We start from the raw sequence: 50,107 nt of genomic DNA on the forward strand, positions 1-50,107 counted from the left end.
CCGCGGACGCCGGGAACACCGCCCGCAGCGCCGCCACGGACGGGGCGTAGAGCTCCACGCCGCGCAGGTCGAGCCCGGGGACCGGGTTGCCGCCGTCGACGCTGAGCAGCACCTGCGCCGGCGCGCCGGTGACGGCGGCGCGCACGCTGCCGTACCCCGTCTGGTCGACGTGCAGCCACCGGGCGGCGTGCACCGGCACGGCGGCCGGGTCCGGCGGCGTGGCCGGGGTCGTGATGATCATCCGCTCGCCGGTCGCGCGGGTGACGACGACCACGCTGCTGGTGGTGGCGGTGCCCGGCCGGGTCGTCAGCCAGCGGGTGTCGACGCCGGCGTCGTCGAGCAGCGCGCGGGCCCGCTCGCCGTCCTCGTCGTCGCCGACCACGCCGCAGAAGCCGACGGGGACGCCCAGCCGGGCGAGCGCGACCGCCGCGGTCGCGGCCGGACCGCCGCCGGCCGCCGTGAACGGGGCGGCGACGACCCGGCCGTCCGGGCCCGGCACGTGGTCGACGACCGCGATGGTGTCGGCCGTGACCACGCCGACGCACAGGACTTCGAGCGGCACGGCTACTTCACCGCGCCCGCGGTGAGCCCCGCCACCAGGTAGCGCTGCAGCAGCAGGAACCCGGCGACGATCGGCGCGCTGACGACCAGCGCCGCGGCCATCACCTGGTTCCAGTAGACGTTGGTCTCGGTGGCGTAGCTCTGCAGGCCGATCGACAGGGTGCGCGACGCACTGTCGGTCAGCTGGGAGGCGAAGAGGATCTCGCCCCAGGCCGTCATGAACGCGTAGACGGCGACCGCGATGACGCCGGGCCGGGCGCTGGGCAGCACGATGCGGATCAGCGCGCCGATCGCGGAGGCCCCGTCGACCCGGGCCGACTCGTCGAGGTCGCGCGGGATGCCGTTGAAGTAGCTGGTCAGCATCCAGATCGAGAAGGGCAGGGTGAACGTGAGATAGGTGATGATCAGCCCGAGCCGGGTCTGGTACACGGCCGTGAACCCGAGGCTCTTGTCGATGTTGACGAACACCAGGAACAGCGGCAGCAGGAACAGCACCCCGGGGAACATCTGCGTCGAGAGCACGACACCGGAGAACAGCCGGCCGCCGCGGAAGGTGTACCGCGACAGGGCGTACGACGCGAAGACCGCGATGAGCACGCTGAACACGGTCGCCGCCGTCGTGACGATCAGGCTGTTCACGAAGTACTGCGCGAGCGGCACCGTGGACCAGATGTCGACGAACGGCGAGATCGTCAGGTTCGACGGCCACCACTCGAACGCGCCCTGCACATCGCGCAGCGGCTTGAGGGCCGAGGTGACCATCACATAGAGCGGCATGACCGTGAAGAGCCCGAGCGGGATCAGCACGAGCCAGCGGAAGACCCGGAACGAGGTCTGCTCACGCATCGCGGTTCACCTTCCTGTTCCACAGCGCCCACAGCCCGGCGACCAGGATCAGGAACAGCATCAGCAGCACGGACATCGCCGAGCCGAGGCCGAAGTTCCAGGTGATGAACGAGCTGTTGTAGATGTGCATGGTCATGAGGTTGGCCGACTCGGGCGGCGTCGCGCCGAAGAGCACGAACGGGGTGTTGAACTCGCGGAACGTCCACAGGAACAGCAGGAGCAGCAGCGTGGCGTTCATCGGGCGCATCATGCCGAGCGTGATGTACCGGATCTGCTGCCACGTGCCGGCGCCGTCGATCGCCGAGGCCTCGTAGACGTCCTCCGGGATGACCTGCATGCCGGCCATCGTCATGAGGAACGCGAAGGGCCACTGCTGCCAGACGGAGACGATCACCAGCGAGACGAAGGCGTTGTTGCCGATCAGCCAGAACGTGGGCTCGCCGGTGATGTGCAGGGCGGTCAGCAGCTCGTTGAGCAGACCGTTGTCGCGCTGGAGGACGAACTTCCAGGTGACGATCCCGGCGTAGGCGGGCAGCGCGTACGGCACCAGGAACAGGGTGCGCAGCAGGCCCCGGCCGCGCCCGAAGCGCTGCAGGGCCAGCGCGGCCGACATCCCGAACGCGAACGAGATGCCGACGACCAGGAGCGTGAAGCCGAGCGTGAGCCCGAACGACCTGAGCAGCTGCTCGCCGAGCGCTCCGGAGAAGTCCAGCGCGACCCGGTAGTTGCCGAGGCCGGCGAACGGCGCCTCGCCCCAGTTGGCGATGAAGAACTGGGTCAGCTCGACGAAGCTCATCCAGATGCCGACGACCATGGGGATGACGTGGATCAGCAGTTCCAGCACGATGGCCGGGAGGATGAGCAGGTACGGCGTCCAGCGCCGCCAGGTGAGCCACTTGCGCGGCGCGGGCACCGGGGCCTTGCGCTGCGACCTGCCCAGGCGGAGCTGCCGGGCCGGCCGCTGCGGGAGCGTCACAGACATCGTTGCTCTCCCCGGCCCCGGGGCCGCCCCGCGTTGCGGGAGGGGCGGCGCCGGGGCCTCGTTGTGCGGGACAGGGACGGGTGGGTGTGCCGGCCTCGGCCGGCGCCACCTCGGCTACTTCGGCGCGGACGCCATCTTCTGCTGGGCCTCGTCGAGCGCGGCCTTGACGTCGGCCGAGGAGACCTGCGCCCCGGTGGCGGCCTTGGCGATCAGCTTGACGACCGCGCCGCCGACGTTGGCCTGGAAGGCCTGGATGCCCGGGATCAGCGGGAGCGGCTTGGCCTGCTCGCCGAGGATCTTCGTGAACACCTCGCTCTTGGCCGGTTCGTCACCGATCGCCGACTCGACGCCCTTGACGGCGGGCAGCGACTTGTAGGCCTTGTTGAGGATCGCCTGCTCCTCGTCGCTCGTCATGAACTTCACGAACTCGATGGCCGCGTCGAGGTGCTTGGTGTTCTTGAAGATCGAGATGTTCGACCCGGCGACGAAGCTGCTGATCTTCGTCTTGCCCGCGGGGGCCGGGATCGGCACGATGCCGTACTGGTCGGGCTTCATGCCGTTCTGGGTCAGGGTGTTGATGCCGGAGGTCTGCGCGAGGTACATCGCCGCGTTGCCCCGGGCGAACTCACCCGCCGCCTGCCCGATCTCGGTGTACTGCGCGGAGCTCGGGTTGACGACCTTGTAGCGGCTCATCAGGTCGACGTACTGCTGGACGCCGTCGATCATGCCCTGCGAGGTGAACGTGGGCTTGCCGTCCGCGTCGAACGCCGAGCCACCTTGCTGCTCGCTGAAGATGTAGGAGTAGTGCATGCTGGCGTTCACCGTCGCGCCGGGAATCACCACGCCCCACTTGTTCTCGGCCGGCTTGGTGAGCTTCTGGGCGGCCGAGATCAGCTCCTCCCAGGTGGCCGGGGGCTGCAGGCCGGCGGCGGCGAACTGCTGCTTGTTGTAGTAGAGCGCGTAGACCTGGCTGTAGAGGGGCAGCGAGGTCGGCGGCTGGCCGGGCTTGCCCGCGGTGGCGAAGGCGGACTCCACGAAGTGGTCCTTGCCGCCGAGCTTGGTGAGCGCGGCGTCGTCGAACGCGTAGAAGGCGCCGGTGGACTGGAAGGTCACCGCGTTGGTGTTGCCGATGTTGAGCACGTCGGGGCCCCGGCCGCTGACGGCGGCCGCGAGCGTGTTGTTGGTCAGGTCGGACCACGGGACGACCTCGAGCTTGACCTTGATGCCGGTCTTCGCGGTGAACTTCTCGAGCTCCGGCGTCAGGATCTCTTTGTCGTTGTCGAGGCTCGCGCCCTGGTTGCTGGCCCAATAGGTGAGCGTGACCCCGGCGCCGTCGCCGGAGTCGGCGCCACTACCGGAACAGGCCGCCAGGGTGGCAGCGACAAGAACGGCGAACGCGCCTGCTACGAGGGAACGAGTCTTCATAGAACGACTCCCTTGGCGGGGGGCGAGAGGGGTGTCGTGTGACCTCGCCCGCTGAGTGGTGCCAATTGAACACTGACGCAAGGTTGGTGTCAACGAAACATTCTTTGAGCCTTTGCGCTCACGCGCCAGCCCTCTGACCAGGAACCGCCGTCCAGCGGCATGTGCTTGCCCACCCAAACATGTTCCCAGAGCACCTTGCCGGCGCCGCCGGTCATCCGGCGAACGGAAGCACGGGGAGGCCCCGCACCCCGACGCGCGCGGCGAAGACGGCGCCCGCCCGCGGCTGCTCCCCGGGCGGGAGGTTCTCGCGCGAGGTCGTGATGAACAGGGTGTCCAGGTCGTCGCCGCCGAGCGTGCACGAGGTCACCTGCCGCACCGGCACCTCGACCACGTCCTGCAGGGTGCCGCCGGCGTCGTAGTGGTGCACCGCGGCGCCGCCGTACAGCGCGACCCAGACGCCGTCGTGCTCGTCGACCCACAGGCCGTCGGGGTTGCCCGCGCCGTCCGGCACCGACACGAAGGGCCGCCGGGCGGTCGGGCGGCCCCCGTCGACGTCGAAGACGTCCACCCGCCGGGTCCTGGAGTCGACGTAGTACATCCGCCCCCCGTCAGCGGTGAACCCGAGCCCGTTCGAGATGGTGACACCGCCGAGGAGCCGCTCGACCGTCCCGTCCGGGCACATCCGGAAGACCTCGCCCGCGCCGCTCTCGCGGGCGTACGACATCGAGCCGCAGATGATCGCGCCGGTGGGGTCGCAGCCGCCCTCGTTGAACCGCCGCAAGGTGTCCGGCCAGACCGGGCCGCTCGTGCGAACCCGCACATCGTGCTCCCACAGCGTGAACTCACGCTCCGTGACGACGACGATGCCGCCGCCGGTCCGCGGGCGCACCATCGCCGCGACCGGCGACCCGACGTCCAGGCGGCTCACCGCGCCGGTGGCGGCGTCCAGCGACAGCACCGCGCCGGCCAGCATGTCGACCCACTTCAGGCCGCCCCAGCCGGCACTCCAGACGGCCCCCTCGGCGTGGTACGCGACCGGCGCCGTGACCTGCTCCGCCAGCACCATCGACGACTCCCTCCACCTCCACCGCAGTGGAGTCTGTGACAATTCGAACATTGGATGTTAGAACTTTTACACGATCTGATGGACTGTCCACATGTTCGCCACCGAAGGGGACCCGATGCAGCATCAAGGCCTGTACGTCGCCGGGGTCTGGCAGGAGACCGCCGACCGCTGGACCGTTTCGGACAAGTGGACCGGCGCGCAGCTCGGCACCGTGTCGGTCGCGACGAAGCACCATGCCACCGCGGCGGTCGACGCCGCGCAGGACGCGATGCGGCACGGACTGCCGCCGTACGCCCGCGCCCGGATCCTCGCCGAGGCGAGCCGGCTCATCGAGGCCCACGCCGGCGAGCTCGCCGAGCTGATCACGGCGGAGGTCGGCAAGCCGATCACCGCGTCGCGGACCGAGGTGGCGCGGGCCGTGCTCACCACGCGGCTCTCGGCCGAGGAGGCCGGCCGCCTGCCGGGCGAGACGGTGCCGCTCGACGCGGTCGAGGCCGGCGCCGGGACGTTCGCCTTCACCGTGCCCGGCCCGCGCGGCATCGTCGCCGCCGTGACGCCCTTCAACTTCCCGCTCAACCTGGTCCTGCACAAGGTCGGCCCGGCCCTCGCCGCCGGCTGCGCGGTGGTGCTGAAGCCGTCGGAGCACGCGCCCCTGACCGCCGGCCTGATGACCAGGCTGTTCGAGCGCGCGGGGCTGCCGGCCGGGTGGCTCAACCTGGTCACCGGCCCGCCGGCCGACATCGTCGACACGTGGCAGCAGGACAGCCGGGTGGCCGTGCTCACCTTCACCGGGTCCTCGACGGTGGGCTGGCGATTGAAGGCGCAGTCGCCCCGCAAGCATCACGTGCTGGAGCTCGGCTCGAACACCGCCATGGTCGTCGCCGCCGACGCGGACCTCGACCGCGCCGTCCGCGACGCCACCACGGCGGCGCTCAGCGGCTCCGGACAGGCCTGCGTCTCGCTGCAGCGCGTCTACGTCGAGCGACCCGCGGCCGAGCGGTTCGTGTCCGCGCTCGTGCGGTCGTTCGCCGACACCCCCTACGGCGACCCGCACGACGAGCACACCGTCGTCGGGCCGCTGATCAGCCGGGACGCCGCCGAACGCCTGCACGCCTGGGCCACCGCCGCGGTGCGGGCGGGCGCCCGCGTCGCCGTCGGCGGGACCGTGAGCGACACGCTCATGGCGCCGACGGTCCTGGTCGACGTGCCGCGCGACAGCCCCCTGGTGTGCGAGGAGGCGTTCGGCCCGATCGTCAGCGTCATCGTCGTCGACTCCGTCGCGCAGGCGATCGACGAGGTGAACGCGACCGACTACGGCCTCAACACGGCCGTCTACACCAGCAGCCTCGCCAGCTCCCTGGAGTACGCGCGGAAGGCCCAGGCCGGCAGCGTCCTGGTGAACATGCCGCCGTCGTTCCGGGCCGACCACATGCCGTACGGCGGGGTCAAGGGGTCCGGCCAGGGACGCGAGGGCGTACGGTACGCGATCGCGGACCTGCTCCAGGAGAAGCTGGTCGTGCTCCGCCCGTAGCCACGCCGGTGGCGGGTCAGGCGGCGGGCCGGCCGGCTCGGGCGGCGTCGATCGCGGACTGCAGCGACCGCCGATAGCCGTCGCTCGTGTACGTCGCGCCGGACACCGCGTCCAGGTCGGCGCTCTGCCGCTGCAGTGCCTGCTGCCGCAGCACCGGCGTCGCGCGGCGGCCGATCTCGATGCCCCGGGCCGCGGCCGCCGGCAGCTGGACCGCCTCGACGTCGACCAGTCGGCCGCCGCGGACCGTGATGCGGACCTGGACCGGTCCGTAGCGGTTGGGGAACACGGCGCCGAGGTGCGGACCGTCGGTCATCCGGGTCAGGTCCACCACGCCGACCTCGGGCATCCGGCTCGCCGCGGCCGGGAGCGGGGAGCCGGTACCGCCGTCCGCGGGTGGCCGGCCGGCCGGCGGGGCCGGGGTCTGGGACTTCATGGCGATGAGGACCCCGGTCAACAGCCCGGTCCCGAGCAACGCCACGCCGACGCGCCGCATGTCAGAACTCGAACGGGTCGAGGTGGATCTGCCGCGGCGGCACTCCCGCCCGGCGTAACGCGATGACCGAGGCGTCCACGAGGCCGGCCGAGCCGCAGAGGTACACGTCCCGGCGGGCCACGTCGGGGACCAGCTCGAGCAGGCCCGCGGGGCTGAACGCGCGGCGCGGGCCGGGGTCGTCGCGGCCGCCGGTGACGTACCAGATCTGCGCGTCCCGGGCCCGGGCCAGCAGCTCCAGCTCCTCGCGGAAGACCAGCTCGCCGGCGTTGCGGGCCCGATAGAGCACCACCGTGCGCGGCGGCAGCTCCTCCAGCAGGGCGCGGACCGGGCCGATGCCGCTGCCGCCGGCGATGAGCAGCGCGCGGGCCTGCCGGCGGCGGTCGGCGGTGAAGTCCCCGCTCGGGCCCTCCACGAAGACCGGTGTTCCGGGGCGCAGCTCACGCAGCCCGGCGGTGTGGTCGCCGACGACCTTGACGGTGAGCCGCAGCCAGTCGTTGTTGGGTGCGGCGGACATCGAGAACGGGTGCGCCTGCCACCAGTTGCGCCGGTCCAGGAACCGCCAGCGGAAGAACTGCCCGGCCCGCACGCCGAGGCCGCGCATCCGCCGGCCCGCGATGTAGATCGAGATCATGTCGGCGCCCTCGGGGACGATCTCGCGGACGCGGAAGCGATGGCGCAGGTTCATCCGCAGCGGGGCGACGATCCGGCCCCACAGCACGGCGGCCACCACCAGACACCAGAAGAGCATCGAGGTGTATCGCGAGAGCCCCGGCGCCGACGTCTCCTGCCCGACGGTGAACTGGTGGCCGACGGACAGCACGAGCACCACGTACGCCGACAGGTGCAGCAGGTGCCACACCTCGTACGACATCCGCCGCCGCAGCCGGGGCACGGCCAGCACCGCCAGCGCGACCAGCAGCCCGGTGGCGACGAAGGCCCCGGTCATGTACTCGTACTTGTCCACCGTCAGCAGCCGCACCACCTCCCGCGGCGGCGACACCCGCTCGAACCCCGCATAGCCGAGGGTGATGAAGGCGGCGTGCGCCACGACCAGCGCGACGACGAAGACGCCCAGATCCCGGTGCCAGTGCAGCAGATCACGGGCGCCGAGCCAGCGGTCCAGCCACGCCACCCGGCTCATCAGCAGTACCTGCACCAGCAGGACGTAGCCGGCCAGCAGACCGGTGATCCGCCCGGCCGCGGTCAGCGAGGCCGCGCCGTCGCCGAGGAAGCCGTCGGGCGTGTTCACCCACCACGGCGCCAGCGTCACCACCAACCCGGCCCAGAAGACGGCGATCGTCCCCGCCCGCCACGCATCCACGGACTCCCGCCGCCGGTACGGCCGCCGGAACCTGGACGGGATGAGCGCCTCGTGTGCTGCCCTTCGCGTGTCCACCGCGGACGGTCTTACCAACCGGCACGGGCCACTGTCGAATGCTTCAACATCTTTTAAGGCACCGCTAATCGAAGGCCTCCGAAGCCTGGATCCGCTCCAGTTTGGACAGTCGCTCCGCCGGGCCTCGGCGTCACCCGCTGCCGATCGGGATCTTGACCAGCAGTGTGGTCCCGTGGCCGACCGGGCTCACGACCTCCATGCTGCCCCCGAGCGTCTCGACGCGGTCCTGCAGGCCGATCATCCCGGAGCCCTTGCCGGGGTCCGCTCCCCCGACGCCGTCGTCCTGCGCCAGGATCCGCAGCATCGCGTCCCCCGCTTCGACCTCGACACACACGGCGGACGCCCGGGCGTGCTTGGCGGCGTTGGTGAGCGCTTCGGAAACGACGTAGTACGCGGCCACCTCGACCGGATCCGGCATCTCCCGGTCGAGGTGCAGGTTGAGTGCGACCGGGACCGGGCTGCGACGGGCAAGCGTCTTGAGTGCGGGGCCGAGCCCTCCCTCGGACAGGATCGCCGGATGGATCCCGCGGGCGATCTCTCGCAGGTCGTTGAAGACGCCGGTCAGGCCCTCCACGGTCTGCGACAGCAGCGCCTTGACCGGGTCCGGCCCGTCGGGCAGTGCGGCCTGCGCCGTGCGCAGGTCAAGACTCAGCGCAACGAGACGTTGCTGTGCGCCGTCGTGCAGATCCCGTTCGACCCGGCGGCGGGCGTCGTCAGCCGCGGCGACGATCCGGGCCCGGGACTCCATCAGCTGCGTGCGACTGTCGGCATTGGCGATCGCGGTCGCGACGAGCTCCGTGAAGGCGGCCAGCCGCGCCTCGACGCCGGGCGGGATCGGCTGCGGCCTCGAAGACGTCACCGAGGCCACGCCCCACAACCGGCCGTCGACCACGACCGGGACACCCACCGCCGAGCGAATGCCCGAACCACGCATGATCGCGGCGACCCTGCCCGTAGCGTTGTCGTAGTCGTCGATCCGGGCCGCGCGGCCGGTGCGCAACACCCTGACGGCGACGTTGTCACCGTCGAGCGGGACATGCATGTTGCCCACGGCGCCGCTCGCCACGGTGCGGCCCGAGACCCTGCTGGCCGTGCCGTCGGCCTCGAAGCGGATCAGGATCGTGCTGTCGAGGCCCAGCAGACGGCCGAGCTCGGCGGTGACCGCACCGAACACCTCGGTCGGCGAGACACCACCCGCGACCAGCGTCGCCACCTGCCGCAGCGCGGCCTGCTCCTGCACGAGCACGTTGAGCCGCTCGCGACTCGCCTCCCGGTCGAACGCCGCACGGAGCAACGCCTCCAGCGACGGGACCACCCGCTGCCGCAGCCGCATCAGCGTGTGCTCCGGCAGGTCGGCGGGGACCAGAAACACCCCCATGCGCGTGGCGCCGTCGCGCAGCGGGAAGGCGGCCCGGCGCTCGTCGGCGGCGACCGGCCCGAGCTCGATCGCCGCGGACGGCAGCTCGAACACCTCGGCGAGCCGCCGCGACGCCGCGCCAAGCGCCGAATGCAGCTCGTCCGCCCCCAGCATGATGTGGGCCAGTTCGGCCGCGAGGTCGGCCTCCCGGCGGCGTTCCGTCGCCTCGACCGCACGGGACCGGGCCAGGTCCGCCAGGCCGCTGGTCATCAGCCCGGCGACGATGAAGAGCGCGAGCTCCTCCAGGTTCTGGTTGGTGTTGACGTGCAGGCTCCAGAAGGGCGCGAGGTGGAAGTAGTTGAAGGCGAGGGCGCTGGCCACCGACGTCACGGCCCCCAGCCAGGCACCCCACACGGTCGCGACCACCAGCACGCCGAGCAGGTAGATCACGCCCTTGACACTCTGATGGGTGGCCTGACTGAGCGGGTACAGCACGAGGGTCTCCGCCACAACCAGCCCCGCGGCGACCACGAGCCCGAGCGCGAGGGGTGGCTGCGTCGGGCGGAGCAGCAACGACAACAGGCGTGCGCGCATCGGCTACGACCCTCCTTCCACGTCGCTTGCCTCACGTGGAAGCCGCGTTCCGCCCGGGCGGCAACCAGCCACATGGCTGCCGTCGCGAGTGCCCGGACGCGAATTCGGGTGATTCTCCGCAGGTATGGGGAAATGGCCCAACATCAATCATACTGGCTCGTAGCTGGCGCTCCGAGGTGCGCACGCACCGGTGCGGCTGTGGTCGGGGTGTCCCGTCGGGCGGCGGTCAGCATCGCGCCGCCGATCACCAGGGCCGCGCCCGCGAGTGTCGTGGGCCCGGCCGGCTCGCCGAGCAGGACCGCGCCGAACAGCGTCGACCACAGCGGGACGAGGTACGTGACGGACGCCGCCACGGTCGGGCCGGCCGCCTGGATGATGCGCAGGTTCATGATGTACGCGACGCCGGTGCCCACCGCCCCCAACGCGACCAGCGCGAGGGCGGCCTGCGGGCCGGGCCAGCCGGGCGCACCGTCGATGAGCGGGGCGGCCAGCGCCAGCTGGAGCGTCGCGGTGCCGATCTGCATCACCGACAGCGTCGCCGCCGGCTCCGCCCGGCCGGCGACGAATCGGCGCGTGTACGCGAACCCGGCGCCGTAGCAGAGCGTGCCGCCGAGGCACGCGAGCGCGCCGAGCAGCGGTGCCCCGGCGAGCCCGTCCCAGACGCCGAGCACGACGAGCACTCCCGCAAACGCCACGACCAGGCCGACCAGCCGGCGGGCGGTCGGCCGCTCCGCGGGGACGAGCGCCAGCGCGAAGACGAACGTGGTCAGCGGGGTCGTGGCGTTGAACACGCCGGCGAGCACGGTGGTGACGTGCGTCTGCCCATACGCGAACAGGGCGAACGGCACGGCGTTGAGCAACGCGGCGACAACGAAGGCATGGCCCCACGCGACCGGATCCCGGGACAGGGGCGCCCGCAGGACCAGGCAGCACACCGCCAGCGCCGCGGCGCCGAAGGCACAGCGCCAGAACGCGAGCCACACCGGCTCGACGCCGGCGCTGACCGCGACCTTGATGAACAGGAAGCTGGAGCCCCAGATCAGGGACAGCAGCAGGAACGAGGGCACCCAGCGGGCGTTGCGCATGGACGGATCATGCGGCGGCGCCGCATTATGAGTCCAACAAGTGGCGTGCATCGCACTATGAGGGTTGCTCATGAATCTGGCACAGCTCCGCGCGTTCGTCGCGGTCCTCGACGACGGCAGCTTCAGCGGCGCCGCGGCGACGCTCGGCATCAGCCAGTCAGCGGTGTCGCACACGATCGCCACCCTCGAGCGGACTCTCGGTCACCCGGTGGTGACCCGGCAGGGTGGGGTTCGCGCGACCGCATTCGGCGCCGAGATCGCCGCGCATGCCCGAGCGGCGGTGCGGGCGGCGGCGGCGATCGGGATGCTGGCCGCCCAGCGCGACGGCCGGCCGACCGGCTCGATCAAGCTCGCCGCGCCGCCGACGGTCTGCCAGGGCCTCATGCCCGGGCTGCTCGCCCGCTGGCGCGACGAACTGCCGGGAGTCGACGTGGCGCTGTTCGAGGGTGAGGACGACGAGGTCGCCGACTGGCTCGCCGGCCACACCGTCGACCTGGCCGTCGTCGTGGACCCGCCACCCGGGCCGGGTCACGTCCTCGCGGAGGACGCGTTCCACGCGGTCCTGCGCCGCGACCATCCCCTCGCCCGCGAGGACGCCGTAGGCGTCGCCGATCTGCAGGACGACCCGTTTCTGCTCTCGCGCGGCGGCTGCGAGCGGCACGTCCGCGAGGCGCACCGGCTCGGCGGCGTCCCGCTCCACCCGACCCACCGGGTGCGGGAACTGGGCACCCTGTTCGCGATGATCCGGGCCGGGATCGGCGTGTCGGTCGTGCCCGGGCTCGCCGCCGCGATGCTCGATCCGCGACTGGTGCTCGTGCCGCTGCGGCCGGTCCTGACCCGGCGGCTGGTGCTCCGCGGCCCGCTCGACCGTCCGTGGCATCCGGCGGTGACCGCCCTGGTGGAGCAGGCCGCAGCCGGAGCAGCAGGATCCGGTCACGCCCACCGAACGGCATGAGTGAGCCCTGCCTGCGCGCGTTAGCGTTGGGATCCTCACTGGTTGGACCGGGAAGGCTGGGGTGATGGGGATGCGGTGCCTCATCGTCGACGACTCGGCCGCGTTCCTCGCTGCCGCCGAGCGGGCGCTGACCGGTCAAGGCATCACCGTCGTGGGGGTGGCGCACGACAGCGCCCAGGCGATTGACCACATCGACGCCCTTCGCCCGGACGTCGTCCTGGTGGATGTCTACCTGGGTGCCGAAAGCGGCTTCGACCTGGCCGAACGCATTGAAGCCACCCGCCGGGACCGCAGCTGGGCGGTCTCGGTCATCCTGATCTCCAGCCACTCCAGGGACGAGCTGGTCGACCTGCTCCACGAGAGTTCCGCGATGGCGTTCGTGGACAAGGCGGAGCTGTCGGCCCGCACGATCCACGACGCCCTGAGCAGCACGCGTCACGGCAGCACTGCGTAGCCGCCAACCATGGCAAAGTACGATTAAATCGGACTAAATTGGCATTGTGCGCGTGAGCCCGTTGTCGATGTTGGTGCGGCCGACGCCCCCGTCCGCGTGGCTGGGAATCGCGGTCGCTCTCCTCTTCATCACGATGGAGAGCCTGCTCACCCTCCCGCTCCACAGAATTACGAGAGAGTCGACGCCGAGCGTGATCTACCTGCTCGGCGTCGTGCTGGTGTCGATCGTCTGGGGGCTGTGGCTGGGGGTGGCCACAGCGCTGGCGAGTGTCGTCGCGTTCGTGTACCTGTTCGTGACGCCCATCAGCAACCTCGCCGACTCCGATGTCCGGGACGTGACGCCGCTCGTGGTGTTCGTCAGCGTGGCGGTGGTGGTCAGCGCTCTGGCGAACCAGTCCCGGAGACGGGCCGCGCAGGCCCAGGAGTCCGACCTCACGGCTGACATGGCCCGCCTGCTGCTCGACACGGACGACATCGCCGCGGCGCTGCCCGCGGTGTCCCGGAAGATCACGCAGGCATTGGACCTGCCCGCGGCCGCGATCGAACCGGAGGTCAGCGCGTCCGGCGCCGAGGACCGCCGCCCGGATCGGACCGTCCCGGACGAGATCGCCGCCGACGGGAGCGCCCGTGAGGGTGCCCGGCGAACCGCGTTCCCGCTCCGCCACGACGGCACCGTGCTGGGGACGCTTCGCGTGCCCGACGGTGTGCCCGACCGGCAGGTGCTCCGCCTGGAGCAGCGGGTGGTCCCGCCGCTCGCTTCACTGCTGCATGCGGCGCGCGAACGCGCGGCCATGGTCAACGCGCTCGCCCTGAACGGGGAGGAGCTCCGCGCCCGGGCGGCCCAGCAGGCCGCACTGCGGCGGGTGGCGACGCTCGTGGCGCGCGCCGTCAACCCGGCCGAGGTCTTCCACGCCGTCACCACGGAGGTCAGCCGCCTCCTGGACGACCGTCATACGACGTTGCTGCACTTCGAGCCCGACGAGACCGTCACGATCGTCGCGACCAACCAGCCCGGCCTGCTGGCGCTGCCCCACAGCCGCTGGAGGGCGGTGACGCGCGACGACGGACTCGTCGAGAACGGCAGCGTCGCCGAACTGGTCCGGCGCACCGGCCACGCCGCCCGGACCGACTCGTACGCCGACCTGACCGGCCCCGGCAACGCCTGCCGGCTGGCGCTGGGCATCCAGTCGGCGGTCGCCGTGCCGATCGTCGTCGAGAACCGCCTCTGGGGCACCGTCACCGTCACGTCCGCGGAGGCCGAGCCGCTGCCGCAGGACGCGGAGAAGCGCATCACGGACTTCACCGACCTCGCCGCCACCGCCATCGCCAACGCCGACAGCCGGGCCCAGCTGATCGCCTCCCGCGCCCGGATAGCCACCGCCGCCGACGAGGCACGCCAGCGCATCGAACGCGACCTGCACGACGGCGCGCAGCAGCATCTCATCGCCATCAGCCTCAACCTGCGCGCCGCGGAGGAGGCCGACCTGTCCCGCGAGCAGTTGCGGGCACACATGGCCCAGGCGGCGACGAGCCTCTCCGCCGTCATGGCCGACCTGCGGGAGCTGGCGCGCGGCATCCACCCGGCGATACTCGGTGCGGGCGGCCTCGCGCCGGCGCTCAAGGCACTTGCCCGCCGGTCCGCGATCCCGGTCGGACTGCGCGTCGACACCGACCACCGACCACCCACACCGGTGGAGATCGCCGCCTACTACGTCGTCTCGGAGTCGCTGACGAACGCGGCCAAGCACTCGCAGGCGTCGGCGGTGGACGTCGACGTCACGACCGAGCCCGACATGCTGAAGCTCGCGATCCACGACGACGGCGTCGGCGGCGCCGACCCGTCCAGGGGCTCCGGACTCACCGGCCTCCAGGACCGGGTCGAGGCGCTGGGCGGACACCTGGCCATATCGAGCCCACCGGGCGCAGGCACCTCGCTGGTCGTCACGATCCCGACCCGGACCGGCAAGCCGGCGGCTGACCTCGGACACGTGCCGGCACCGCGCTGAGCCGGCCCGCTACAGGATCCTTCGCGGACGCGGACGCGGACGCGTAACGCCGGCGACCCCTATTCCGCTCGTTCACTAGGTGAAGTCCATCTTCACCCACTTCTGTCGACATCGATCGAACTTTCTACACTCCTAACAGAAGTTTCGTCGATATCAGCCTAACTTCTGCTGTGACAGACCTATCTTTCGAAAGTTTCGACGTATATGGTGACGGCTATGCGTTGACCGAGCCAGTCGCTCGCCCCGTTGCACGGGATCCCGGCGAGCAAGCACTGGGCGCAGCTCGGTACGACGTCGCCGCAATTGCCACACCCAACGATCGACTCTTGTCGCACGCCTTCCCTCCGGGCGTGCGCACCCTCACCAATCCCGTTCCCCGGTCGGACGTGTCCGCCAACGGCTGCTGCCTGAGTCAGCGGCGGCCTGCGCGTCCGGCTACACCCCGCGGAGGAGGTTTCATGTTCAACGCTCCAGGTCGTCGCCGCACCGCGCTCGGCGGCCTGCTCGCCCTCAGTGCTTCACTGCTGGTAGGAACGACGTCGGCGTCCGCGCCGGCGCTCGCCGCGCCGGCCATTGACAGCAACGGCAGTCAGTTCAAGGTGCTGGTCTTCACCAAGGCCGCCGGCACCAAGAGTCCATCGACCGCGGCGGGTGTCGCCGCGATCAAGCAGCTGGGCAACCAGCTGCGGTTCACGGTCGTGGAGACCGACGACGCCGGCAAGTTCGACCAGGCACATCTCAAGCAGTACCGCGTCGTCGTCTTCCTCAACACCTACGGCGACGTGCTCAACGCGGCACAGCAGACCGCGTTCGAGGAGTACTACACCGACGGCGGCGGCTTCGTCGGCGTCCACTCGGCGATCGAGACCGAGACCGACTGGTCGTTCCTCACCGACGTCCTCGGCACCCGTGCGTCCGGCTCGTCCGCCGTCACGCAGGCCAGGATCAAGGTCGCCGACCGCGTCCACCCGGCGTCGAAGAGCCTGCCGGAGTCGTGGAACCGCACCGACCAGTGGTACAACTTCACCTCCAACGTGCGCGGCTTCTCGCACGTGCTCGCAACCGTCGACGAGAACTCCTACGCCGGCGGCACCATGGGCTACGACCACCCGATCACCTGGTGCAAGGACTACAAGGGCGGCCGCTCCTTCTACACCGGGCTCGGCGATACCCCCGCCAGCTTCGGCACGCAGGACCTGCGGGCGCACCTCGGCGGCGCGATCCAGTGGGCCGCCGGCATGACCGACGGCGACTGCGGCGCGACCGTGCTGGCCAACTACCAGATGGACTACATCGCCGCGCCGCCGAACGTCAGCGAGCCGATCGGCTTCGACGTGCTCCCCGACGGTCGCGTCGTGCAGACCGACCGCCGCGGCGGCGTCCGCCTGCACGACCCGGCGAACAACACCACCCACTTGCTGGCGCAGATCCCGGTGTACATGGCCAGCGAGGACGGCATGTACGGCCCGGCGGTCGACAACGACTTCGCCAACAACCACTGGGTCTACCTGTACTACTCGCCGCTGACCATGGAAGCGCCGTATCCGCAGACGACGCCGACCGGGAACTCGCCGACCACCGGCGCCGACCCGAGCGTGTGGGATCCGTGGAAGGGCTACTTCCAGCTGTCCCGGTTCAAGTTCGTCGACGGGCCCACCCCGACCCTCGACGTGGCGTCCGAGCAGAAGATCATGAAGGTGCCGGTCGACCGCGGCGCCTGCTGCCACGTCGCCGGCGACATCACCTTCGACAAGGACAACAACCTGTGGATGGTGACCGGCGACGACACCCCGGCGGGCGGCGGCAACTCGGGTGGCTTCGGGCCGTTCAACGACATGATCACCGCGTCCGGGCAGTACAACGCGCCGTTCGTCGACGCCCGGCGTTCGGCGATGAACACCAACGACCTGCGCGGCAAGGTCCTGCGGATCAAGGTCCAGAACGACGGCTCGTACACCGTCCCGGCCGGTAACCTGTTCACCGGCAACGAGGAGGGCGGCGGCAAGACCCGGCCCGAGATCTACGCCATGGGCTTCCGCAACCCGTTCCGCATCACCGTGGACAAGGACGGCGTCGCCTACGTCACCGACTACTCGCCCGACTCGTCGACGCCGACGGTGTTCCGCGGTCCGGCGGGCACCGGCCGGATGGAGATCGTGCGCCGACCGGCCAACTACGGCTGGCCGCTGTGCTACTCGCCGACCCTGCCGTACTACCGGTGGAACTTCAACACCTCGACGCCGCTGGACAACCCGCCGCAGGCGTTCGAGTGCAACAACCCGGACCGCGGCCCGGCCAACACGTCGCGGTGGAACACCGGCCTGACGTACGCGCCGCCGATCGCGCAGCCGGACATGTGGTACTCGTTCCAGGACAACAACGCGGCCAACCCGCTCGGCACGCCCTGCGCGGCCTACTACACGCAGAGCCCGGCCGGCCGGTGCCCGCAGCTGTTCCCGGAGCTCGGCACGGGTGGCGTCGGGCCGCACGGCGCGGCCAAGTACGACTACGACCCGAACAACCCCAACCCGACGAAGTTCCCGGCGTACTACGACCAGTCCATCTTCTTCGGCGAGTTCACCCGCGACTACCTGCGGGAGATCCGCCTGGACTCGTCCGGGCAGGTCTTCAAGATCAATGACCTGCTCAGCTGCGGCGCCGGGCCGACCACGCCCGCCCGGCCGTTCCTGTGCGACAACCCCATGGACATGATGTGGGGCAAGGACGGCAACTTCTACCTGCTGACCTACGGTGACGGGTTCTTCAACATCAACCCCGACGCCGCGCTGGTGAAGTTCAGCTACGTCAAGGGCACGCGGGCACCGGTCGCGAAGCTGTCCGCCACCCCGACCGACGGTGTCGGGCCGCTGACCGTCGCGTTCTCCAGCGAGGGCTCGAACGACCCGGACCCGAGCGACTCCATCAAGTTCGCCTGGGACTTCGACGGCAACGGTACGACCGACTCGGTCGACCCGAACCCGACGTTCACGTACACCACCAACGGGGTGTACACGGCCCGGCTGACCGTCACGGACTCCAGCGGCAAGACCGCCTCGGCCAACACGACGATCACCGTCGGCAACACCTCACCGACGGTCAAGGTCACCGTGCCCACCGCGGGCGGGCTGTTCGCCTTCGGCGACACGATCCCGTTCAACGTCACGGTCACCGACCCGCAGGACGGTGCGATCGACTGCTCCCGTGTCGAGGTGACGTTCGTGCTCGGGCACGACAGCCACGGCCACGCGGAGTCGACGGCCACCGGCTGTTCCGGGACGCTGCCCACGTTCGACGAGGACGCCTCGCACGGCGGCAACGTGTTCGGCGTGATCAGCGCCTCGTACACGGACCTGGGTGGTGCCGGCGGCATCCCGGCGCTGACCACGGTCGACCAGGCGACCATCCGGCAGAAGAAGCAGGAGCTGGAGTTCGCCGTCGACCAGTCCGGCACGAACACGGCGGCGACCACCGACGCCGGCGGCGGGCTGCAACGCGGCAGCCTCGGCAACGGTGACTGGATCGCCCTCAACGGCACGGTCAACCTGCAGAACATCAACTCGCTGACGTTCCGCACGTCAGGTGGCAGCGGCGCGGCCGGTACCGGGTCCGTCGAGGTCCGCCTGGACGCGGTCGACGGGCCGGTCCTGACCACGGTCACGATCGCGCCCACCGCGAACGCGACCACCTACGCCAGCCAGACCTTCCCGATCGCCGATCCTGGCGGGGCACACCGGATCTACCTGGTGTTCCGTCCCGTCACGGGCGGGCCGACGAACAACTTCTTCAACCTCAACTGGGTGGAGTTCGGCGGCCAGGGCGTGAGCGCGCCCTAGCACCACCCCCCGGGGCGGGGTGCGACACCCGCAGTACCGCCGCACCCCGCCCCGGTCTGAACCACACGCACAACCACCAGAAGGAGCAACACATGTCCGGAAAGATCAGCCGCCGCCGGTTATTGGCCGGTGCCGGCCTCACGGCGGCCGCCGCGTTCACCCCGCTCGGCCCGGCCTCCGTCTTCTCCCCCTCGTCGGCGTTCGCGGCCAACGGCCGGCTCATCCCCGACGGCAAGCTCGGCACCATCACGTACAGCCAGCGTGACGTCCCGACCCGGATCGGCATCGCCGCGGCCGCCGCGCTCGGCGTGGCGCCGACGATGGGCTACCTGGGCGGCCCGAACTTCCCGAAGGACCCGACCGACCTCGGGCCGCTGGTGCCGCTCCCGGGTGGCTGGCTGGAGCTGTTCGAGTTCCTGGCCAAGGCCGGCTTCAAGCAGATCGAGTTCGCCGGCTACGGCCAGAACGCCGCGAACCCGGGCGGCGCCGCGCCGAACCCGGCCCCCGGCGGCGTGACCACCCCGGAGGCGCGCGCGGCCTACCTGGCGTACGCCCGCACCCTGCGTGGCTTCCTCGACGCCTTCGGCCTGCAGGCGATCGGCAACCACGGGTTCGTCCCGAACACCTGGAACGGCCCGGGCAGCGCCGGCGGCGCGATGACCACCCAGGACTACAACCGGCTGCAGGCCGAGCTGGAGTTCGCGGCGATCCTCGGCATGCCCTACATGGGCACCGGCAGCGACCCGACGAGCGCCAACAACCGCAACATCGAGCCGTGGACCCTCGCGGGCGAGAAGTGGTCGGCGCTGAACGAGATCAGCGTGGGGCAGTGGGGCATCCAGATGTACACCCACAACCACTCGCCGGCGTACAACTTCCTGCAGGACGGTCCGCTGGTGACCGTCACCCAGAACCGCATCACTGGTGAGCCGATCGCGCCGACCCAGGTCCGCGGCGAGTCGGGCAAGCGGCTCATGCAGCACTACCTCGACGTCACCGACCCCGACCTGGTCGTCATCGAGATGGACGTCTACTGGGCCCACGTCGCTCAGCACCAGCACCGCTGGCGCTACGACTGGGAGGGCAACCGCGTCGAGGACATCTTCGACCCGACCGCCCAGGTCGCCAAGCAGACCAAGCGGTACGCGCTGTTCCACGCCAAGGACGGCGACGCCACCGGCCAGGCCCCCGGCGTGGGCGACGGCTACTCGTGGATCCCGTTCGGCGACCCCCGCAGCGACATCAACTACAAGGGGTTCTACAGCAACATCGGCGCCAAGGGGTTCCACAACTCGAACTACGAGCAGGACAACGCCCCTGGCGGCAACGGGGACCCCGGCCAGTCGCTGCGGTTCGCCAGGATCAGCGCGGCAGGCATGGCCAGCCTGCGCGGCTGACCGCTCCAACCACGGCGGCACGTCGGTGGCTGCGTCTCCCAGCCACCGCCGTGCCGGCGGATGACGCCCGGTCCGAGCACCACGCTCGGGCCGGGCGTTTCGTCATGCTCGCGGCGCGCTGGGCGACTGGCGATGGGTGCCGGTCAGCCGCTGACGTGGGCGGTGTTGTCGAGCCAGTGCTGGGCGAGGCCGGTGTCGCCGTCGACGCTGATGCCGGTGGCTTCGCGGCCGGTGAGCGGGAGCCGTCGGGTCAGGGTCAGCAGCAGCGATCGTGCCGGGCCGGTCACCGTCACATCGGCCCGCCGGGTTCCGCGCTGCCACGTCGCCCCGTCAGGCCGCCGTTCGACGAACCAGGCGCCCGCGTCGTCCGCGGTGTCGGTCGCCAGCCACTGCAGGGTCTGTTCAGCTCGGTCGCTGGATTGTCCTTTCCGCAGGTTCGTTGTGCTGTGACTGACCCGGCGGGCCGGCCGAACTCATCGGTGGCCCGCGGATCGGCGGTCGGGCGTTAGATAATACGTATTATCGTCTTGACTCCTCGTAGCGCACCCTCCACCATTCGATAACACGCCGGTAACACGCGCGGTAGTCGATCTCCACCGTTCGCCGTTCATCGCCGGACGGTCCGTCGTGCCCGTCGTGCTACCGCCGCGCGAGGTCGACGACCGTCCACAAGGGAGCATTCTGTGCCATCTCAGCGCCTCGTCCGCCGTACCGCCTGCGCCGCGGCCACCGGACTCGTCACTGCCGCCCTCGCCGCGACGCCGGCCGCGACCGCGTCGCCGGCCGTCGCCGCTCCGTTCAGCTTTCCCACCTTCAGCTATGCCGGCACAGCGTTCGACAAGACACAGCTGACGTACAACCCGACGAACGAGTTCATCTTCCCCAGCATCATCCGGGCGGCCGACTACTTCGCCGACCCGCTCGGCGCCTACTACCTGTATTACGCGCCGCACGAGCGGCCCGGCGGCATCTCCCTGGCGTACGCCGACTCCATCAACGGCCCCTGGACCGAGTACCCGGGGAACCCGCTGATCTCCAACAGCTGGCTGCCGTACTACAGCACGGTCAGCCACATCTCCTCGCCGCACGCCGTCTGGATCGAAGGAGAGCAGAAGCTGTTCCTCTACTTCCACGGCGAGAACTCGATCACCCGGTACGCCACGTCCGACGACGGCATCCATTTCGAATACGGCGGCACAGCGGTCCAGCGCGACGCCAGCACCGGCGGCGAAACCTCGTACGCCCGCGTCTTCGAACAGTCGATTCCGCGGCTCGGCAGCCGGTACCTGATGCTGTTCATGGACAACCCGACCGCCGCGCCCCCCGGCCCGACCGGTCCGGTGTCGCGGCGCATCCGTTGGGCCGTCTCCACCGACGCCCGGACCTGGACGATCCAGCCGCAGCCGATCGTCGTCCCGCAGGGCGACGAAGGCCCCAACGCTTCCGGCCCGTTCTACCTGCGGTGGCAGGACCGCAATCTGGTGATCTTCCACGCCGCCGACGGAAACATGCACGCGGTGGACGTCGGCGATGACTTCGACCAGGAGATCCACCTCGGCGTTGTGCACGACTCGATGGCGGCCGCGCCGGACCTGGGCCGCGCCGCGGCACCCACGTTCTACTTCGACGGCACCACCGTCCACATGTACTACGAGGCCGGTGGGCGGCTCACCGCCACCATCGGGCACGCGGTGGCCACCCTGGACGAACCGCTGCCCGAGCGGCAGTTGGACTGCACCGTCGACCGGCCGCTGCTGTGGCCACCGAACCACCGGATGGTCGACGTCAACGTCCGCGTCGAGCTCCCCGACGGCGTCCTCGGACCACGCGCGTTCCAGCTCGTCGGCATCACCGGTGGAGACGCAGCGGACGTCACGGGATTCGTCCCGGGACAACCGTCGCTGACCGGACGGCTGCGCGCCGAACGCGCCGGTAACGGCGGCGACCGGGTGTACACGCTGACCTACCGCGGCCACGACGAGATCGGCCGCCCGGCCGGCTGCACCGTCACGGTCACCGTTCCGCACGACCAGGGACAGGACCGGTGAGCGCCGCAATCGGGATCGCGTTGGGCGATCACTCCAGCGTGTCGCGCACCCATTCCGGCGCGTGACGCCGCCGGAGCTGTGGCGCGGATGACCGAGGATCCGGGACGCTCGGGGGTCCTCACCGCCGGAACAAGTTCGATAGGATCGAACAAGTTTCGGCAGGAGGTTCAAGGGTGCGCGCGACGGCAAGGCAGGACCGCGTCGAGAACGGCGGGCAAGCGCTGGTCGGTGCGCGGATGCGCCAGTTCCGCAAGGAGCGCGGGCTCACGCTGCGCGGCCTCGCCACCCAGTCCGGCCTGTCCATCGGGTTCCTCTCCCAGGTCGAGCGGGGCATCTCGGCGATCGGCCTGACCGCCCTCAACGGCGTCGCCGCGGCGCTGGACCGCCCGGTCGCCGAGTTCTTCCACGAGGAAGACCAGGCGGCACCGCCGCCGGCGCCGACCGACGACCTGCCGGACCATTTCACGTTGACCCGCGCCCAGAACGGCGCGACGGAGTACGTCTCCGGCCAGACCACCTACCGCATGCTCTCGGACCGCGGCCCGCACCTGGTGCTCGAGCCCATGGTCGTGCACATCGCCCCCGGAGGGCGCCGCGAGGAGGCCTACGGCCACGCCGGCGAGGAGTTCGCCTACGTGGTCTCGGGCGAGCTGCTCTACGAGGTCAACGGGGTCGAGCACCGGCTGTACCCGGGCGACAGCCTGCACCTGCGCTCTAGCACCCCGCACCGGCTCTACAACGACACCGACGAGGTCACCACCGTGGTCTCGGTGGTGACCCCGCGCCTGTTCTGAAGATCGTTGTTCACTCTCACATCAAGATTTTGGTGACCGCGTCGATCGTGGCCTCCCAGGCCGGCGTCCGCGGGTCGATCACGTCGAAGTGGTCGGCGGCGAGTTCGAGCCGGACCACCCGGTCGCCGGCGGCCAGCGCGGCCCGGGCGTAGCGGCGGGACATGTCGACCAGGTCCAGGCCGTCGGCCCGGCCCTGCACCACGACCACCGGCACGCCCAGCGGCAGCCGCAGCAGCGGGTCCGCCGCCGCCAGCGCGGCCTCGTCGCCGCGCAGCGCCGCCGCGACCGCCCCGGTGCCGATCCCGCGCCGCTGCCCCTCGGTCAGGTCGAGCACGCCCGCCTGCGACACGACCGCCGCGACCGTCCCGGGCGCGTCGGCCGCCGCCCGCACCGCGAGCTGCCCGCCGGCGGAGTGGCCGAACAGCACCAGCCGCGACCGGTCGATCCGGGCATCGGCGGCGCCCGTGACGGCCAGGCCCGCGGCCACGTCGGCGGTCGTGGCGGCCCAGCCGTGGCGGTCCGGGCGCCGGTACTCGAGGTTCCACGCGGCGAAGCCGCGCCCGGCCAGGTCGATCGCCATCGCGTCCATGAGGTCGGCGCCCCAGACCGAGCGCCAGAAGCCGCCGTGCAGCAGCACGGCGACGGGCACCGGGCCGGTGCCGGCGGGCAGCCGCAGCTCGCCCCACTGCTCCGCGTCCGGACCGTAGGCGACGCGCCGGGCCGGGTGCCGCAGCCGGTGCACGGCCCGCCGGACGGCCCAGGTGACGCCCCAGATCTCGCGGCCCTGGTGGTGCTCCGACCCGGCCGCGACGGGCTGTGGCCCGGTCGCGGTCAGGTCGAGCCACACCGTGCGCGGGATGTGCGGGCCCGGCGCCGTCATCAGCCGCCGGGCCGATGCCGTGGGCCCGGGCAGCGCAACGACGGCGCCGGTCGTGTCTGCAAGCGCCGCCGCGAGGTCCGGCGCCGCGCGGACGGCGCCGGCCACACCGAGCCCGGCGAACTCGGCCTCGGCCAGCTCGCGCACCAGGTCGAGGTCGGCGACCAGGTCCGGGCCCAGGATCACGTCGACGTGCACGCGGCCTCCCGTCGCAGCAGGGGCAGCACCGCGCCGCCCAGCAGGTCCACACCGCCGTCGTCGGTCAGCCCGTGCGGCGTGCCGAACTCCACCCGCCCGACGCCGGCGTCGATCAACGCCTGGGCCTGGGCCGCGACCTGCTCCGGCGTGCCGGAGAACGCGAACAGGTCGAGCACGTCGTCGGGCACGAGCCGGCCGGCGGCCTCGTGCTCGCCCCGGTCGACCAGCTCGGCGACCCGGCGGACGAGATCCGCCGGCACGCCCGCGGTCGGGTCGAGCTCGGCGACCACCGCGAGGTACATCGCGACCTCGGTGCGGGCCCTGGCCCGGGCGGCGGCCCCGTCCCGGTCGACCACGGTCACCGCGCCGAGCACGATCCGCACGTCGGTCACCGCCCGGCCGGCCGGCTCGGCGCCCGCCCGCAGCCGCTCGCGCACCACGCCGACCATCGCCGGGTTGGCGCTGCCACCGACCTTGATCTCGGCGGCGATCCGGCCGGCGAGCGCCGCGCCCTGCGCACCCCACGCACCGATCAGCAGCGGCGGGTCTGGGCGCTGGGTCGGGTAGCGCAGGGCGACGCCCGGCGCGAGCCGGAACACCCGGCCGTCGAAGCCGTCGGTCCGGCCGCCGAGCAGCCGGTAGACCACCTCGGCCGCCTCGCCGAGCGCGGCGATCGGGCGGGGCTGGTCGATCCCGACCGCGCCGAGCCAGGTGCCCCGGGCCAGCCCGAGGTAGGCGCGGCCGGCCGAGGCGAGGTCGAGCGCGGCGACCTGCCCGGCGATCTCGTAGGGGGCCATCGAGTACGGGTTGAGGCAGGCGGCGCCGAGGCGCACCCGGGAGGTCGCGCCGGCCATCTCCAGCAACGGGAAGATCGGCGGCTGGAACATGAGGTCGCCGAACACGGTCAGCACGTCGAAGCCGTGCGCCTCGGCCGCCCGGGCCAGGCGGGCGTAGTCGCCGGGCCGCTTGTCGCTCTGGATACCCAGGCCGATCTCGGCCCCGGCCGGGGCGCTCACGTGAGGTCGGCCGATCGCATCCCGCGCCGCCGCGTGCGCTCGACGCGCATCACCAGGCGCTCCTCCGGATCGGGGCAGCAGAACAGGGTGTCGCGCTCCAGCCAGTCGCCGGCCGGCAGCGCACGCTGCTTGGCCGCCAGGAACGGCAGGACGGCCGCCAGGGCGTAGACGCAGAAGTGCTTGCCGTCGGGCAGCCGCAGATGGGCGCTGCGCTCCAGCTCGAAGCAGTCACCGACCGCCATCCCGCAGACCGAGCGGCCCTCGATGCGATCGACGGTGACCCTGAGGTCGTAGAGCTCCATGTCGTTGTCTTCGGACATTCCTCACGCTCCTATCCGGACGACGATCTTGCCGGTGGTACGCCCGGCGGCCAGGTCCTGCAGGGCGGCGGGCGCCCCTTCCAGCGGCTCGACCCGGTTGACCGGCGGCCGGACGGCACCCGACGCGCACAGCGCGAACAGCGCCGCGTAGGCCGCGGCGACCTCGGCCGGCCGCTGCCAGGGATAGGCCGAGCCCCACGAGAGGCCGACGAGGGTCGCGTTGCGGGCGACCAGGCGCATCGGGTCGACCGCTGGCGGCGGCCCGGCCGCGGCGCCCACGGCGACGATGCGCCCCTCGAAGGCGAGGCAGTCCAGCGAGCGGGCGAACACGTCGCCGCCGACGGGGTCGACGACGACGTCCACGCCCGCTCCGCCGGTCGCGGCGTCGACGGCCGCGACGAAGTCCTCGGCGTGGTAGTCGATCGCGACGTCGGCGCCGTTGGCGCGGCACAGCTCGGCCTTCGCCGGCCCGCCGGCGGTGCAGATCACCCGGGCACCGCGGGCGAGCGCGAGCTGGGTCGCCGCGACGCCGACCCCGCCGGCGCCGGCGTGCACCAGCACGGTGTCCCCGGCGGACACCCCGGCGCGCTCCAGGCTGAACCACGCGGTCTGGTAGGTCACCGGGATCCCGGCGGCGATCACCGGGTCGAGCGCGGCGGGCCGCGGCACGAGCAGTCCCGCCTCGACGGTGACGGTCTCGCCGAGGGCGCCGTGCGGCAGCGCCGGGCAGCCGATCACCGCGCGACCGGCGTCCGGCCCGCTCAGCACCCGGCCGCTGAACTCGACCCCGGGCGTGACCGGCGGCTCCGGCCGCACCGGGTACGTCCCGCGGCACAGCATGACGTCGAGGAAGTTGAGGCCGACCGCCTCGACCGCGACCCGCACCTGGCCCGGACCGGGCTCCGGGTCGTCGGGCACGTCGGCGACGGCGAGCACGTCGATCGGCTCGCCGTCGTAGTGGGCGACGAGGCGCTTCACGGGCGCACCAGCTCGGCGTGGTGGTGGACGATCCGCCAGCCGTCGCCGGTGCGGCGCAGCACGTCGGTGACGCGCGTGACCGACACCTGCTCCGGCCGCTGGTCCTCGGCGCGGGAGTGCAGCTCGTAGCGGGCCACGCCGACGTCGCCCCACACGTCGATGCGCTTGGCCCGGGCGACCAGCTCGGCCAGCAGCGGCCGGCGGCCGGCGGCGTCGCGCCGGTCGCGGTACTCGTCCAGCTCGGCCCGGGTGCGCAGCGGCCCGGGCAGGTGCGACTCCCAGGTGGTGACGTCCGGGTCGAGGTGGGCGTCGAAGCGGCCCCGGTCGCCGGCGAGGAACGCGGCGTACATGTCGTCGATGGCGGCGGCGATCTCGTCGGCCGTCCCATAGGTCGTCCCGGTACGCGCCGTCACGGTCGCACCCCCCGTCGGTCGTCGCGCACCACGGCGCCCCCCTTCATCACCCACCGCACGTCCCGGAAGGCCGACGTGTCGGCGGCCGGGTCGCGGTCCATCGCGATCAGGTCCGCGAGCTTGCCCGGCTCGACCGTGCCCAGGTCCTGCTCGGCCCGCAGCCAGCGCACCGGCCCGAGCGTGCCCGCGTACAGTGCCTGCCGCGGGCCGATGACGGCCGACATGTGCTCCAGCTCGCGGACGGTCGCGCTGGTGCCCTCGAACTGCCAGAACGGCGGCATGTCGCTGCCCAGCAGCACCTCCACCCCGGCGGCGACGGCGAGCTCATAGCTCTTGAGGTGCCGCTCACCCGCGCCCAGCGACCGCTGCTGCATCCACTCCGGGACGCCCAGCTCGTCGAAGAACGCCTTGCACCGGGTGACGAGCAGGGTCGGCACGAGGGCGGTGCCGCGGTCGGCCATGAGTGCGGCCAGTTCCGCCGTCAGCTCGTAGCCGTGCTCGACACAGTCGAGGCCCAGTTCGACCGCCTCGGTGATGACCGGCGCCGGGCCGGCATGGGCGGTGACCCGCCGTCCCCAGTCGTGCGCGGTCTTCAGTACCGCCGCCAGCTCGTCGGGGTGCAGCTGGCGGGTGTCGATCGACTCGTGCTGGCCGGCGATACCACCGGAGATCATCACCTTGATCAGGTCGGCGCCGGCCCTGACCTGCTGGCGTACCCCGCGCCGGAACCCGTCGACGCCGTCGCACTCGAGGGTGTCGCTGCTCTCGTGGCCGTGGCCACCGGTGCACACCAGGGCGCGACCGGCGGTGAAGATCCGCGGTCCGGGCGTGCGGCCCGCCTCGATCGAACGGCGCAACGCGAAGTCGGCGTGGTCCTTCTCGGCGACGCAGCGGACCGTCGTCACTCCACAGTGGAGGGTACGCCGGGCGCCGTCGGCCATGTAGAGGGCCAGCTCGTGCGGGCCCATCCGCTTGAGCCGGTCGCCGGCCGCGCCCGGCAGGGTGAGCGACAGGTGGGTGTGCATGTTGACCAGGCCCGGCGTGAGCCAGGCGCCGTCCAGGTCGACCCGGGTCGCGTCACCGCCGGCCTCGGCCCGCACCCGCTCGCGGGGGCCGACGGCGGCGATCCGCTCGCCGACCACCCAGACGGCGGCGTCCTCGACCGGCTGGATTCGCCCATCGACGACCGTGCAGTTCTCCAGCAGCAGGCTCATCGGAAACCTCCATGGAAACCCCCGGCTTCAGCCGTGAGGAGGAAACGGAACCCCTGTGGGGCAGGGCAGGGAAACTCGATCCGCCGCCAAGGCGGATCGGCGTATACGCCCGTGTCACGGCAAGGTTCATCAATAAGCCTGCTACGTTGTGGGCTGTGTCCAGGGCTGTGAAGCGGGCGTTCAAGTACCGCTTCTACCCGAGCCCCGCCCAAGCCGCCGACCTTGCCCGCACGTTCGGGTGCGTCCGGCTGGTCTACAACATGGCGTTGCAAGCCCGTTCCGAGGCGTGGACACTGCGCGAGGAACGGGTCGGCTACAACGCCACCTCGGCCATGCTCACCGCCTGGAAGCAGACCGACGATCCGGCGTTCCTCAACGAGGTCTCGTCCGTGCCGTTGCAGCAGGCGTTGCGGCATCTGCAGGCGGCGTTCACCAACTTCTGGGCCAAACGCGCCAACGCGGCCCGCAACATCCTCGCGGAGGGGCTCTCCGTGATTGCCTGTGGAGGCGGTGTAAGACCTCAACGAGAGTCCTCTCGGACGGGGCAGTCGTCGGTGAAGCAGGAAACCCAGCGGGCGACCGCCGGAACCCCCCGCGTGTAGGCGTAGGGAGGAGGTCAAGGTTCCACTCCGTAGATCGTGCGGGCGGCGTCGGCGGAGACGTAGCCGTCGGCCACGTCCTCGCGGACCGCGTCCGGATGGCGCAGCGCGGGGTCGCCGTGTCCCCCGCCTCCGGCGGTCAGCACCGTCACCCGGTCGCCGACCGCGACGGTCGTGCGCCTGGTGCTCACGGCGCGCTCCTGCGCGGTGCCGGGAAAGACCACGACGCGGTTGGCCTCCGGGGCCGCGCCGCCGTCGCTCGCCCAGGGCCGGGACCTGGTCTTCTTGACCACCGACAGGAACTCGCCGGGGGTCACGAACCGGATGTCCCGGCGCAGCCCGGGTCCGCCGCGGAACCGGCCGGCCCCGCCCGAGTCGGTGCGGATCTCCATCCGCTCGAAGAACATGCCGGTCTTCGCCTCCAGCACCTCGACCGGCGTGATCCGGGCCTGGGTCTGGCACGGGTGGTTGGCCGGCCCGATGCCGTCGTGCCCGGGCGCCCCGCCCCAGCCGACCGGCTCGTTGTTCGACACCGCGAACAGCGATCCGGTGTCCGGGTGGACGCCGACCATCATGAACCCGGGCACGTCGCCGCCCGACGAGGCCGGCAGCCGGCCGCCCATGCCCTGCGCCAGCGCCTTGTAGATCAGCTCCAGCGCGACGGTCCCGGTCCACTGGGTGAACGTCGCGGCCGGGTAGACGGCGTGGAAGAGCGTGCCCGGCTCGGCGCGGACGACCAGCGGCGCGAAGTGGCCGGCGTTCGTCTGCTCGGTCGGCGTGGTGATCGCCTTGAACGCCACCCGGCAGGTGGCGATCGTCGCGCCGAGGGGCAGGTTGACCGGGCCCGGCACGGCCGGCGAGGAGCCGGCGAAGTCGACGGTGAACGTGCCGTCGGCGATCGTGACGGTGACCCGCATCAGGATCGGGTCGTCGGTGATCCCGTCGTCGTCGAGCCAGTCCTCGGCCGTCCACGAGCCCTGCGGCAGGGCGTCGACCGCCTCCCGGGCGGACTGTTCGGCGGCGGCGACGACGGCGTCGACCACCGCGCCCACCGTCGCCCGGCCGTAGGTGCCGAACAGCTCGGCGACCCGCCGCTCGCCGGTGCGCAGGCACGCCACCTGGGCGTGCAGGTCGCCGAGCACCGCGTCGGGCATGCGCGAGTTGAAGCGGATCAGCTCGTGGATCTCCCGGACCGGCTCGCCGTCCGCGAACACCCGGGTGCCCGGGAACAGCAGGCCCTCCTGGTGCACGTCGGTGGAGTCGAGCACGTAGCCGGGGTCCTTGGCGCCGAGGTCCATCCAGTGGGCCCGGACGCAGAGGAAGGCCACGAGCGCGTCGTCGACGAACACGGGCGCGAACAGCGTCGCGTCGTAGGCGTGCGCGGCGTTCCAGTACGGGTAGTTGAGCAGCACGATGTCGCCCGGTCGCAGCGTGTCCCGGCCGACGTACTCCACGCCCTTGCGGATCGAGTAGTCGTTGGCGCCGAGGAAGCGCGACAGGCCCGTCGACTCGGCGACCAGGCGCAGGCCGGCGTCGTAGATCGAGATGCCGAAGTCGTGGACCTCGTAGATGACCGGGTTGAACGCGGTGCGCACGAGCGCGGCACGCATCTCCTCGGCCGCGGCCACGAGGTAGCTGCGCACCACCTCGGCGGTGGCGCCGTCGACCTCAGGCATCGCCGACCCCGTAGACCTCTCGGGCCTGCTCCGGCGACACGTACCCCTCGGCGACGTCCTCGCGGACCAGGTCCGGGTCGCGCTCGCGCGGGTCGCCGTGCCCGCCGCCACCGGCGGTCAGCAGCGTGACCCGGTCGCCGGCGGCGACGACGGTGCGCTTGGTGCTGACCGCCTGTTCCCGGTCGGTACCCGGGAAGATGATCACCCGGTTCGCCTCCGGGGACAGCCCGCCGTCCAGCGCCCACGGCCGGGACTTGGTCTTCTTGATGACCGACAGGAACTCCCCCGGCGTGACGAACCGGATGTCCCGGTGCAGGCCCGCCCCGCCGCGGAACCGGCCGGCCCCGCCCGAGTCGGTGCGGATCTCCATCCGCTCGAAGAACATGCCGGTCTTCGCCTCCAGCACCTCGACCGGCGTGATCCGCCCGGTGCTGCCGGAGACGTGGGTGGCGGCGTTCATGCCGTCGTGGTGCGCGGTGCCGCCCCAGCCGACGGGCTCGTTGTTGGAGACCGCGAACAGCGACCCGGTGTCGGGGTGGATGCCGACCATCATGAACCCGGGCACGTCGCCGCCCGACGAGGCCGGCAGCCGGTCGGGCATGCCCTGGGCGAGTGCCTTGAGGATCAGCTCGACCGCGACGATGCCGGTCCAGAGCGTGAACGTCGGCTGCGGGTAGACGGCGTGGAACAGGGTGCCGGGCTCCGCCTTCACCACCAGCGGCGCGACGGTGCCGGCGTTGGAGGGCTGGTCGGCCGACGTCAGCGACTTGAGGATGACCTTGCAGATCGCCTCGGTCGCGCCGTAGGGCATGTTCACCGGCCCGGCCACGGCCGGCGACGACCCGGCGAAGTCGACCGTGAACGTGCCGTCGGCGATCGTGACGGTCACCTGCATGTGGATCGGCTCGTCGGTGATGCCGTCGTCGTCGAGCACGTCCTCGGCGGTCCAGGAGCCCTGCGGCAGCGCGGCCAGGGCCGCGCTGGTGCGGGCGGCGCCGTCGGCGATCATCCGCTCGACCGTCGCCTCGACGGTCGGCCGGCCGAACTTCTCAACGATCTCCAGCAGCCGGCGCTCGCCGGTGCGCAGCGCGGCGATCTGCGCGTGCAGGTCGCCCATCACCTCGTCGGGCATGCGGGAGTTGAACCGGATCAGCTCGTGGATCTCGCGGACCGGCTCGCCGCGCGACACCACCTTGGTGCCCGGGAAGAGGATGCCTTCCTGGTGTACGTCGGTGGAGTCGAGGACGTAGCCCGGGTCCTTGGCGCCGAGGTCCATCCAGTGCGCGCGGACGCAGAGGAAGCCCAGCAGCGGCCCGCCGGGCTCGAACACCGGGGCGAACAGCGTCGCGTCGTAGGCGTGCGCCGCGTTCCAGTACGGATAGTTGAGCAGCACGACGTCACCCGGGTGCAGGTTCTCCCGCCCGACGTACTCCACGCCCTTGCGCAGCGAGAAGTCGTTGGCGCCGAGGAAGAACGTCAGTCCGGTCGCCTCGGCCACCAGGCGCAGGTCGGCGTCGTACAGCGAGAGCCCGAAGTCGTGGACCTCGTAGATGACCGGGTTGAACGAGGTGCGGATGAGCGTCGCGCGCATCTCCTCGGCCGCGGCGAGCAGGTAGGAGCGCACGACCTCGGCGGTGGCGCCGTCGAGCCCGGTCATGCGGCCTCCGCTTCGCTCCGGCCGCACGACCTCCGAGCTGAGCCCATGATGACCGGCCTCTCCGCTTCGCTCCGAACCGGTCATCGCGCACGCACCAGCAGGTAGCCGTGCGCGTCGACCGACACCCGCTGGCCCGAGGGGACCACCGTCGTCGACGTGCCCTCGTCGACCAGCGCCGGACCGTCGAACGCGTCACCCGGCGCGAGCAGCGACCGGTCGTAGACGTCGAACGGCACGACCGCACGGGCACCGAAGTCGAACGCGTCCCGGCGCCCGAGCAGCGCCCGGGCCGGATCGCCGTCGCCCGGCGGCGGCTCGACCAGCGTCGGGCTCGCCGTGCGGCCCACCGCGCGCAGCCGCAGGTTCAGGATCTGCAGGCGGTTGGCCATCGCGTGGCCGTACCGCGCGGTGTGCAGCTCCTGGAAGGCGGCCCGCACGGCGTCGGGGTCGAGGGTGTCGCGCCCGATCGTGACCGTGAGGCTGTGCTCCTGCCCGAGGTAGCGCAGCTCCAGCTGCCGCTGCAGGACCGCCAGTTCCGCGGGCACGCCCTGCGCGCCCAGCGAGGCCAGCGCCTCGGCCTCCACCTCGGCGAACCGCGCCTCGACGGCGGCCGGCTCGACCTCGTCGAGCGGCGTCATGAGGGTACGGCTGAAGTTGTCCTCGATGTCGGCGCTGAGCATGCCCCACGCCGAGAAGCCCGACGGCGCGAACGGCACGATGACCTCGGCGATGCCCATCTCCCGGGCGAGCAGCGGCGCCAGCAGCGGCCCGGCGCCGCCGAAGGCCAGCAGCGAGAACTGCCGCGGGTCGCGGCCGCGCTCGACGGTGATCTGCCGGACCGCGCCGACGGTGCGCGCGAGCAGCACGTCGAAGATGCCCGCGGCCGCCGCCTCGACGGGCAGCCCGAGCGGCCCGGCCACCTGCTCGTCGAGGGCCTTGCGGGCCGCGTCGGCCTGCAGCCCCATCTCGCCGCCGAGGAACCGGTCGGGGTCGACGTAGCCGAGCGCGACGGCCGCGTCGGTGACCGTCGGGCGGGTGCCGCCCCGGCCGTAGCAGACCGGGCCCGGGTCGGCGCCGGCGCTCTGCGGGCCGACCTTGAGCAGCCCCCGGTCGAGCCAGGCGATCGAGCCGCCACCGGCGCCGATGGTGCGGATGTCGTACGTCGGGATCAGCAGCGGGAAGTGCTCCAGCTGCGCCTCGTGGGCCGCGACCGCGCTGCCCTGCTCGATGACGCACGCGTCGAGCGAGGTGCCCCCGATGTCGAAGGTGAGGAGGCTGTCGCGGCCCAGCGCGCCGGCGAGGTAGGCGGCGCCGACGATGCCGCCGGCCGGCCCGCTGAGGACGGTGTGGGTGGGCGAGCGCTTGGCCGCCTCGCTGGTCATCGACCCGCCGCCGGAGCGCATGATGAGGAAGCGCCCGGCGAAGCCGCCGTCGGCCAGCCCCTGCTCCAGCTCGTCGACGTAGCGCTCGAAGATCGGGCGGATGTACGCCTCCAGCACGGTGGTGCTGGTGCGCTCGTACTCGCGGTACTCCCGCGCGATGTCGGTCGACAGTGAGAGGCTGACGTCGGGGTAGCGCTCGCGGATGAGGGCCGCCGCGGCGCGCTCGTGCGACGGGTCGAGGAACGCGTGCAGGAAGCAGATGGCGATCGACCGCACACCCTGCACCTCGACCAGCTCGTGGGCCGCGGCCAGCACCGAGCCGGCGTCGAGGTCCTCGACCACGCGGCCCTTGTAGTCCAGGCGCCCCTTGACCCCGGCCGTGTGCCGGCGCTTCACCAGGCTCGGCGGGCGCTCGTACTGGAAGTCGTACATGTGGTCGGAGGGCACGTTGCCGCGCCCGATCAGGAACACGTCCCGGAAGCCCTCGTTGGTGATGATGCCGGTCGCCGCGCCGCGGCGCTCCAGCACCGCGTTGAGGCCCAGCGTCGTGCCGTGGATGAACAGCTCGACATCGGACAGGTCCGTGCCGAGCGCGGCCACCGCGGCGAGCACGCCGTCGGCCGGGCGGGCCGGGGTCGTCGACGCCTTGCGGAACCGCACCCGGTTGGTCCGGGTGTCCAGCTCCATCGCGTCGACGAAGGTACCGCCGATGTCGACGGCCAGCCTGAGGCTCACACCAACTCCCCAATCTCCGGCACCCGCCAGCAGGCGGCCCGGCTCTCCCCGTACTGCTGCAACTGCTGGTCCTCGCCGCGGCACCGGTCGGTCACGAACGGGCACCGGGCCGCGAGCGCGCACCCGGCCGCCGCGTCGGCCTCCTCCAGGTCGCGGACCAGGGTCACGCCGCGCGACAGCAGGGCCCGCGTGTAGGGGTGCCGCGGCCGCGCGAAGACCTCCTCGACCGGCCCCTCCTCGACGATCCGGCCGAGGTAGAGCACGACGACCCGGTCGGCGAACCCGCGGACGGTGGCGAGGTCGTGCGAGATGAACACCGAGCCGTGCGAGCGGTCCGCGGCGACCTCGTCGATCACCGCGAGGATCTGCGCCTGCACGGTCACGTCCAGCGCCGACGTCGGCTCGTCGAAGACGATCAGGTCCGGCTCGGCGACCAGCGCGCGGGCGATGCCGACCCGCTGCGCCTGGCCGCCGCTCAGCTCGTGCGGCCGGCGGGCCAGGATCGAGCGGTCCAGCTCCATCCGGTCGAGCACGGCGGCCGCCCGGCCGGCCCGCTCGGCCGCGGGGAGGCCGAGCGCACGCAGCGGCTCGCCGATCGCGTCCTCGACGGTCCGGCGCGGGCTGAGCGAGCCGATCGGGTCCTGGAAGACCAGCGAGCTGCGGGCCGCCGTGACGCTGCCGCGGGTCGGCTTGGCGAGCCCCACGATGAGCCGGGCGAGGGTCGACTTGCCGCACCCGCTCTCGCCGACGACGCCGATCCGCTCGCCCTTGGCGACGGTGAGGCTGACCCCGCGCAGCGCGTGGTGCCCGCCGCGGCCGAAGCGGCTCTTGTAGACCACGTGCGCGTCGTCCACGACGAGCACGGGCTCGGCGTCCGCGGTCGGGGCGGCCCGGCGGGCCGGTGTGCCGACCGTGACGTCGGTCGCCTGCCCCGCCTCGACGGCGTCGTGCAGCGGGTGGAAGCAGGCCGCCGTCCAGTACCGGCCCTGCTGTGCCGGCCGCGGGCGGGCGGTCCGGCAGTCGTCCTCGGCGTGCGCGCAGCGCGGCGCGAACGGGCACGCGGCCGGGGCCTCGCGCAGCAGCGGCATCCCGCCCGGCGTCACCACCACGGGCCGGCCGTCGAGGTCGGGCACCGAGCGCAGCAGTGCCCGGGTGTACGGATGCGCCGGCGCGGTCAGCACCTGCCGGGCCGGGCCGGTCTCGACGACGGTGCCGGCGTAGAGGACCACGATGCGGTCGCACACGGCCGCGATCGCGTTGATGTCGTGGGAGACCAGCAGCACGCCGCGGCCGTCGGTGTCGGCGGCGCGGCGGAACTGGCGCAGGATCTCGGCGGTCAGCGTGACGTCGAGGCCCGTGGTCGGCTCGTCGGCGATGAGCAGGCGCGGCGCGCACCCGGTGGCGAGCGAGATCATCACCCGCTGGGCCATGCCGCCGGACAGCTCGTGCGGGTAGGCGCCGAGGCGGCGGCGGGCGCTGCGGATGCCGACCGCCTCGAACAGCTCCAGCGCCGCCCCACGGGCCCGCTCCCGGTCCAGGTCCTGGTGGGTCCGGAGCCGGTCGACCAGCTGCCGCCCCGCGGTCCGGGTCGGGCTGAGCGCGCCGCGCGGGTTCTGGAAGCACATCGCGGCGCCGTGGCCGCGGTGGTGGGCCAGCCGCTCGGCGGACATGGTCAGCACGTCGATGCCGTCGAAGCCGACCCGGCCGGTCGCCACCGAGCCGGTGGGCAGCATGCCGACGATCGCCCGGCCGACCATGCTCTTGCCGCCGCCGCTCTCCCCGACCAGCCCGACGACCTCGCCGGCGTCGACGGTGAACGAGACGTCGCTGAGCGCGGCGACGCGGCCGCCGATGACGACGGAGAGGTTGTCGATCGAAAGCAGGCTCACGTGCGGCTCCTCACCGTCGGACCCGGTCGGCGCGCTCCTGCAGGCCCTCACCGAGGAGGCTGAAGCCCAGGACGCAGACGAGCAGTGCGATGCCGGGCGGCACCGAGGTCCACCACCGGCCGGCGACCACGTCACCGGTACCGAGGCTGATCATCGCGCCCCACTCGGCGTCGGGCACCGGGATGCCCAGCCCGAGGAACGACAGTCCGGCCAGGGTGAGCATCGCCCAGCCGCAGTTGAGCGGGGCGATCACCCGCACCGGGGTGATGCTGTTCGGCAGCACGTGCCGCCAGAGCAGCCCGATCGTCGAGGCGCCGGAGGTACGCGCGGCGTCGACGTAGGTCAGGTCGCGGATCGTGCGGACCTCGGCGCGCACCAGGCGGGCATAGGCCGGCGCGTTCACCAGCGCGATCGCGACGGTCAGGTTCACCGGCCCGCTGCCCAGCAGGGCGGCGACGGCGAGCGCGAGGATGAACGTGGGGAACGCCTGGAAGATGTCGGTCAGGCGCATCAGGACGTCGTCGAGCCAGCCGCCGAAGTAGCCGGCGACCACGCCGAGGAGGCTGCCCAGCACGACGGCGACGACGACCGCGGCGACCGCGATGCCGAGGTCGACCCGGCCCGCGTACAGCAGCCGGCTCCACACGTCCATGCCGTTGACGTCGGTGCCGAACAGGTGCGCGCCGCCGGGCTCGGCGAGGGTGGGCGCGTCCGTGTCGATCTCGTTCGGCCCCCACGCGGTGAGCAGCGGGCCGAGCAAGACGGCCAGCGCGACGACGGCCAGGATCCCGGCGCCGGTGGCCACCAGGACGGTGCCGAAGCGGCCGTCGCGGTTCTCCCGGCGCCGGCCGGTGCGCAGCAGCGCCATCAGATCCTCACCCTCGGGTCGAGCATGGCGTGCACGACGTCGGCGATCAGGAACACCACGACGTAGCAGAACGCGATCACCAGCACCGAGGCCTGTACCACCGGGTAGTCGCGGTAGAGCAGGCCGCGCAGCGCCCACTGGCCGAAGCCCTGCCAGGAGTAGACGTACTCGATGAGCACCGTCGAGCCGATGGAGAAGCCGAAGACGAGGGCGGCCAGCGACGGCAGGCGCACCAGGGCCGCCCGCACCAGGTAGCCGCGGCGCAGCAGCCGGCCGGGCAGTCCGTGGGCCTCGGCCGCCGCGTACGGCTCGGACCGCAGCACCTCCAGGGCCGACGCGCGCACGCTGCGCAGCAGCGGGGCCACGATCACGATGACGAGCGTGAGCACCGGCAGCACCAGGTGCCACAGCGCCGAGGTCAGCGCCGGCATGTTGCCGGTCAGCAGGGCGTCGAGCGCGTCGGCGCCGGTGACCGGGGTGAGGTCGGTGTCCGGGTCGACGCGGCCGCTCGGCGCCGGGAACCAGCCCAGGCCGGCGTAGCCGACGAGGATCAGCACCAGGCCGAGCCAGAACTCCGGCATCGAGTTGCCGATCAGCGCGAGCACCCGGATGCCGTGGTCGCCGGCCCGGTTCGCGTGCCGGGCCGACCACAGGCCGACGACGGTGGCGATCACCATGGCGATCGCCACCGCCAGCACGACCAGCTCCATGGTGGGGCCGATCCGCAGCGCCATCTCGCCGCCGACCGCCTGCCCACTCTGGATGGACGTGCCGAAGTCCCCGGTGAACAGGCCGCCGAGGTAGTCGGTGAACTGACGCCACAGCGGCCGGTCGAGGCCGAATCGGGCCCGCGCCGCCGCCTCGTCGGCGGCGGTCGCGTTGGGCCCGAGAATGGTCCGGATCGGGTCGCCGGGCAGCACCCGGACCAGCAGGAATGTCAGCACGACCACCCCGAGCAGGACCGGAATGAGCTGGAGCAGCCGGCGGGCGACGAACCGGAGGACGCGCATCTACGCCGACGCACCCAGGTAGCGCAGGCGGGCCAGGCCGTCCATCGGCTGCACCCAGCCGGCCACCGACTCGCGCACCGGCAGGTTGAAGTTGGGCTGGCAGATCACGACCCACGGCACGTCCTGCGCCATGGTGTCCTGCACCTCGACCCAGAGCTGGTTGCGCGCGCCGGTGTCCACGGTGGTGTGCGACTGCTGGTAGATCTGCTCGATCTTCGGGTTGGTGTAGTTGGCGTAGTTGAGCGCGGCGCCCTGGACGAAGCTCGTCGCCAGCATGTACTCCACGTCGTTGACCCACAGCTGGCCGGACGTGATCTGCAGCGGGATGTTCTTCTTGCCGCGCCGGTCGGCGAGCGTCGCCGGGTCGAGCGGGGTCAGCTTGAGCTCGATGCCGGCCTTGCGGGCCTCGCTCTGCACCAGCACCGCGATCTGCTGCTGCTCGTCGTTGTCGGTCTGGAAGACCAGCTCCGAGGTGATCGACGTCTTGCCCGACGCGGCGAGCGCCGCCTTGGCCTTGTCGATGTCGTACGTGTACGGGTACCCCTTCTCGGAGTATCCCGGCATGTCCAGCGGCACGACGCTCTTCGTCGCCCGGGCGTCGCCGCCGTACACGTTCTTGATGATCTGCTCGTACGGCGTGGCGTAGGCCAGCGCCTTGCGCACGTTGACGTCGTCGAACGGCGCGGTGGTCGTCGACATCTGGATGGCGACCTGCGAGTTGCTGGCCGCCGAGAGCACCGTGATGCCGGAGGCGCTCTTGAGGTCCTTGATGTCACGCGGGCTCGCGCCCAGCGCCACGTCGATGTCGCCGGCCTGCAGCTGCAGCCGCTGGTTGGCGGCGGCCGGCACGACCGAGATGCGGATCGTCTTGGTCTTGGCCGGGTCCGGGCCCGGGTAGGCGTCGTTCGCGGTGAGCTCGATCTCCTGGCCCTGGGTGGCCTTGGTGACGTTGAAGTAGCCGCCGGTGGGCGGGTTCTTGGCGAACCACTCCTTTGCCCACGGGTCCGCGTCGGTGGCGTGCTTCTTCGCCTCGACGGAGTCGAAGACGTACAGCGAGATGGCCTGGATCTGTTTGGTCAGCGCGCTCGGGAAGTCCTGGTGGAACTCGACCGTGTAGTCGTCGACCACGACGACCTGCTCGGGCTTGGTGAGTCCGATCGTGCGGTAGATGCCGGCGACGTTGGACTTGGCGGCGAACGCCCGGTCCTTCGACCACTTCACGTCGGCGGCCTTGAGCTCGTTGCCGCTGGGGAACTTGACACCCTTGCGCAGCTTGAGCGTCCACACCTTCTTCTCGGCGTCCGGCTCGAAGGACTCGGCGAACGTCGGCATGACGTTCTCCGTGTCGAGGACCCGGCTGCCGCCGACGGTCTTCACGCCGTAGTCGATCATGTATGGGAAGACGTTCTTGTACAGCATCAGGGCGGTCAGGTCGAAGCCGACGAAGTCCTGGTCCCAGCTGCTGATGTAGCTGGACACCGCGATCTTCAGGGTCGACGACTTGGCGCCGCCGGAGGCTGACGACGAAGGGTTGTTCTTGCTGCCGCTCGCGCAGGCGCCGGTGGCGAGCAGAAGCGCGCCCACGCCGCCGAGCTGGAGTACTGAGCGGCGGGAGAGAAGGGGAGAGTCTGCCATGTTCACTCCTCTGTTAGCCCGACCTGCTCGATGTTCTATCAGGCATGAGTTCAGTGAACAAGATGCGTCCCGTAGTGAACAGCGAAGATACTGCTCATGGCGGCACTGTCCGGCCGTACGGGGGATGCCTCGGATCAGGTTTGTTCACGGGATTTCACAAGCACGAAACCGCGGTCTGAGCGGCCCGGGGCAGCGGTCAGCGGGTCCGCGGGCGCCCGTCAGCGTCCGGGGAGCCGCAGTGCGCCGGCGCCCAGCAGCTTCGCGCGCTGCACCTCGCTAGTTCACCGTCGGCCTTCCGCATACCTCGCGCTTTTCCGACTCCACAGCGGCGACCATTTCAGGGGCCTGCTGGCCAACTCCGAAATCACTCCTCACACAACCATCGCTCGGCGCCGGGAAACGGCCCAGGTTCTTCAACCATCGGCTGCCCGGCCACCATCACCGACCGAATCAGACCGCATCGACGAACAAACCCCACCGCCGCCGCGCCCTGGAGATCGCCCTGGTTACGCCCAGGTTACGGACGACGTTGCTCAACTACCCGACATTGCTCGCAGTGGTCCTTTCTTCGGTGCATCAGGACCGCGTCGGTGATTGTTCCCGGCCGATTTCCGGCACGAGTCGTTTCAGGGCACTCACGAGTGTGCGCTCCATTGCGTGCGACAGCGACGGAGGCCGAGGTCGACGAAACGGATCGAAGCCCATTGCGCCGGCGGCCGGGGTGGTCGTCCGCGACGAGCGGCTCGGCCAGGCCCCGGAAACCGCCGGTGTCCTGCCGGTGAGCGGCGGCCGGCGATCCGGCGACGGACCGTGCCCGCCTCGCGACCCGCTCACAGCCGCAACGCCGCCGGGTCTTGCGTGCGACCGGGAGGCCGTGCAGACTGTTCGTTGGAGATAGATGTGCTCGGATGCCAGGCCGGTCTGGGCAATTCGGCGCGTGTCGCGGAGCACGCAGGACGGGACCGTGTCCTTTCCTTATTTGTTCTCCGCCGCCGGTGGCTGCACTCATCGAGTCACCCACCCCGTCGCCGGCGCAGAATTCGGACCACTTCCGCCCCGGACGAGCCGGGATCCGTCGCCGTAGGCACACCACAGAATCGTGTACGCCGAATGAATTGTTGTGTCCGGAGCCAGCCGCGGGTCCAGCCGTGCATATCGTGCGCAGCATCCTGGTAAAGCGATGGTGGATACACCACAATCCATATGCTAATGTGCGCCCCGACGGCCGATCAAAGTGATCGACTGTTGCAAATCTCGTCGTCGGGAGGTGCCTCCACCACCTGCGGCGGCGGCAACTGCTGCTGCACCAGCTGCTGCTCGTGGTAGTGGCCAACCCACACCACGCCAACCAGTGAAGGGGAACCAGCCATGCTCAGCTTCTCCGGCCAGATCGGCACCACCGCCACCGGCGGCCTGACCGTCACGGTCGCTCCGGGCGCCTCCACCACCTGCGGCGGCGGCAACTGCTGCTGCACCAGCTGCTGCTCCTGGTGATCCGGCCCTAGCCGGTCACCTCCCGCGCATCCGTATCGGAGTGAGATGCCCTACCGCCGCACCAGGGAAGAAGTCGAGGAAGCGCTCAAGGACCACGACTACCTCCGGGCGGTCGGCAGCTTCGCGATGCAGCACACGATCGTGTCGATCTATTCGTCATCCACGGTCGTCCGCACTCCAGACTCTGTGGTGCGGGGTCGATGGGCGACCGGGGATGACGCCTTCGCCGGTGAGGAGCTGCTCCTCAACTACCGCACGGACAACGCCCGGCTGGGCTTCCAGATGGGCATCGGCCGGTTCTACGAGGCGGATGCGGTCCTGTCGTCCTGCCACGCCGACCTCGAAGAGGACCTGCGTGACGTCATCGAGCTGCCGGCCACGAAGCCCATCCGCACGGGCCTGACCGCCGTGGTCAGCGAGCGGCGCAGCACGCGCGCGTTCACCGGCGAGCCGATCTCGATGGCCGACCTGTCGGCGTTGCTGTTCCACTGCCAGGGCAGCACCGGAAGCCTGCCCTACGGCAATCCGGCCGACCCGCACGGCGTGATCCGGCTGCGCACCGTCGCGTCGGGCGGCGGGCTGTATCCGGTGACGCTGTACGTCCACGCCTTCAACGTCGCGGGGCTCGCACCGGGCGCGTACGAGTACCTGCCGCACGCCCACGGGCTCGCGCCGGTCGCGCCGCATCCGCAGCTGCCTGCGGCGCAGGTGCTGCGCTCGCCCGATCTGGACGTGGAGCGCAGCGGGTTCGCGCTGACGTTCGTGTACAACCTCTACGACAACTCGCGCAAGTACGGCGACGGCGGTGTCGTGTTCGGGCTCATCGAAGTCGGCGCGATCCTGCAGAACCTGCACCTGGCCCGGACCGCGCTCGGCCTGGCCGGATGCGACCAGGGCGGCTACGACAAGCAGATCATCGAGAAGATGCTGGACCTGGACGGCCTGAGCAGCCACGTCGTGCACGTCACCATGGTCGGGCAGGGAGAGTAGGCAGTGAGCGAAGACGAGCACGTGGCGGACGGCTACCGGCTGGCGAGCACGGCGCGCCTGGTCGAGGACGGGGCCGGGCGGTTCCGCGTCCGCACCGGGGTCTGGAACTTCGAGGAAGCGGTGATCGACGTCAGCCGCGAGTCCCCGGCGGTGGCGGCCACCGTCCGCGCCGCGCTGCGCGCGGCGGCGACCGGGCCGGTTCGCGTCGCCGACCACCTGGATCCGGGGCTGCTGCCGATCGAGTCGGCCAACATCGAGCGCCTCTTCGCCGACCTGGCCCAGGCGGGAATGTTCGTGTCCGCCCGGGACCGCGACAGCCAGGACGCGGTGACCGCGGCGCTGCTGGGCCGGATGGTGTCGCCCTACCCCGGCGACGGTGAGCCGCCGAGCGGTGAGGTCGCCTTCCTGTCGGACTCCGCCGCGGCGACGGCACAGGCCGAGCACCTGGCAGCGGGGATGCGACTGCGGCTGGCACCGCTCGCACCCGAGACGGTGGAGCACCTGGCGGCCGCCGACCTCACCTCCCGTATCGACGGGCTGGCCACCGAGCAGGCCGTGGCCGACCTGATTCCGGCGCTGACCGGTTCGGCGGCGCTGGTGACGTGCCTGCAGCGGCCGTCGTTGCCGCTGCTGCGCAACATCAACCGCGTGCTCGAGAGCCGTGACGTGCCCTGGGTGTGTGCGTTCATCGACGGGCCGTTCGTGTCCGTGGTGGGCATGAAGTCCCCGCACACCGGCTGCTTCGAGTGTTTCGAGCAGCGGGCGCTGGCGCGGCTCGAGGACCACGTGTCCTACCACGACTTCGCCCGCTCGCCGGTCGGCGCCGCGGCGCCGCGCGCGGCGGACGCGCCGATGATGAGCCTGGTGACCACGATGGCGCTGACCGAGGGCTACCTGCACGCGGCAGTAGGGGTGTCGCGGCTGTCGGGCCGGGTGCTCAGCGTGCACCTGCCCACGCTGGAGATCCAGACGCAGGACCTGCTGCGCATGCCCGCGTGCCCGGCCTGTGGCAAGGTCTCCCGCCAGCGCGTGCGTGAGATCAACTTCAACAGCCGGGCGGCCGTGGACCGGATCGTGGGTGGGGTGCTGCGGTGACCGGCCTGACGCACTACCCGCCGATGACGCGGCTGCTGAGGCGATACCGGCACCTGGGCGCGAACCAGACCGGCATCATGCCCGGGTTCTTCGTCGCCGTCGCCGACGTCCCGGGCGAGCCGCAGATGCGCGCCATGACCGCGACCATGCCGCACTATCACCGTCTGATCATGGACGACCCGCACCTTCAGGTGCAGTATCACCTGAGCGGTTACGGCCTCTACCAGGAAGAGGCCATGATCAAGATGATGGGCGAGAGCGTCGAGCGGTACGCCGCGATGGTCGCCATCCGCCTGTTCGACCACGACTTCCGGTACGCCTCACGCCGGGAACTGTCCCGTGAGGGCGAGTGCCTGCCGCTGGAGTACCTGGGCATCCTCGACCCGGAGCAGCAGCGCATCCTCAGCTCGCGGCTGCACCGCTACGCCGACCGGCCGCCGACCGAGGACGACGTCATCGCGTGGGTGCGCTGCCCGGCGCTGACCCGGCCGGGCGAGGACCTCTGGGTCCCGGCGCAGCTGTTCTTCCTCGGCTTCACGACCTCGGCCACGCGCGGCGACCTGCTGTTCACGCCGTCGTTCTCCACCGGCACGGCCGCACACGTGAGCCTGGAGAACGCACTGCGCAACGCGCTGATCGAGGCCGTGCAGATCGACTCGTTCATCCTCAACTGGTACACCCCGAACCCGTCCCCGGCGGTGGTCATCGACGATGACGACGCGCTGCGGGTGCTGGACACGATGCGGCTCGGGCCGGACTCCGACTACCGGGTCAAGGCGATCCACCTGACCCGGCCCGATCTGCCGTTGCCGACCATCGGTGTGTACATGGACCGCAAGACCGACGCGCTGCCGATGCTCAGCTTCGGGGTGCAGGGCGACGCGGACCCGCGCTCGGCGCTGCTGCGCGGGGCGATGGAGAGCGCGGCCATCCTCGGCCTGGGCATGTACAGCGCCATCTTCGACACGACCGCGGTGCACGCGGCGACGAACACCTCGCCGTACCTGGACCTCGACTCCAACGTGCTGTTCTACGCCGGCCCGCAGGACGCGGAGCACAAGCGTGCCATCGTCGCCGACCGGTTCAGCGGCTCGGTGAAGCTGTCGGAGATCGCCCCGCTGTCCGGGCCGTCGACGCTCGAGTCGCTCATCGCGATGGTGGCCGGGGTGAGCCGCTGGGCGACCTACCTCGACATCACACCTCCGGAACTGGCCGACACCGACTGGAAGGTGGTCCGTGTCCTCATCCCCGAACTGCTGAGCATGTGCCTGCCGGGAATGCCGCCCAAGGCCCATCCGCGCATGCTCGCGCACGGCGGAGTGACGAATGACCACCCGCACCCTCTGCCTTAGTGTGCTGGTCCTGCTCTGCGCGGCGTTCCCGGCGCAGGCGTTCCGGCTGACCCTCGCCGGCGTGGTCGGCGGCACCGGCACACCCGGCTGGGCGCCGCGCCGCCTCGACCGCGCCGTGACCGGGCAGCTGGTCTTCGCCGTGGCGCTGATCGCGACGGCGGCGCTGGCGGCCACGCTGGCGCCCATGCGATGGGAGCTCTCCTCGCCGGTCGACTGGCGCTGGTACGCCGCCGCCGTCGTCTTCGGAGCGATCGCGCCCGTGCTGGAGTGGGCCGCCGGCGCGGGGCTGGTGGCGATCCGGCACCGGCGGCTCGCCCGCATCGCGCTGCACCGTCTCGCGGGCGGCCGGTCGGCCTGGGTGGTGCTCGCCTCGGTCGGCGCCGCCGCCGCGGAGGAGGTGCTGTTCCGCGGCGTGGCGCTGCACCTGCTGGACGATGTCCTGGGCTGGCCGGCCGCGGCGGCGCTCGCGGTCACCGCCGTCGTCTACGGCCTCAACCACCTGTACTTCGGCGCCATGACCGTCGCGCAGAAGACCCTCACCGGCGTCGGCTTCGGCCTGCTCTACCTGCTCGCCGGCCACAACGTGCTGGTGCCCCTGGTGGCGCACGCGGTCCAGAACATCGTGGTGCTCACCGTGCTGCCCCGCAGGGAGGGCGCGTGACCCGTGATGCGGCGGTGTTCGCCGCGACCGCCACCGTCGCCACCGCGGTCTGGCTCGCCCTGTACCGCCTGCCCTTCCGGCGCAACCGCACCCGCCAGCGGGTCCGCATGGCGGTCGCCGGCCGCACCGGGCTCCCCGGCAGGTACGTGTTCCCGATCCTGGGCACCCTGATCTACCTGGCCGGTGGCGTGCTCGCAGCGGTCGTCGTCATGTATGCCGGCGACGTCAGCCTGGCCGGCCTGGTCGTCTGGCACGTCACGCCGCACGGCGTCGGCCTGCTGCTGCTCACCGCCGTCGGCGCCAGCGCACTGACCGCGTTCGCGATGTCCACCCTCTACGCCCTGCGCCCGCGCATCGACGTGCCCGGCGCGGTCACCGGCGTCCGCTGGATCACCGAGATCCTGGCGCTGCCCCGGCTGTGGCGCTACGCCGTCCCGGCGGCCAGCGCCGCGGTCGAGGAGTTCTTCTTCCGCGGCGTGTTCCTCGGCGGCCTGCTGGCCACCGGCGCACCGGTCTGGGCGGCGATCGCGATCAGCGGCGCGGTGTTCACCGCCGGCCAGGTACTGCTCACCGAGACAGCGCTGCAGGCCACCGTGCTCGCACTGTCCAGCGCCGTGCTCGCGGTGGTGTGCGGGCTGCTGGTGGCCGTCGAAGGCAGCGTTCTCCCGGCGATCGTGGTGCACGCCTCGTTCGCCGCCTACTACACCCAGACCAGCGCGCGCCGGGCCGCACCCGTCGCGGCCGCAGTGCCCCGATGAGGAGGCCCGATACCGGTGACCGAACAAGCAGCCGAACCATTCGTCGACGCCCGGAACATCACCGTCCGCTACGGTGACCTGACGGCCGTCGACGGCGTCGACCTGAGCGCCGCCAAAGGCCAGGTCGTGGGACTGGTCGGTCCCAACGGCGCCGGCAAGACCTCGTTGCTGGAGTGCGTGGAAGGGCTGCGGAAGCCCGCCACCGGCACGATCCGGGTCGGCGGCTTCGACCCCGCCGCCGACCGGACCCGGATGACCCGCATCGCCGGCGTCCAGCTCCAGCAGCTGGTCTACCCGCCCCGCGCCACCGTCGAGGAGATGTGCCGGCTCTTCGCGTCGTTCTACCCCGACCCGGCAGATCACCGCGAACTGCTCGACCGGTACGGCCTGAGCGAGCAGCGGCGCAGCCAGGTCGTCAAGTTGTCCGGCGGCCAGCAGCAGCGCCTGTCGCTGGTCCTGGCGCTGCTGAACAACCCGCAGGTCGTCTTCCTCGACGAGCTCACCAACGGACTGGACCCCGCCGCCCGGCGCGTGGTCTGGGACGAGCTGCGCCGCCGCAACGACGAGGGCCTCACGATCGTGCTCACCTCGCATCACATGGAGGAGGTCGAGTACCTCTGCGACCGGGTCACCGTGCTGCTCAAGGGCCGCATCGTCGCCACCGGCACGCCGACCGAGCTGATCCGCGACCACGCCGGCGACACGGCCCGGCTCGTGCTCGACGGAGCCGGTGGTGACCGTGAGCTGCGCGACGCCCTCACCGCACTCGGGGCCGGCGTACGGGTACAGCAGGCCGGGCAGCGGCTGCTCCTCGACGTGCGACCGCCGCGCCGGGCGGAGGTGGACCGCCTGCTGGCCGACCAGGGCCGCACGCCGCGGGTGCTGCCGCCCTCACTCGACGACGCGTACCTGAACCTGACCGGACAGGCCGCCGGACCGGCCTCGAGCGAAGCGGACAACGTGAATGTTTCCTAGCGTGCTGGCGTTCGAGTCGAAGCGGATGCTGCGGAACTTCCCGCCGCTGTTCTTCGGCCTCGCGTTCCCGGTCATGGTGCTGGGCATCTTCGGCGGCATCTACGGCAACGACCCGTCGGATCTGTGGGACGGCCTCGGCACCGTCGACGTGTCCGTCCCCGCCTACGTCGGCCTCGTCCTCGCCGTCGCCGGGCTGATGAGCTTCCCGCTCGGCATGGTCGAGTACCGCTCCCGCGGGTTCCTGCGCCGGCTCCGGGCCACCCCCGCCCGGCCCACGGCGTTCCTCACCGCACAGCTGCTGGTCAACATCGTCATCTGCGTGCTGGGCATCGGCCTGCTCATCGTCGTCGGCGCACTCGTGTTCGGGCTGCACGCACCGGCCCGGCCGCTCGCGTTCGCCGGCATCGCGCTGCTGTCCGGCGCCGCCATGTTCGGTATCGGCCTGCTCATCGCCTCGATCGCCCGCAGCGAGCAGACGGCGCTGGTCATCGCCAACCTGATCTACTTCCCGATGATCTTCCTGACCGGCGCCACCGTCCCGCTCGAGCTGATGCCCGACTGGATGCGGAGGATCAGCGACGCCCTCCCGTTGACGTACGCGATCGAGTTGTTGCAATGGGCCTGGCTCGACCGTGGTGACTCGATCGGCGTCGCCCTCGCGGTGCTGGGCGGCACCATCGTCATCTGCGCCGCCGGCGCCGCCCGGCTGTTCCGCTGGGAGTGAACCCCGTCGTCGACCGGACCGTGCAGGCCACCGCGTACGCCGCGGCGGCCTGCCGGGCGGCGGAGAGCCGCCGTCCCCGTCCGCGGCTGTCGGACCCGCTCGCCGAGCTGTTCGCGCCCAGCGGCGCGGCCGCACAGGTCGCGAGGCTCGCCGACGCCGGACTGGACGAGGTCGTCGGCCGTACCGTCCTCATCGACCGGATGCTGGCCGAGGCGCTGGACCGCTGGCCGGGGGCCGCGGTGGTGAACCTCGGCGCCGGCTTCTGCACGCGGCCGTACCGGATGCGGCTGTCCGGATGCCGCGAACTGGTCGAGGCCGACGACCCGGGCGTCGTCGACCTCAAGAACCGGACCCTGCACGGCCGGCAACCCGGCTGTCCGGTACGCCGGGTCGGCCTGGACGCCCGCGACGAGACCGCGGTGACCGCCGTGGTGGACGGGACGGGACGGTCCGGCAAGGTCATCGTGCTCACCGAGGGCCTGCTGGTGTACCTGCCGACCGCGGCGGTCACGGCGTTGGCCACCACCCTCGCGGACCGGCCCGCGGTCGTGCGCTGGCTCGCCGACATCGTCAGCGAGGGCTCCGCCGAACAGATGCAGACCCTCGCCCGGCGCGTCCCGGGCGGACTCACGCTCTTCGGGCTGGACTCACTGGCCCCGCTGGAGGAACCGGGCTGGCAGGTGGTGGGCTACCGGGCCCTGCCGGCGTCGCGACCCAGGTACGGCCCCGCTCCCGGCACCTCCAGCCGTGCGCTCGTCGACGGCGTCGTCGCCCTCGACCGGCCGGACTCCGGCAACTCCTGATCAGGGAGCGCACCCGATCAACGTCCGAGGAACCGCAGTGCGTTGGCACCCAGCAGCTTCGCGCGCTGCGCCTCGCTCAGGAAGCCGGCCCGGTCGACCACCGCACCGACCGGGCGCTCGCCCAGGGGGTACGGGTAGTCGCTGCCGACCATGACGCGGTCCTCCCCCAGCGTCTCGACCAGCAGCCGCAGGGCGGCCGGGTCGAACACGACGGAGTCGACCGAGAAGCGGTCGACGTAGTGCGACGGCGGGTGGGCCGAGCGGCCCCGGACCACGTCGCCGCGGCGATGCCAGGCGTTCTCGGCCCGGCCGAGCCAGAAGGCGAAGCTGCCGCCGCCGTGCGCGAAGCAGATGCGCAGCGACGGTGGTACCGCGTCGAAGACGCCGCCGAGGATCATCGCCACGATCGACAGGTGGGTCTCGGCGGGCATGCCGGTCAGCCAGCGGGCCATCCACCGGTCCAGGCGCGGTCCGGCCGGCATGTCCCACGGATGCACGAACACCGGCGCGCCGACCGCCGCGCAGTGCTGCAGGAACGACACGATGCCCGGATCGTCGAGGTCACGCTCGCCGACGTGGTTGCCGATCTCGACGCCGGCGTGCCCGTTGGCCAGGCAGCGGTCGAGCTCGGCGCAGGCCGCGTCCGGGTCCTGCAGCGGCACCTGGCAGAACGGCACGAACCGGCCCGCGCCCTCGGCGGCCAGCTTCAGCGTCAGGTCGTTGAAGATCCGGGCGACCTTGACCGCCTGCGCGGCCGGACGCTCGTAGGAGAAGAACACCGGCGTCGGCGAGATCACCTGCAGGTTGACGCCGTCGGCGTCCATGTCCTCCAGGCGCGTCGGCGCGTCCCACGCCGCCGGGCCGACCGGCCGGAACTCGGTGGACCCCACCATGATCATTGCCGCGCGCTCGGAGTCGACGCGCAGCCACGGCCACCCGGTGCCGCCGCACTCGGCCGCGAGGTCCGGCCAGCCGAACGGCACCAGGTGGGTGTGGACGTCGACCCTCATCCTTTCCCCGGATGCACGGTGCCGCACTGCGTGCAGGTCCGCGCCTGCTCGTCCGCGTAGAACGCCTGGAACACCGGCGGCAGGTCGACCACGATGTCGCGGACCTGCAGCTCGACCTCGTGCACCTTGTTCCCGCACGACGGGCAGTACCACTGGAACTTCTCCAGGGTCCCCTCCTCGCGCACCCGCTCCACCACGATGCCGATCGAGCCGGCCTCACGCTGCGGTGAGTGGGGCATGTTGCCGGGCAGCAGCCACATCCCGCCCTCCTTGATGTGCACCGTGTCGGGGCCGTCGGGTGTCATGACGTCGAGGTGCATGTTGCCCTTGATCTGGTAGAAGAACTCCTCGTACGGGTCCACGTGGAAGTCGGTGCGCTGGTTGGGCCCTCCGACGACCATCACGATGAAGTCCGACCCGGTCGGGAACAGCTGCTTGTTGCCGACGGGCGGCTTGAGCAGGTGCTGATTCTCGGCGAGCCAGTCGGGAAAGCTCACCGGGGACATGTCAGTCATCTCCACCTCCACGGGGGATCAGCGCGACGGCCTGGATCTCGATCAGCAGGTGCGGGTGTGGCAGCTGGTGTACCGCCACGGTCGTGCGGGCTGGTCCGGTCTCGTCGAAGAACTCGCCGTAGACCTCGTTGTAGCCGCCGAAGTCGTTCATGTTCACCAGGTACGTGGTCACCTGCACCACGTCGGCGAGCGACGCGCCGACCGCGGCCAGGATGCCGTCGATGTTGCGCAGCACGGCCCGCGTCTGCTCGCGGATGTCGAGGCTGGTCGTGCCCATCGCGTCCACCGACGCCCCGGCGATGGTGTTGTCGGGCCGGCGCGACGAGGTGCCGGAGACGAACGCGAAGCCACCCGCGACCTTCACGTGCGGGAACCGGCCGCGCGGCCGGGCCGCGCCCTCGACGATCACGACAGCGCCCGCAGGGAGGCGGTGCCCAGGCC

44 protein-coding genes are annotated in these 50,107 nt (G+C 71.6%); 17 read left to right on the forward strand and 27 right to left on the reverse strand.

Annotated features, from left to right (window positions below):
* From ABZS66_RS30175 to ABZS66_RS30195, 5 genes are all read right to left on the reverse strand, one after another.
* Positions 1-562 (reverse strand): PfkB family carbohydrate kinase (locus ABZS66_RS30175; protein WP_354763506.1); only part of this gene is annotated, 562 nt, incomplete at its 3' end.
* Between the two features lie 2 nt (positions 563-564).
* On the reverse strand, positions 565-1,407 hold the full coding sequence (locus ABZS66_RS30180) for a carbohydrate ABC transporter permease (RefSeq protein WP_354763508.1): 843 nt from the start codon (positions 1,405-1,407) through the stop codon (positions 565-567).
* Positions 1,400-2,389: a sugar ABC transporter permease gene (locus ABZS66_RS30185; RefSeq protein ID WP_354763510.1), complete on the reverse strand. Its 990-nt coding sequence runs from the start codon at positions 2,387-2,389 to the stop codon at positions 1,400-1,402. Before ABZS66_RS30185 ends, ABZS66_RS30180 begins: the two co-directional genes overlap by 8 nt.
* A 114-nt stretch (positions 2,390-2,503) precedes the next feature.
* Positions 2,504-3,814, reverse strand: a complete 1,311-nt coding sequence (locus tag ABZS66_RS30190; protein ID WP_354763512.1) for a sugar ABC transporter substrate-binding protein — start codon at positions 3,812-3,814, stop codon at positions 2,504-2,506.
* Between the two features lie 211 nt (positions 3,815-4,025).
* Complete coding sequence (locus ABZS66_RS30195) at positions 4,026-4,880, reverse strand: SMP-30/gluconolactonase/LRE family protein (RefSeq protein WP_354763514.1); 855 nt, start codon at positions 4,878-4,880, stop codon at positions 4,026-4,028.
* Positions 4,881-4,995: 115 nt separating this feature from the next.
* On the opposite strand from ABZS66_RS30195, the gene ABZS66_RS30200 reads away from it, so the two are divergent.
* Entirely contained in the window at positions 4,996-6,411 is a 1,416-nt protein-coding gene (locus tag ABZS66_RS30200; RefSeq protein ID WP_354763516.1) for an aldehyde dehydrogenase family protein, read from the forward strand.
* A gap of 16 nt (positions 6,412-6,427) precedes the next feature.
* Here ABZS66_RS30200 and ABZS66_RS30205 read toward each other — a convergent pair whose 3' ends face one another.
* From ABZS66_RS30205 to ABZS66_RS30220, 4 genes are all read right to left on the reverse strand, one after another.
* Complete coding sequence (locus tag ABZS66_RS30205) at positions 6,428-6,904, reverse strand: FMN-binding protein (protein WP_354763518.1); 477 nt, start codon at positions 6,902-6,904, stop codon at positions 6,428-6,430.
* Between the two features lies 1 nt (position 6,905).
* Entirely contained in the window at positions 6,906-8,300 is a 1,395-nt protein-coding gene (locus tag ABZS66_RS30210; RefSeq protein WP_354763520.1) for a ferric reductase-like transmembrane domain-containing protein, read from the reverse strand.
* Positions 8,301-8,430: 130 nt separating this feature from the next.
* Positions 8,431-10,251: a DUF4118 domain-containing protein gene (locus ABZS66_RS30215; protein WP_354763522.1), complete on the reverse strand. Its 1,821-nt coding sequence runs from the start codon at positions 10,249-10,251 to the stop codon at positions 8,431-8,433.
* A 143-nt stretch (positions 10,252-10,394) separates the two neighbouring features.
* Positions 10,395-11,336 carry a DMT family transporter gene (locus ABZS66_RS30220; protein WP_354763524.1) on the reverse strand — a complete coding sequence of 314 codons (942 nt, stop codon included), beginning with the start codon at positions 11,334-11,336 and terminating at the stop codon, positions 10,395-10,397.
* Between the two features lie 70 nt (positions 11,337-11,406).
* Here ABZS66_RS30220 and ABZS66_RS30225 point away from each other — a divergent pair, with 70 nt between their 5' ends.
* The 5 genes from ABZS66_RS30225 (at position 11,407) to ABZS66_RS30245 (ending at position 19,980) form a co-directional block, all read left to right on the forward strand.
* On the forward strand, positions 11,407-12,291 hold the full coding sequence (locus ABZS66_RS30225) for a LysR family transcriptional regulator (RefSeq protein ID WP_354763526.1): 885 nt from the start codon (positions 11,407-11,409) through the stop codon (positions 12,289-12,291).
* A 70-nt stretch (positions 12,292-12,361) separates the two neighbouring features.
* Complete coding sequence (locus ABZS66_RS30230; RefSeq protein WP_354763528.1) at positions 12,362-12,745, forward strand: response regulator; 384 nt, start codon at positions 12,362-12,364, stop codon at positions 12,743-12,745.
* A 52-nt stretch (positions 12,746-12,797) separates the two neighbouring features.
* On the forward strand, positions 12,798-14,750 hold the full coding sequence (locus ABZS66_RS30235) for a DUF4118 domain-containing protein (protein ID WP_354763530.1): 1,953 nt from the start codon (positions 12,798-12,800) through the stop codon (positions 14,748-14,750).
* A gap of 458 nt (positions 14,751-15,208) precedes the next feature.
* Positions 15,209-18,583 carry a ThuA domain-containing protein gene (locus ABZS66_RS30240; protein WP_354763532.1) on the forward strand — a complete coding sequence of 1,125 codons (3,375 nt, stop codon included), beginning with the start codon at positions 15,209-15,211 and terminating at the stop codon, positions 18,581-18,583.
* A gap of 92 nt (positions 18,584-18,675) precedes the next feature.
* Positions 18,676-19,980: a hypothetical protein gene (locus ABZS66_RS30245; RefSeq protein ID WP_354763534.1), complete on the forward strand. Its 1,305-nt coding sequence runs from the start codon at positions 18,676-18,678 to the stop codon at positions 19,978-19,980.
* A 143-nt stretch (positions 19,981-20,123) separates the two neighbouring features.
* On the opposite strand, the gene ABZS66_RS30250 is transcribed toward ABZS66_RS30245, so the two are convergent.
* Positions 20,124-20,414 (reverse strand): SCP2 sterol-binding domain-containing protein, encoded by a 291-nt coding sequence (locus ABZS66_RS30250; RefSeq protein ID WP_354763590.1) that lies wholly within the window; start codon positions 20,412-20,414, stop codon positions 20,124-20,126.
* A gap of 249 nt (positions 20,415-20,663) precedes the next feature.
* Here ABZS66_RS30250 and ABZS66_RS30255 point away from each other — a divergent pair, with 249 nt between their 5' ends.
* Together ABZS66_RS30255 and ABZS66_RS30260 are read left to right on the forward strand one after the other, a co-directional pair.
* Positions 20,664-22,028 (forward strand): hypothetical protein, encoded by a 1,365-nt coding sequence (locus ABZS66_RS30255; RefSeq protein WP_354763536.1) that lies wholly within the window; start codon positions 20,664-20,666, stop codon positions 22,026-22,028.
* A gap of 173 nt (positions 22,029-22,201) precedes the next feature.
* Positions 22,202-22,822 (forward strand): cupin domain-containing protein, encoded by a 621-nt coding sequence (locus ABZS66_RS30260; RefSeq protein ID WP_354763538.1) that lies wholly within the window; start codon positions 22,202-22,204, stop codon positions 22,820-22,822.
* Between the two features lie 16 nt (positions 22,823-22,838).
* Here the strand turns inward: ABZS66_RS30260 and ABZS66_RS30265 are convergent, their stop codons facing one another.
* Genes ABZS66_RS30265 through ABZS66_RS30290 form a run of 6 tightly spaced genes read right to left on the reverse strand, consistent with a single transcriptional unit; the run spans position 22,839 to position 27,838 of the window.
* Entirely contained in the window at positions 22,839-23,897 is a 1,059-nt protein-coding gene (locus ABZS66_RS30265) for an alpha/beta hydrolase (protein WP_354763540.1), read from the reverse strand.
* Positions 23,882-24,913, reverse strand: coding sequence for an LLM class flavin-dependent oxidoreductase (locus ABZS66_RS30270; protein WP_354763542.1), 1,032 nt, complete (start codon positions 24,911-24,913; stop codon positions 23,882-23,884). Before ABZS66_RS30270 ends, ABZS66_RS30265 begins: the two co-directional genes overlap by 16 nt.
* On the reverse strand, positions 24,910-25,233 hold the full coding sequence (locus ABZS66_RS30275) for a TIGR04076 family protein (RefSeq protein ID WP_354763544.1): 324 nt from the start codon (positions 25,231-25,233) through the stop codon (positions 24,910-24,912). The genes ABZS66_RS30270 and ABZS66_RS30275 overlap by 4 nt, the downstream gene beginning before the upstream one ends.
* 3 nt (positions 25,234-25,236) lie before the next feature.
* A complete protein-coding gene (locus ABZS66_RS30280) occupies positions 25,237-26,211 on the reverse strand; it encodes a zinc-binding dehydrogenase (RefSeq protein ID WP_354763546.1) in 975 nt (324 codons plus the stop codon).
* Positions 26,208-26,624, reverse strand: coding sequence for a nuclear transport factor 2 family protein (locus ABZS66_RS30285; RefSeq protein ID WP_354763548.1), 417 nt, complete (start codon positions 26,622-26,624; stop codon positions 26,208-26,210). The genes ABZS66_RS30280 and ABZS66_RS30285 overlap by 4 nt, the downstream gene beginning before the upstream one ends.
* Positions 26,621-27,838, reverse strand: coding sequence for an amidohydrolase family protein (locus ABZS66_RS30290; RefSeq protein ID WP_354763550.1), 1,218 nt, complete (start codon positions 27,836-27,838; stop codon positions 26,621-26,623). The genes ABZS66_RS30285 and ABZS66_RS30290 overlap by 4 nt, the downstream gene beginning before the upstream one ends.
* Positions 27,839-27,993: 155 nt before the next feature.
* Between ABZS66_RS30290 and ABZS66_RS30295 the strand changes: the two genes are divergently transcribed.
* Positions 27,994-28,440 (forward strand): transposase, encoded by a 447-nt coding sequence (locus tag ABZS66_RS30295; RefSeq protein ID WP_354763552.1) that lies wholly within the window; start codon positions 27,994-27,996, stop codon positions 28,438-28,440.
* Between the two features lie 14 nt (positions 28,441-28,454).
* On the opposite strand, the gene ABZS66_RS30300 is transcribed toward ABZS66_RS30295, so the two are convergent.
* The 8 genes from ABZS66_RS30300 to ABZS66_RS30335 all read right to left on the reverse strand — a co-directional run bounded on the left by ABZS66_RS30300 (position 28,455) and on the right by ABZS66_RS30335 (position 40,764).
* Complete coding sequence (locus tag ABZS66_RS30300) at positions 28,455-30,113, reverse strand: hydantoinase B/oxoprolinase family protein (RefSeq protein ID WP_354763554.1); 1,659 nt, start codon at positions 30,111-30,113, stop codon at positions 28,455-28,457.
* Complete coding sequence (locus ABZS66_RS30305; protein WP_354763556.1) at positions 30,106-31,770, reverse strand: hydantoinase B/oxoprolinase family protein; 1,665 nt, start codon at positions 31,768-31,770, stop codon at positions 30,106-30,108. The genes ABZS66_RS30300 and ABZS66_RS30305 overlap by 8 nt, the downstream gene beginning before the upstream one ends.
* An 80-nt stretch (positions 31,771-31,850) precedes the next feature.
* Positions 31,851-33,887 (reverse strand): hydantoinase/oxoprolinase family protein, encoded by a 2,037-nt coding sequence (locus ABZS66_RS30310; RefSeq protein WP_354763558.1) that lies wholly within the window; start codon positions 33,885-33,887, stop codon positions 31,851-31,853.
* On the reverse strand, positions 33,884-35,776 hold the full coding sequence (locus ABZS66_RS30315) for an ABC transporter ATP-binding protein (RefSeq protein WP_354763560.1): 1,893 nt from the start codon (positions 35,774-35,776) through the stop codon (positions 33,884-33,886). Before ABZS66_RS30315 ends, ABZS66_RS30310 begins: the two co-directional genes overlap by 4 nt.
* 10 nt (positions 35,777-35,786) lie before the next feature.
* Positions 35,787-36,644, reverse strand: coding sequence for an ABC transporter permease (locus ABZS66_RS30320; protein WP_354763562.1), 858 nt, complete (start codon positions 36,642-36,644; stop codon positions 35,787-35,789).
* Positions 36,644-37,654, reverse strand: a complete 1,011-nt coding sequence (locus ABZS66_RS30325) for an ABC transporter permease (protein WP_354763564.1) — start codon at positions 37,652-37,654, stop codon at positions 36,644-36,646. Before ABZS66_RS30325 ends, ABZS66_RS30320 begins: the two co-directional genes overlap by 1 nt.
* Complete coding sequence (locus ABZS66_RS30330) at positions 37,655-39,289, reverse strand: ABC transporter substrate-binding protein (protein WP_354763566.1); 1,635 nt, start codon at positions 39,287-39,289, stop codon at positions 37,655-37,657.
* 1,229 nt (positions 39,290-40,518) lie between these two features.
* The gene (locus ABZS66_RS30335) at positions 40,519-40,764 is read right to left on the reverse strand and encodes a hypothetical protein (protein WP_354763568.1); all 246 of its coding nucleotides are present in this window, start codon (positions 40,762-40,764) and stop codon (positions 40,519-40,521) included.
* A 64-nt stretch (positions 40,765-40,828) separates the two neighbouring features.
* On the opposite strand from ABZS66_RS30335, the gene ABZS66_RS30340 reads away from it, so the two are divergent.
* Genes ABZS66_RS30340 through ABZS66_RS30375 form a run of 8 tightly spaced genes read left to right on the forward strand, consistent with a single transcriptional unit; the run spans position 40,829 to position 48,141 of the window.
* Positions 40,829-41,773 carry a SagB/ThcOx family dehydrogenase gene (locus ABZS66_RS30340; protein WP_354763570.1) on the forward strand — a complete coding sequence of 315 codons (945 nt, stop codon included), beginning with the start codon at positions 40,829-40,831 and terminating at the stop codon, positions 41,771-41,773.
* 3 nt (positions 41,774-41,776) lie between these two features.
* On the forward strand, positions 41,777-42,868 hold the full coding sequence (locus ABZS66_RS30345; RefSeq protein ID WP_354763572.1) for a TOMM precursor leader peptide-binding protein: 1,092 nt from the start codon (positions 41,777-41,779) through the stop codon (positions 42,866-42,868).
* Entirely contained in the window at positions 42,865-44,220 is a 1,356-nt protein-coding gene (locus ABZS66_RS30350; RefSeq protein ID WP_354763574.1) for a YcaO-like family protein, read from the forward strand. Before ABZS66_RS30345 ends, ABZS66_RS30350 begins: the two co-directional genes overlap by 4 nt.
* The gene (locus ABZS66_RS30355; protein WP_354763576.1) at positions 44,195-44,881 is read left to right on the forward strand and encodes a CPBP family intramembrane glutamic endopeptidase; all 687 of its coding nucleotides are present in this window, start codon (positions 44,195-44,197) and stop codon (positions 44,879-44,881) included. Before ABZS66_RS30350 ends, ABZS66_RS30355 begins: the two co-directional genes overlap by 26 nt.
* The gene (locus tag ABZS66_RS30360) at positions 44,878-45,639 is read left to right on the forward strand and encodes a CPBP family intramembrane glutamic endopeptidase (protein WP_354763578.1); all 762 of its coding nucleotides are present in this window, start codon (positions 44,878-44,880) and stop codon (positions 45,637-45,639) included. The genes ABZS66_RS30355 and ABZS66_RS30360 overlap by 4 nt, the downstream gene beginning before the upstream one ends.
* A 15-nt stretch (positions 45,640-45,654) precedes the next feature.
* A complete protein-coding gene (locus tag ABZS66_RS30365; protein WP_354763580.1) occupies positions 45,655-46,614 on the forward strand; it encodes an ABC transporter ATP-binding protein in 960 nt (319 codons plus the stop codon).
* A 1-nt stretch (position 46,615) separates the two neighbouring features.
* The gene (locus ABZS66_RS30370; protein WP_354763582.1) at positions 46,616-47,338 is read left to right on the forward strand and encodes an ABC transporter permease; all 723 of its coding nucleotides are present in this window, start codon (positions 46,616-46,618) and stop codon (positions 47,336-47,338) included.
* The gene (locus ABZS66_RS30375; RefSeq protein ID WP_354763584.1) at positions 47,335-48,141 is read left to right on the forward strand and encodes a class I SAM-dependent methyltransferase; all 807 of its coding nucleotides are present in this window, start codon (positions 47,335-47,337) and stop codon (positions 48,139-48,141) included. The genes ABZS66_RS30370 and ABZS66_RS30375 overlap by 4 nt, the downstream gene beginning before the upstream one ends.
* Positions 48,142-48,158: 17 nt before the next feature.
* Here the strand turns inward: ABZS66_RS30375 and ABZS66_RS30380 are convergent, their stop codons facing one another.
* Genes ABZS66_RS30380 through ABZS66_RS30390 form a run of 3 tightly spaced genes read right to left on the reverse strand, consistent with a single transcriptional unit; the run spans position 48,159 to position 50,072 of the window.
* A complete protein-coding gene (locus ABZS66_RS30380) occupies positions 48,159-49,151 on the reverse strand; it encodes an amidohydrolase family protein (RefSeq protein ID WP_354763586.1) in 993 nt (330 codons plus the stop codon).
* Positions 49,148-49,666 (reverse strand): 3-hydroxyanthranilate 3,4-dioxygenase, encoded by a 519-nt coding sequence (locus ABZS66_RS30385; protein ID WP_354763588.1) that lies wholly within the window; start codon positions 49,664-49,666, stop codon positions 49,148-49,150. The genes ABZS66_RS30380 and ABZS66_RS30385 overlap by 4 nt, the downstream gene beginning before the upstream one ends.
* Positions 49,659-50,072: a RidA family protein gene (locus ABZS66_RS30390; protein ID WP_354763592.1), complete on the reverse strand. Its 414-nt coding sequence runs from the start codon at positions 50,070-50,072 to the stop codon at positions 49,659-49,661. The genes ABZS66_RS30385 and ABZS66_RS30390 overlap by 8 nt, the downstream gene beginning before the upstream one ends.
* Between the last annotated feature and the right edge of the window lie 35 nt (positions 50,073-50,107).

The sequence above is a fragment of the Dactylosporangium sp. NPDC005572 genome (genome assembly GCF_040605515.1).
Classification (GTDB): Bacteria; Actinomycetota; Actinomycetes; order Mycobacteriales; family Micromonosporaceae; genus Dactylosporangium.

Excerpts from the sequence above, each read along its gene's own strand:
- ABZS66_RS30180 (WP_354763508.1), bottom strand. The coding sequence starts at position 1,407 with ATGCGTGAGCAGACCTCGTTCCGGGTCTTCCGCTGGCTCGTGCTGATC.
- ABZS66_RS30185 (WP_354763510.1), bottom strand. The coding sequence starts at position 2,389 with ATGTCTGTGACGCTCCCGCAGCGGCCGGCCCGGCAGCTCCGCCTGGGC.
- ABZS66_RS30190 (WP_354763512.1), bottom strand. The coding sequence starts at position 3,814 with ATGAAGACTCGTTCCCTCGTAGCAGGCGCGTTCGCCGTTCTTGTCGCT.
- ABZS66_RS30195 (WP_354763514.1), bottom strand. The coding sequence starts at position 4,880 with ATGGTGCTGGCGGAGCAGGTCACGGCGCCGGTCGCGTACCACGCCGAG.
- ABZS66_RS30200 (WP_354763516.1), top strand. The coding sequence starts at position 4,996 with ATGCAGCATCAAGGCCTGTACGTCGCCGGGGTCTGGCAGGAGACCGCC.
- ABZS66_RS30205 (WP_354763518.1), bottom strand. The coding sequence starts at position 6,904 with ATGCGGCGCGTCGGCGTGGCGTTGCTCGGGACCGGGCTGTTGACCGGG.
- ABZS66_RS30215 (WP_354763522.1), bottom strand. The coding sequence starts at position 10,251 with ATGCGCGCACGCCTGTTGTCGTTGCTGCTCCGCCCGACGCAGCCACCC.
- ABZS66_RS30220 (WP_354763524.1), bottom strand. The coding sequence starts at position 11,336 with ATGCGCAACGCCCGCTGGGTGCCCTCGTTCCTGCTGCTGTCCCTGATC.
- ABZS66_RS30225 (WP_354763526.1), top strand. The coding sequence starts at position 11,407 with ATGAATCTGGCACAGCTCCGCGCGTTCGTCGCGGTCCTCGACGACGGC.
- ABZS66_RS30230 (WP_354763528.1), top strand. The coding sequence starts at position 12,362 with ATGCGGTGCCTCATCGTCGACGACTCGGCCGCGTTCCTCGCTGCCGCC.
- ABZS66_RS30240 (WP_354763532.1), top strand. The coding sequence starts at position 15,209 with ATGTTCAACGCTCCAGGTCGTCGCCGCACCGCGCTCGGCGGCCTGCTC.
- ABZS66_RS30245 (WP_354763534.1), top strand. The coding sequence starts at position 18,676 with ATGTCCGGAAAGATCAGCCGCCGCCGGTTATTGGCCGGTGCCGGCCTC.
- ABZS66_RS30275 (WP_354763544.1), bottom strand. The coding sequence starts at position 25,233 with ATGTCCGAAGACAACGACATGGAGCTCTACGACCTCAGGGTCACCGTC.
- ABZS66_RS30290 (WP_354763550.1), bottom strand. The coding sequence starts at position 27,838 with ATGAGCCTGCTGCTGGAGAACTGCACGGTCGTCGATGGGCGAATCCAG.
- ABZS66_RS30300 (WP_354763554.1), bottom strand. The coding sequence starts at position 30,113 with ATGCCTGAGGTCGACGGCGCCACCGCCGAGGTGGTGCGCAGCTACCTC.
- ABZS66_RS30305 (WP_354763556.1), bottom strand. The coding sequence starts at position 31,770 with ATGACCGGGCTCGACGGCGCCACCGCCGAGGTCGTGCGCTCCTACCTG.
- ABZS66_RS30320 (WP_354763562.1), bottom strand. The coding sequence starts at position 36,644 with ATGGCGCTGCTGCGCACCGGCCGGCGCCGGGAGAACCGCGACGGCCGC.
- ABZS66_RS30325 (WP_354763564.1), bottom strand. The coding sequence starts at position 37,654 with ATGCGCGTCCTCCGGTTCGTCGCCCGCCGGCTGCTCCAGCTCATTCCG.
- ABZS66_RS30330 (WP_354763566.1), bottom strand. The coding sequence starts at position 39,289 with ATGGCAGACTCTCCCCTTCTCTCCCGCCGCTCAGTACTCCAGCTCGGC.
- ABZS66_RS30340 (WP_354763570.1), top strand. The coding sequence starts at position 40,829 with ATGCCCTACCGCCGCACCAGGGAAGAAGTCGAGGAAGCGCTCAAGGAC.
- ABZS66_RS30355 (WP_354763576.1), top strand. The coding sequence starts at position 44,195 with ATGACCACCCGCACCCTCTGCCTTAGTGTGCTGGTCCTGCTCTGCGCG.
- ABZS66_RS30380 (WP_354763586.1), bottom strand. The coding sequence starts at position 49,151 with ATGAGGGTCGACGTCCACACCCACCTGGTGCCGTTCGGCTGGCCGGAC.
- ABZS66_RS30385 (WP_354763588.1), bottom strand. The coding sequence starts at position 49,666 with ATGACTGACATGTCCCCGGTGAGCTTTCCCGACTGGCTCGCCGAGAAT.